Source organism: Shewanella septentrionalis, from assembly GCF_025370265.1.
GTDB classification, from domain to species: Bacteria; Pseudomonadota; Gammaproteobacteria; order Enterobacterales; family Shewanellaceae; genus Shewanella; species Shewanella hafniensis.
In genome coordinates this window covers 1-57,671 of sequence record NZ_JAMTCC010000005.1, presented here as the reverse complement: position 1 = coordinate 57,671, position 57,671 = coordinate 1, and the positions used below count along the sequence as shown (strand labels likewise).

The 57,671-nt window shown below is 46.5% G+C and carries 42 protein-coding genes and 1 other RNA gene (1 of these 43 running past the window's edge); 32 read left to right on the top strand and 11 right to left on the bottom strand.

What is annotated here, in order from left to right; genetic code table 11:
* The 3 genes from NE536_RS04005 to NE536_RS03995 form a co-directional block, all read left to right on the top strand.
* Nucleotides 1-859: the end of a putative bifunctional diguanylate cyclase/phosphodiesterase gene (locus NE536_RS04005; RefSeq protein ID WP_261271870.1), read on the top strand. The gene continues 1,880 nt to the left of window position 1, outside the view; only the last 859 of its 2,739 coding nucleotides appear in the window; the start codon falls outside the window, past its left edge; the stop codon is at nt 857-859.
* Nucleotides 860-1,011: 152 nt separating this feature from the next.
* The gene (locus NE536_RS04000) at nt 1,012-2,247 is read left to right on the top strand and encodes a DEAD/DEAH box helicase (protein ID WP_261271869.1); all 1,236 of its coding nucleotides are present in this window, start codon (nt 1,012-1,014) and stop codon (nt 2,245-2,247) included.
* 111 nt (nt 2,248-2,358) lie between these two features.
* Entirely contained in the window at nt 2,359-2,871 is a 513-nt protein-coding gene (locus tag NE536_RS03995) for a hypothetical protein (RefSeq protein ID WP_261271868.1), read from the top strand.
* A gap of 248 nt (nt 2,872-3,119) precedes the next feature.
* Here the strand turns inward: NE536_RS03995 and ssrA are convergent.
* Both ssrA and smpB read right to left on the bottom strand, forming a co-directional pair.
* Nucleotides 3,120-3,475: a transfer-messenger RNA gene (gene ssrA, locus NE536_RS03990) on the bottom strand.
* A gap of 71 nt (nt 3,476-3,546) precedes the next feature.
* Nucleotides 3,547-4,038, bottom strand: a complete 492-nt coding sequence (gene smpB / locus NE536_RS03985) for an SsrA-binding protein SmpB (protein WP_011790147.1) — start codon at nt 4,036-4,038, stop codon at nt 3,547-3,549.
* A gap of 278 nt (nt 4,039-4,316) precedes the next feature.
* On the opposite strand from smpB, the gene NE536_RS03980 reads away from it, so the two are divergent.
* Together NE536_RS03980 and NE536_RS03975 are read left to right on the top strand one after the other, a co-directional pair.
* Nucleotides 4,317-4,754 carry a type II toxin-antitoxin system RatA family toxin gene (locus tag NE536_RS03980; protein WP_028760728.1) on the top strand — a complete coding sequence of 146 codons (438 nt, stop codon included), beginning with the start codon at nt 4,317-4,319 and terminating at the stop codon, nt 4,752-4,754.
* The gene (locus NE536_RS03975; protein WP_106651167.1) at nt 4,744-5,076 is read left to right on the top strand and encodes an RnfH family protein; all 333 of its coding nucleotides are present in this window, start codon (nt 4,744-4,746) and stop codon (nt 5,074-5,076) included. The genes NE536_RS03980 and NE536_RS03975 overlap by 11 nt, the downstream gene beginning before the upstream one ends.
* Before the next feature lie 114 nt (nt 5,077-5,190).
* On the opposite strand, the gene NE536_RS03970 is transcribed toward NE536_RS03975, so the two are convergent.
* Entirely contained in the window at nt 5,191-5,682 is a 492-nt protein-coding gene (locus NE536_RS03970) for an outer membrane protein assembly factor BamE (protein WP_006080835.1), read from the bottom strand.
* 417 nt (nt 5,683-6,099) lie between these two features.
* On the opposite strand from NE536_RS03970, the gene NE536_RS03965 reads away from it, so the two are divergent.
* The 4 genes from NE536_RS03965 to NE536_RS03950 all read left to right on the top strand — a co-directional run bounded on the left by NE536_RS03965 (nt 6,100) and on the right by NE536_RS03950 (nt 11,070).
* Entirely contained in the window at nt 6,100-6,891 is a 792-nt protein-coding gene (locus NE536_RS03965; protein WP_261271867.1) for an SAM-dependent methyltransferase, read from the top strand.
* Between the two features lie 58 nt (nt 6,892-6,949).
* Complete coding sequence (locus NE536_RS03960; protein ID WP_063882706.1) at nt 6,950-7,165, top strand: hypothetical protein; 216 nt, start codon at nt 6,950-6,952, stop codon at nt 7,163-7,165.
* A 48-nt stretch (nt 7,166-7,213) separates the two neighbouring features.
* Nucleotides 7,214-8,959 (top strand): GGDEF domain-containing protein, encoded by a 1,746-nt coding sequence (locus NE536_RS03955; RefSeq protein ID WP_261271866.1) that lies wholly within the window; start codon nt 7,214-7,216, stop codon nt 8,957-8,959.
* Between the two features lie 341 nt (nt 8,960-9,300).
* Nucleotides 9,301-11,070, top strand: a complete 1,770-nt coding sequence (locus NE536_RS03950) for a monovalent cation:proton antiporter-2 (CPA2) family protein (protein WP_063882704.1) — start codon at nt 9,301-9,303, stop codon at nt 11,068-11,070.
* A gap of 91 nt (nt 11,071-11,161) precedes the next feature.
* Here the strand turns inward: NE536_RS03950 and NE536_RS03945 are convergent, their stop codons facing one another.
* Nucleotides 11,162-13,624 (bottom strand): TonB-dependent receptor, encoded by a 2,463-nt coding sequence (locus tag NE536_RS03945; RefSeq protein ID WP_261271865.1) that lies wholly within the window; start codon nt 13,622-13,624, stop codon nt 11,162-11,164.
* A gap of 859 nt (nt 13,625-14,483) precedes the next feature.
* Here NE536_RS03945 and aceB point away from each other — a divergent pair.
* A complete protein-coding gene (aceB, locus tag NE536_RS03940) occupies nt 14,484-16,133 on the top strand; it encodes a malate synthase A (protein WP_261271864.1) in 1,650 nt (549 codons plus the stop codon).
* 140 nt (nt 16,134-16,273) lie between these two features.
* Entirely contained in the window at nt 16,274-17,599 is a 1,326-nt protein-coding gene (aceA, locus tag NE536_RS03935; protein ID WP_012588215.1) for an isocitrate lyase, read from the top strand.
* Nucleotides 17,600-17,865: 266 nt separating this feature from the next.
* Here aceA and NE536_RS03930 read toward each other — a convergent pair whose 3' ends face one another.
* Nucleotides 17,866-18,069 (bottom strand): hypothetical protein, encoded by a 204-nt coding sequence (locus tag NE536_RS03930; protein WP_080514486.1) that lies wholly within the window; start codon nt 18,067-18,069, stop codon nt 17,866-17,868.
* 331 nt (nt 18,070-18,400) lie between these two features.
* Here NE536_RS03930 and NE536_RS03925 point away from each other — a divergent pair, with 331 nt between their 5' ends.
* On the top strand, nt 18,401-18,769 hold the full coding sequence (locus NE536_RS03925; RefSeq protein WP_006080843.1) for an acyl-CoA thioesterase: 369 nt from the start codon (nt 18,401-18,403) through the stop codon (nt 18,767-18,769).
* Between the two features lie 80 nt (nt 18,770-18,849).
* On the opposite strand, the gene NE536_RS03920 is transcribed toward NE536_RS03925, so the two are convergent.
* The 3 genes from NE536_RS03920 to yiaY all read right to left on the bottom strand — a co-directional run bounded on the left by NE536_RS03920 (nt 18,850) and on the right by yiaY (nt 21,720).
* Nucleotides 18,850-19,056: a hypothetical protein gene (locus NE536_RS03920; protein ID WP_006080844.1), complete on the bottom strand. Its 207-nt coding sequence runs from the start codon at nt 19,054-19,056 to the stop codon at nt 18,850-18,852.
* Between the two features lie 289 nt (nt 19,057-19,345).
* Entirely contained in the window at nt 19,346-19,711 is a 366-nt protein-coding gene (locus NE536_RS03915) for a hypothetical protein (protein WP_006080845.1), read from the bottom strand.
* Nucleotides 19,712-20,571: 860 nt separating this feature from the next.
* Nucleotides 20,572-21,720, bottom strand: a complete 1,149-nt coding sequence (gene yiaY / locus NE536_RS03910) for an L-threonine dehydrogenase (protein ID WP_063882698.1) — start codon at nt 21,718-21,720, stop codon at nt 20,572-20,574.
* A gap of 611 nt (nt 21,721-22,331) precedes the next feature.
* On the opposite strand from yiaY, the gene betI reads away from it, so the two are divergent.
* From betI to NE536_RS03880, 6 genes are all read left to right on the top strand, one after another.
* Nucleotides 22,332-22,937: a transcriptional regulator BetI gene (gene betI, locus NE536_RS03905; RefSeq protein ID WP_261271863.1), complete on the top strand. Its 606-nt coding sequence runs from the start codon at nt 22,332-22,334 to the stop codon at nt 22,935-22,937.
* Nucleotides 22,928-24,391 (top strand): betaine-aldehyde dehydrogenase, encoded by a 1,464-nt coding sequence (gene betB / locus NE536_RS03900; RefSeq protein ID WP_261271862.1) that lies wholly within the window; start codon nt 22,928-22,930, stop codon nt 24,389-24,391. The genes betI and betB overlap by 10 nt, the downstream gene beginning before the upstream one ends.
* 9 nt (nt 24,392-24,400) lie before the next feature.
* On the top strand, nt 24,401-26,086 hold the full coding sequence (gene betA, locus NE536_RS03895) for a choline dehydrogenase (RefSeq protein WP_261271861.1): 1,686 nt from the start codon (nt 24,401-24,403) through the stop codon (nt 26,084-26,086).
* Nucleotides 26,087-26,487: 401 nt separating this feature from the next.
* Nucleotides 26,488-27,705 carry a BCCT family transporter gene (locus NE536_RS03890; protein WP_261271860.1) on the top strand — a complete coding sequence of 406 codons (1,218 nt, stop codon included), beginning with the start codon at nt 26,488-26,490 and terminating at the stop codon, nt 27,703-27,705.
* Nucleotides 27,706-27,719: 14 nt separating this feature from the next.
* Complete coding sequence (locus NE536_RS03885; RefSeq protein WP_261271859.1) at nt 27,720-28,424, top strand: TorF family putative porin; 705 nt, start codon at nt 27,720-27,722, stop codon at nt 28,422-28,424.
* A gap of 91 nt (nt 28,425-28,515) precedes the next feature.
* Nucleotides 28,516-28,992 (top strand): MarR family winged helix-turn-helix transcriptional regulator, encoded by a 477-nt coding sequence (locus NE536_RS03880; protein ID WP_006080852.1) that lies wholly within the window; start codon nt 28,516-28,518, stop codon nt 28,990-28,992.
* A gap of 127 nt (nt 28,993-29,119) precedes the next feature.
* Here the strand turns inward: NE536_RS03880 and NE536_RS03875 are convergent, their stop codons facing one another.
* Nucleotides 29,120-29,749, bottom strand: a complete 630-nt coding sequence (locus tag NE536_RS03875) for a peptidylprolyl isomerase (RefSeq protein WP_259578140.1) — start codon at nt 29,747-29,749, stop codon at nt 29,120-29,122.
* Nucleotides 29,750-30,354: 605 nt separating this feature from the next.
* On the opposite strand from NE536_RS03875, the gene malQ reads away from it, so the two are divergent.
* The 9 genes from malQ to NE536_RS03830 all read left to right on the top strand — a co-directional run bounded on the left by malQ (nt 30,355) and on the right by NE536_RS03830 (nt 49,236).
* Entirely contained in the window at nt 30,355-32,781 is a 2,427-nt protein-coding gene (gene malQ, locus NE536_RS03870) for a 4-alpha-glucanotransferase (RefSeq protein WP_261271858.1), read from the top strand.
* 114 nt (nt 32,782-32,895) lie between these two features.
* Entirely contained in the window at nt 32,896-35,127 is a 2,232-nt protein-coding gene (gene glgB / locus NE536_RS03865; protein WP_261271857.1) for a 1,4-alpha-glucan branching protein GlgB, read from the top strand.
* Nucleotide 35,128: 1 nt separating this feature from the next.
* Complete coding sequence (glgX, locus tag NE536_RS03860) at nt 35,129-37,330, top strand: glycogen debranching protein GlgX (RefSeq protein WP_261271856.1); 2,202 nt, start codon at nt 35,129-35,131, stop codon at nt 37,328-37,330.
* An 11-nt stretch (nt 37,331-37,341) separates the two neighbouring features.
* On the top strand, nt 37,342-39,873 hold the full coding sequence (locus tag NE536_RS03855) for a glycogen/starch/alpha-glucan phosphorylase (protein WP_261271855.1): 2,532 nt from the start codon (nt 37,342-37,344) through the stop codon (nt 39,871-39,873).
* Nucleotides 39,874-40,065: 192 nt separating this feature from the next.
* Nucleotides 40,066-41,328 (top strand): glucose-1-phosphate adenylyltransferase, encoded by a 1,263-nt coding sequence (gene glgC / locus NE536_RS03850; RefSeq protein ID WP_261271854.1) that lies wholly within the window; start codon nt 40,066-40,068, stop codon nt 41,326-41,328.
* A gap of 205 nt (nt 41,329-41,533) precedes the next feature.
* Entirely contained in the window at nt 41,534-43,153 is a 1,620-nt protein-coding gene (locus NE536_RS03845) for a glycogen synthase (RefSeq protein ID WP_261271853.1), read from the top strand.
* A 130-nt stretch (nt 43,154-43,283) separates the two neighbouring features.
* Nucleotides 43,284-46,340 (top strand): EAL domain-containing protein, encoded by a 3,057-nt coding sequence (locus tag NE536_RS03840; RefSeq protein WP_261271852.1) that lies wholly within the window; start codon nt 43,284-43,286, stop codon nt 46,338-46,340.
* A gap of 129 nt (nt 46,341-46,469) precedes the next feature.
* Nucleotides 46,470-47,873: a DEAD/DEAH box helicase gene (locus tag NE536_RS03835; RefSeq protein ID WP_261271851.1), complete on the top strand. Its 1,404-nt coding sequence runs from the start codon at nt 46,470-46,472 to the stop codon at nt 47,871-47,873.
* Nucleotides 47,874-48,129: 256 nt separating this feature from the next.
* Nucleotides 48,130-49,236, top strand: a complete 1,107-nt coding sequence (locus NE536_RS03830) for a CobW family GTP-binding protein (protein WP_261271850.1) — start codon at nt 48,130-48,132, stop codon at nt 49,234-49,236.
* A 126-nt stretch (nt 49,237-49,362) separates the two neighbouring features.
* Here the strand turns inward: NE536_RS03830 and NE536_RS03825 are convergent, their stop codons facing one another.
* On the bottom strand, nt 49,363-50,124 hold the full coding sequence (locus NE536_RS03825; protein ID WP_261271849.1) for a substrate-binding periplasmic protein: 762 nt from the start codon (nt 50,122-50,124) through the stop codon (nt 49,363-49,365).
* A 390-nt stretch (nt 50,125-50,514) separates the two neighbouring features.
* Between NE536_RS03825 and NE536_RS03820 the strand changes: the two genes are divergently transcribed.
* On the top strand, nt 50,515-51,039 hold the full coding sequence (locus tag NE536_RS03820) for a DUF3087 domain-containing protein (protein ID WP_261271848.1): 525 nt from the start codon (nt 50,515-50,517) through the stop codon (nt 51,037-51,039).
* Between the two features lie 100 nt (nt 51,040-51,139).
* On the opposite strand, the gene NE536_RS03815 is transcribed toward NE536_RS03820, so the two are convergent.
* The gene (locus NE536_RS03815) at nt 51,140-52,681 is read right to left on the bottom strand and encodes an MFS transporter (protein ID WP_261271847.1); all 1,542 of its coding nucleotides are present in this window, start codon (nt 52,679-52,681) and stop codon (nt 51,140-51,142) included.
* A 400-nt stretch (nt 52,682-53,081) separates the two neighbouring features.
* On the opposite strand from NE536_RS03815, the gene NE536_RS03810 reads away from it, so the two are divergent.
* From NE536_RS03810 to NE536_RS03795, 4 genes are all read left to right on the top strand, one after another.
* Nucleotides 53,082-54,437 (top strand): MATE family efflux transporter, encoded by a 1,356-nt coding sequence (locus tag NE536_RS03810; RefSeq protein ID WP_261271846.1) that lies wholly within the window; start codon nt 53,082-53,084, stop codon nt 54,435-54,437.
* Between the two features lie 481 nt (nt 54,438-54,918).
* A complete protein-coding gene (bdpA, locus tag NE536_RS03805) occupies nt 54,919-56,430 on the top strand; it encodes a BAR domain-like protein A BdpA (RefSeq protein WP_006085141.1) in 1,512 nt (503 codons plus the stop codon).
* A 210-nt stretch (nt 56,431-56,640) separates the two neighbouring features.
* Nucleotides 56,641-57,006, top strand: a complete 366-nt coding sequence (locus NE536_RS03800; protein WP_006085142.1) for a glyoxalase superfamily protein — start codon at nt 56,641-56,643, stop codon at nt 57,004-57,006.
* An 87-nt stretch (nt 57,007-57,093) separates the two neighbouring features.
* Nucleotides 57,094-57,603, top strand: coding sequence for a hypothetical protein (locus tag NE536_RS03795; RefSeq protein ID WP_071939135.1), 510 nt, complete (start codon nt 57,094-57,096; stop codon nt 57,601-57,603).
* The last annotated feature ends 68 nt before the right edge of the window (nt 57,604-57,671 follow it).

Below are 57,671 nucleotides of genomic sequence, written 5' to 3'. Positions count from 1 at the left end.
TTTACTGCGTAACGCCGATGCGGCCATGTATCGCGCTAAAAATGATGGCCGCAATAATTATGCTTTTTATACTGAGTCCTTAACGCAACAGTCTTTTGAACATCTTAAGCTGCAAAGTGCCCTCTATGGCGCGATTGAGCAAAATGCCTTGTACTTGATGTACCAGCCAAAACTCGACTTAGTGTCTCGAAAAACCGTGGGATTTGAAGCGCTGCTGCGTTGGCACGATCCTCAACTGGGTTTGATTTCTCCCGCGGTATTTATACCCGTGGCAGAAAAAATTGGTCTTATCCATGAGATAGGTTTATGGGTGCTAGAAACCGCCTGTCGTCAGGGCATGCGTTGGCTTAGTGAAGGTAAACATTTTGGCCGCATTGCGGTGAACGTGGCCGGACAACAGTTACAGCGCAGCTCCTTTGTGGATGATGTAAAACGTGTCTTAGCTGAAACTGGCTTACCCGCCAAACACTTAGAGCTTGAAGTGACCGAAAGTGTGATGATGCAAAATCCCGATCTTGCTATCCGTGACTTAAAGTTACTTGGCGATCTGGGCATAGAATTATCGGTCGATGACTTTGGCACCGGTTATTCATCGCTGAATTATTTGAAAAAACTACCCATCCATAAGCTGAAGATTGATCAATCCTTCGTGCGGGATATTCCCTTCGACACTAACAATACCGCGATTGCTAAAGCTGTGATTGCGCTTGGACATGCGTTGAAGCTCGACATTATCGCCGAAGGAGTGGAAACCAAAGAACAAGCCGATTTTCTGCAACAAAATCAGTGCGATCAAGCCCAAGGTTATCTCTTTAGCCGTCCGCAACTACCAGAAGATCTCGACGCATTTCTATCGTGATGTTGGCGTATTGCGAGTCTGATTGTAAGTCTGACTCATACTGGGGTTGATTTAGTTTCGCCCGATAGAACCACAGGGCTAGCGCTATGGCGCTAGTCGCTTGGGTTTGTGTCTGCTAAAATTCTGGCCATTATTTTCAGTGGTTAACCGCAATGTCCTTTAGTGCCTTATCCTTAAACTCCACCTTAGTGAATACCTTAGCGAGTCTTGGCTATGAGTCGCCAACGCCCATCCAGCTAGAAGCGATCCCTGCCATCTTGACCAAACGGGATGTGATGGCTGGCGCCCAAACGGGTACAGGCAAAACCGCGGCGTTCGCCTTGCCCATCTTGCATCATTTGTTGGCTCTCAGCCCCGCGCAAGAGCTAACAGCGGCAAGACCCGTACGTGCATTAGTCTTAGTGCCGACACGTGAGCTGGCAGTGCAGGTACAGCAGAGTTTTGTTAAGTACGCTAAAGGGACAGATATCCGTGTTGGTATCGCCTACGGCGGCGTGAGTATCGATGCGCAGGTCGCTGTGTTTAATGCAGGGATTGATGTGTTAATTGCTACGCCGGGCCGTTTACTCGACCACCTCAGACAAGGCGCATTGAGTCTTAAGCAATTGAGCGTGCTTGTGTTTGATGAAGCCGACCGTATGCTCGACATGGGTTTTATGGATGAAATTCAAGCCGTGATCAAGCAAGTGCCGAGTGACAGACAAACGCTGTTATTTTCTGCCACCTTAGATGCCGCCATCTTCAGCTTAAGTAAAACCTTACTGCGCGATCCTAAGTTGATTGAAGTTGCCAAGCGCAACACGACCGCTGCCGAAATTGAGCAAGTGGTTTATGCCGTCGACGCAGACCGTAAAACCGAACTCGTCAGCCATCTGGTACGCAGTAAAAACTGGCATCAAGTGCTGATTTTTAGCCGCACTAAGCAAGGTGTCGATAAATTGGTTCAGCAACTCAATAAAGCCGATATTAGTACTCAGGCGTTTCACGGTGACTTATCCCAAGGTGCGCGCGAGAAAGTCTTGCAGGAATTTAAACAAGGCAAGATTCAAGTGCTAGTGGCCACGGATGTTGCTGCCCGAGGCCTAGATATCGTTGAGCTCAAGTATGTGATTAACTTTGAGCTGCCTTTTATCGCGCAGGATTATATTCATCGTATTGGCCGCACAGGCCGAGCGGGCAGTGCAGGGCTTGCCATCACCCTTTTTAGCCAAGAGGATGCTCTATTACTGGAAGAAGTCGAAGTCGTATTGGACAAGCGTTTACCGCAACAATGGTTACCCGGCTTTGAACCCGACTTTAATAAAATGGACACTGAACCAAGGCGTAACGGCAAAGCGGCCCAAAAACAACGTGCCAAAAAGCGCGCTCTGGGCGGTAAGAAGCGTTAATTTTTTATAGGAGTTTGTGTAGCGGTGTAAAGTTAATCATGTTTATCGTTTCACCGTCAGTTAGCGTTTTAGTATGATTCGGCCTTTTTGAATTGTTTTTTGGGGTGTTGTATGAAGCGATTGATGCTGTTTTTGGTTTTTATCTTGTCTATTCCTTCCGTGATCATCGCTGCATTTGTCTTTGAGGATATAGGAGGACATATTTTATTCTCTTGGTTCTCATTGACCCTTGGTCTCATCGGGATTGGTGGAATATTGAGATTTAGAGAGGATCAATTTTTAACATACGATATCGTTGAAGGAACTATTATTTCACTGGATGAAAATACCAGATACAGCCCAGAACATGAGCACTTCAGGTACCAACAAATTTTCATTAATCCGGTTGTAGAATATTTTTGGCAAGGAAAGCGTTATACAAGAGGAACTCTGATTAATTATGACGAACAAGCTTACACTCGGTTTGGACCTCAAATCGGTGACAAGATCAGTTTATGTGTTCCAATCAATTGCCCTGAAGAAGCGATTGAAAACAAATTCCTATCTAGATATATACATTTAATCATTGGTTTAATTTCTATTTCGATTTCAATCGCACTTGCTGTATTACTCTTCTCGTACTGATTTTTGCCGTTTTCATAGGTTTTAGTGATGGCGGAGCCAATCGTTAGCAGCAATGCGTATGTCTTAGATGGTCAAGTCCAAGCAGGTGATCTGAGTTATATATCTCATTCTCAAACTACCCAAGCTAGAAAATCTCAAACCATCCGAGCTAGCAAAGCTTAATTGTGGAAATAAAATCTCAAATTGCGTTCCATGAGCAGAGCAAACAAAAAGGGCTTAACCTTGCGGTTAAGCCCTTCTGGTAAAATTGGTGGAGGCGGCGGGACTTGAACCCGCGTCCAGAACACCTACATCCAAGGCACTACATGCTTAGTCTCTCTTTTAATTAACCCGAATAAACTCCGAAAGACAGGATTTCATCGGGCGAGTCCGGTACTATTTCGCGGTTCACCCCCGGACGGAGTTCCCTCGCTATCAAATGTAAGATGACCATCTGTATACACTGCCCATTTGAGAGACCTGTGTCAGATGGCTAGCTAGCCTAAGCTGCTAGAGCGTAGTTATCGTCGTTTGCAACTATAACTTTGCGGCTTTTTACGAGGCCAACCGCCCCTCGGCATGCTCCCAGGGTTTCGTGAATCCTGTCGAATCCAGAATCGCCCCCAAGAATTTGATTGTAACCCGTAGCATAATGATTACCTAGCATCATTTGCTTCAAGTTCAATCGTTTGTTCATTATCCGTGCGTTTTTTCTTTTTTCATCACACGGGCTTTTTCAACTTCCCATTCACGCGCTTTAGTATCTTCGCGCTTATCGTGATCTTTCTTACCTTTACCTAGGCCAATTTCCACTTTTACCCATGCACCTTTACGCCAGTACATTGAGATAGGAATGATAGAGTAGCCTTGGCGCTCGACTAAGCCAGCCAGTTTATCTAGCTCTTTACGGCTGAGTAGCAATTTTTTTAAGCGTAGTGGGTCGCAGACAACGTGTGTCGAGGCCGTATTCAAGGGAATAATGGTGCAGCCATGCATAAAGGCTTCGCCATTTTTCAGGAATACGTAACAGTCAGACAAGTTGACTTTACCCATACGGATAGATTTAACTTCCCATCCCATGAGGGATAGGCCAGCTTCCATTTTTTCTTCGAAACGGTATTCGAAGGTTGCGCGCTTATTACGTGCGATAGTCGCAGGCGCGGCTTTGCTTGATTTTTTCTTTACCATAGTGGCGCCATTATACGCACGGTTAATCAATTTGGTATTGATATAAGGTTTTATTTAGCTAATTTCAAGCCTCTATCGCGTTGTTGCTGTTTTTTTGAACGCGATTAGGCTGTTGAGTATCAACCTAAGTGCACAAGGGGTGCGTTTTTTACGTATCGTGATAAAATCCGTGCAAATTTTGATTGCTTGCCTAAGTTGTTCATCTTGCGTGCGTTCTTTTTGTGCGTACGAGTTTGTTTAGGTCGCTGTGAATACGTTAGTGAAGAGTGCTAAGTCCTATGCCGCAAATTTCTCGAAGTGTGTTAGTCCGTTTTAGTGCGATGCAAATGTATGACTTAGTGAATGATGTCGAGTCGTATAAAGAGTTTTTACCCGGTTGTGTGGGTGGCAAAGTCTTAGAGTTTGACGGCAAAACTATGCTGGCATCTGTGGATGTGAGTAAAGCGGGGATCCGTAAGACCTTTACGACTCGCAACCAAGTGGTTCCTGGTAAGAGTATTGATTTAACATTGGAAAATGGACCCTTTAAGCATTTATTGGGGCAGTGGCGTTTTACTGAGCTGACTGAAGAAGCTTGCAAGGTAGAATTCGAGCTGAGTTTTGAGTTTTCAAGCTCGTTAGCCGATATGGCCTTTGGTAAAGTGTTTAATGATCTTATGGTATCAATGGTGACGGCATTTACGAGTCGCGCTAAGGTAATTTACAGTGACAAATGAGACAGATAAGTTTGTAGTTGATGTGGTTTACGCCTTACCTACACAGCAAAAAGTGATTTCGGTGAATGTGAATCCTGGCACGTCAGCGATAGAGGTGGTGCGTTTAAGTAACATAGTGAGCTTTTTCCCTGAGATCGATTTAGAGACGGTTAAGCTCGGTGTGTTTAGTAATGTGGTCAAACATGACCAAGTGATTTTACCTGGCCAAAGGGTTGAGATTTATCGTCCTTTGATTGCTGATCCTAAGGATGTGCGTCGCCGCCGTGCGGATAAAGCTAAAGATGAAGGCCGAGCGAATAAAGTGACGGGTGGACGAGCTTAATACGATTGGTATTAAGACTGATATCAGTTTGCCATCATTGCTCAATAAAAAAGCGCCCTTAGGCGCTTTTTGTATTTCATTTGACTGAGAAGAACATAAGCAAAGTTTAGGATTTTACTTAATTGGTTTTTGAACCTGTGCTTCTGTTTGGTTTTCTTTTACTAAGGGCTTGGCATCGGGACGCTGTGCAGGAATTTGTGGCACTAGCTCAGTTTTATTCCCCGTAGGTAAACTACTTTGCTCAAGTGGCGTATCAAATTCTTTGCTTAGCTCATAATCGCCATTTACTGCGGTCAGTTTATCACCCGTAAAGTGCAAAATGAGCTCTTTATGCGTAATGCTGGCATCGCGTCCACTCTTGTAGTGATACACATAGTACCAAGTATCGTCGGCGAAACTATCGCGTAATACTGGACGGCCGAGAATGTATTCGGCTTGTTCTTTGGTCATGTCAATGCGCAACTTTTCAACTTGTTGCGGTTCCATGTAGTTACCCTGTGGAATGTCGGGCTTATAAATCAACCAATCGAACACACTACAAGCACTGAGCGAAACAGAGAGCGCCACAGCGCTCAGCAGGGTAAGACTTTGCTTTTTATTGATCATTGTATGCGCTACTTCTGAAAATCTGGCGGCCATAATACCCAAGCATTCCCCCTCATGACAAGGGCAATCGGGCTTTGCTGCCGTCATAGATCGAATTGTGTGACTTTTCGACCTGCGATGTTGGCTTTAGTTCTCAATCTTTAAGGATATTTATTACTGGAAGTCATGTGGCAACTGTGGAGGTGTTTTTAGCCTCTTAAGCGTGCTGACAGGATTGTATAAAAGGAAATGAGGGCCAGATTTTTTCTTTAAAGCCAAGCAATTAGTCAGTAAGTCGATAAACAGTTTGTGTGGCGATAAACATAGTAATCTTGCTTAAATCAGATTAAAGTTGCAGATATGTTTTTATTATGTTCTTTTGCTGTAGCTTTGGTTATGGGTTTGCAGTGTTTGAAATAAAATATTGGGATAGATGCTTTGGGTTCTTTAGTTTGCGTAGGCACGGGTTTACAGCTGGCCGGACAAATCAGTGTGATGAGTCGCAGTTATATTGAGCACGCCGATGTGGTGTTTTCACTCCTGCCCGATGGTTTTTCCCAGTGTTGGATCCAGAACATTAATCCCAATGTCATCAATTTACAGTCGTTTTATGCTCAAAATGGCGAAGTGAAAAATCGCCGAGAAACCTATGAACAAATGGTTAATGCTATATTGGAGGCTGTGAGGGCTGGCAAGAAAACCGTTTGTGCGCTTTATGGTCATCCAGGAATCTTTGCCTGTGTTTCCCATATGGCGATTACGCGGGCTAGGGCAGAAGGGTTTTCAGCGAAGATGGAGCCGGGGATTTCGGCCGAGGCGTGTTTATGGGCTGATCTGGGTATTGACCCCGGCAGCTCTGGGCATCAAAGCTTTGAAGCTAGCCAGTTTATGTTTTTTAATCATGTGCCCGATGCGACAACCCATTTATTGTTATGGCAAATTGCGATTGCTGGTGAACATACCTTAACTCAGTTCCATACTACGAGTGACAGGCTGCAGATTTTGGTTGAACAACTGCATCAATGGTATCCGCGAGATCATCAAGTGGTGATCTACGAAGCTGCTAATCTGCCAGTTCAAGCCCCTAGAATTGAGTATTTGCCATTGAGTAAGCTGCCTGAGGCAAACTTGTCTCCGATCAGTACTTTACTGATCCCGCCAGCAAAAAAACTCGAATACAACTATGCTATTTTAACTAAATTAGGCATTAGACCTGAAGACTTAGGTTAATTGCGAGTGCTGTACTTCTGAGCTGAGTTCGGGAGTCATTATTTAAATAAGGAAAAGTATGTCTGCATTATCGGATTTTTTTACTCAGTTGGGTCAAGATGCACAGCTGATGGAAGCGTATCAACAGGATCCTGAGGCCGTTATGCGTGCCCATGGGTTAACTGATGAAGAAATTGCAGCCGTCATGTCGGGAGACATGGAAAAACTGAAAAGCTTGAGTGGCGATGGTGATTATCAGTCCTACTTAGTTATTTCCCATGGTAACGGTGAGTAATTGAAACTCCTGCGCGCTTTTTTGTGGTTATGTTCGGGTATATTTTGTATGCCCTTAATGGCTGCAACTATCAATTTTGATGAGGCGTTAGCAGAGCTGGAGCAACTACAACATACCGATCTACCCAGTGCTATTACTAAGCTCCATGAACTTGAAGCTGATTTCGCGCATATGACGCGTTTTCAACAAGGGCGCTTATTAGTATTTAAAGGGACTTCATTTATTTATTCAGGTCAATATCAAGAAGCCCTAGATAATTTAATTCAATCCGAAAATTTAGTTCAAAATAGCGATTATTTATTTTCTGCCTATAGCTATGAGGCAACGGCGTACATCGCCCTTAGGAACTTTAAAGATGCTTTTGTTGTAATGAGCAAAAGCCTAGGGTTAATAGATCGAATTGATAATATAGATATCAAACGTGCTGCATATCTACGTTTAGCCAGTTTGTACTCTGCAATGGGCATAAAAGAAGAGGTGGGGACCTACGCGGCTAAGGCACTATCACTTGCTGCAGCTGATAATGTAAAAGATATTTGTACTGCAAAGTTGTATTTATCAGTTTATCAATTAGAGCTTGAAATATATGACAAGGCATTTGATGAATTCCAGAACACACACGATTTTTGTGAGTCGAATGGTTTTCCATTGATTTCGTTTATTGCATTGAAAGGAATGGGGGAGTCTAAGTTAAGGTTGCAAGAATACACCTCTGCAGTTGCTTTACTTTTGAAAGCGTTAAAGGGGTACGAGTCTTTTAACTTTCAATTAGAAATTAATAGTGTCCATTCTTTGTTAGCCGAAGCATATTTTTCACTGGAGCAATTTGCTAATGCGGTCGAGCATGCCAAGTTCGTTACGTCATTACCTAATGAACCTAGTTATACCGAGTTAAAGCATAATGTCTTTAAAGTGTTAGCTGGCTTAAATGCTGAGAATAAACAGTTTGAACAAGCCTATGAGTATTCGAAAAAAGAGCAGTATTACAATCAGCTGATGTTTGATGACGCGAAAATGAAAACGTTAGCGTATCAGGCCGCTAAATTTAATGCCGATGAACAGGCGCGTGAGATCAATCTACTCAATAAAGAGCGAGAGCTTTATATCGCTCAGCAAACGGTAAAAGAGCGCGAATACACCAATATGCTGATGTTTATTACTATTTTAGTGGGTGGACTGTTCTTTCTCGGGATTTTGTTAGCGGTAGGCCAGATGCAGAAGCGCAAGTTTATGCGTATGGCGAGAATGGATGCATTGACAGGTATTTTGAATCGCGGGGCAGGGCAAGAGTTAGGAGAAAACCTTTTTGTGCAAGCCACGGCCCGCGGTGGGGATTTCTGTGTCATTTTATTCGATTTAGATTTCTTTAAGCGCATTAACGATTCTTTTGGCCATGGTACTGGCGATTGGGCGCTTAAAAAGGTGGTTGATTCCCTTAAATCTCATATCCGAAATGGTGATGTTTTTGCTCGTATCGGCGGTGAGGAGTTTGCGCTTTTATTACCCTATGCCGATGAAGAGAAAGGTATGGAAGTGGCGGAGCAGTGCCGAGCCCGTATCGAGGCCATTGATACCCAACATTCAGGGCATAAGTTCGTCATTACGGCGAGTTTTGGCGTGAGTGGTTTAATGGCTGAAGATCTGAGTTTGGATCCTTTATTCCACCGAGCCGACATGGCGCTCTATGCCGCTAAGGCCAATGGTCGCAACACAGTAGTACGCTATTCTGACATATTAAAATGTGACAAGCAGGCAACAGATTTACGGCGTCATATCGCATCGCCCTCAGTGTAATGCAAGTCCTGTGAGCAATGTTGTCTTATCCAGAGTTGGCAAGCCTTTAGTGGTTTTATCCTTCCTTAGTTTATTGCTCGTTTTATATTTTGCAGCCACTCACTTACATGCAGCAACAGTCTAAGGTGTTTCTAAGTACCTAAGCTTCGTTTACTCAGCACTGTTGCTGCAGTTTACTTTCACAGTGCTTAAGTGATTTCACATCAAAAATTTCTCATTTTTAATGAATTGCCTTGACCTTGTTAATAAGTAAATGGGATATCATAGCTGTTAATTTGCCGAGCTGCGGCGAGGCAAATATATATGGAACACTGCGCATTCCTTTTTCCGTTGGAGCCTTCATGGAACAGTCGAGTTTACTCACGTCGGTGCTGCTATTTTTATTGGCGGCGGTTATTTTTGTTCCTTTAGGTAAACGTTTTGGCGCTGGCCCGATCCTTTCCTATCTAGCTGCTGGCATCATTTTAGGTCCTGGTGGCATGGCCTTAGTTTCTGATCCTGCTGCTGTGTTGCATTTTGCCGAGTTAGGTGTGGTGCTCATGTTGTTTGTGCTGGGTCTCGAATTGAATCCAAGTAAGTTATGGGAACTTCGCAGTGCTATCTTTGGTTTAGGTAGTGGCCAGCTGTTGTTGTCTTGGGCTGCGATTGGGGGCTTGGCTTGGGGCTTTGGCTTATCCATTGAGGCGGCGTTAGTGGTCGGCGCTGCGCTATCTTTATCATCGACGGCCTTTGCCGTGCAGTTAATGAGTGAGCATAGGTTGCTCACAACCCCACTTGGGCGTGATGCCTTTGGTGTTTTGTTAATGCAAGATCTTGCGGTTATCCCCATGTTGCTACTGACGGCATATTTGGCGCCTAATTCGGCGCAGATTGAGCATCATGCCGTGCCTTGGTATTGGACCTGTCTTGCCCTGATAGGGTTTGTGTTAGTGGGCAAATATTTACTGCCAAAACTCCTTAAGTTAGTCGCAAGTAGCGGGGTGCGTGAAGTGCTCACCGCCTTTGCGTTATTGTTGGTGATGGGCAGCGCCGAGTTAATGGAATGGCTTGGACTCTCTGCGGGTATGGGCGCATTTTTGGCGGGTATTATGCTCGCAAACTCAAGTTATCGACACCAACTTGAAACCGACATCGAACCTTTTAAAGGCTTATTGCTCGGGCTGTTTTTCATGGCGGTCGGTATGAGTATGGATTTGAAGTTATTACTATCAGATCCGTTACTTATCTTAGGTATTTTAATGGCGATTTTGCTGATTAAAACCTTTGTGCTGATGGTGCTGGGCCGCATTCGGCACCACAAATGGCGACCGAGTATTGCACTAGGGTTGATCCTTGCAGAAGGCGGTGAATTTGCCTTTGTGCTGTTATCTCAGGCACAGTTATCTGGCATTGTTGGCGATAAAATTGCGCAAGTCCTTGTGCTTGCTATTGGTTTGTCTATGGCGGTGACGCCGATATTGTTTACCCTGTTTCGAGCAACTAAAGCCAAAGTGGTGGATACTCGCTTGCCAGATACGATTAATGTCACCGAATCTGAAGTGGTGATTGCCGGTTTTGGCCGAGTAGGCCAGATAACCGGGCGTATTTTGGCCTCATCAGGTATCCCTTTTGTCGCCTTGGATAAGGATGCGAGTCATGTGGATGTGATTCGCAAATATGGCGGTGAGGTCTATTTTGGTGATGCCAGACGCTTAGACATGTTGATGTCGGCGGGGATCGCGCGCTCGCGTTTGTTATTGCTGGCTGTTGACAGTGTTGAGGATTCCATCGAAATCGCCCAGCAAGTGAAGACCCATTTTCCCCATATCCACATAGTTGCGCGGGCAAGGGATCGTAACCATGCTTATCGTTTGATGAGCCTTGGGGTGACAGATGTCTTTCGTGAGACCTTTGGCTCGGCGCTCTCGGCCAGTGAGAAGATCCTCCAAGGTTTAGGTCTATCTCAGGTACAAGCCAACGAGCGGGTAAAAATCTTTGCTGAGCATGATAAGAAACTGGTGATTGCGAGCGCAGCTCATCAAAATGATTTAGCGACGTTAATCAATCTATCGAATAAGGGTAAGGCAGAGTTGGAATCCCTTATGCGCGGCGATAGGGAGAATGTGAGCTAATGTTGTCACTTTGATTTGGATATAAAAAGAGAGCATAAATGCTCTCTTTTTATTGGTTTAAAACATCAAATTTAACGCTGATGTTTAGGTGTTAAAAGCTATAGCTGTATTGCAGTTTGACGTTGCGTTCTTCACCCGGCATACCGCCTAAGAACATAGCTTTACTGTAATAGTCTTTATTGAGCAGATTATTGATATTAAGCTGGATTTTCCAAGAATCAGTACTGTAACTCACCGCCGAGTCGACAACGGTATAGCTAGGCACATAACCGTCTGGAATACCAAATGAGCTAGAGTGTGTACTACGATCATCGACAAATTTAGCACCAAGGCTTAATTCGATTGGGCTTGATAAGCTAAACCAATCGGCGCCATAGGTCACCCAAGCACTGGCAGTGACATAAGGTACGCCTTTTTGTCGGCTATTGTAGGTTAAAGTATTTGGATTTTGTTTATCCCTTGCATCTTGGTACATGCCGTTGAGGTTAACGCGCCATTGATCATTAAGATGGGCATTGAGATCGAGTTCAACTCCCTGAGTATCTTCGCTACCATCATAAAAATACACGGGTACTTCTGGTCCTGATACGCCTACTTTATATTCTTCATTCGTATAAGGCACATTGGTTCGTGAGCTTTTAAAGAGCACCAATGATGCGAGCATTTGATCATCAAAGGCTTTAAAGCGCATACCCAGATCATTGCTTACCGATTCTGAATCTTCACGGTCAGTATTTTTGCCGGTCACAGAGCCTAATATACTGTAAGCCGTGCGCCCCTTTGAGTGGTTCACAAAGAAAGATAAATCGTCCGTTGGCATATAAGTTAAACCTAGATTATAGGTGATGCCGTTATCCGTAGTGTCCTCTTCCTGCGTCGCAGCAGCTTGACTTGCACTATAGCGTTCATCGACACCTAAGTGTTCATAACTTTGTTTTATCTCGTTAAAGGCAACGCCTACACGTGTGGTGAAGCCATGTCCTAAATATCCCACGTGTTGTACACCTAAACCCCAAGCGCTGACTTTTTTGTCATAGTTCGCTGTCTTGAGTGGGTCATAGTCCTCAAACTTGCCTGTACCCCAGTTAGGATTACGGATGTCGTAAATATAAGGCAGGGAGCCTTGATAAGTAATTTCACCTTTCTTGTTTTTAAAGATTTGATCGGCATCGTAGATAGAATATTGCTGGAAGCGAATATTACGGTCTTCATAGTTGGCATTGACCAATAATTCATTGTCTATGTTACCAATTTGGAAGTCATAACGTAGATCGGCAAAGTACTGCCACGAAGTCTCGTCGGCATCGACTTTACGGTATTCCTGACGTCTTGCAGCAAAAGGATAAAGTACGCCATTTTCAACTAAAGGCGATCTAGGCTCTTCGTTAATCACCTCGGTAAGAACGTTTTTAACCTTGATGTTACGCTTCCAATAGACGTAGTTATAGGCGCCAGTTTGGCGGGCGAAACCTGACGTGTAGTCGCGATACTGCAATTGTTGATTGAGGAACAAATTGTCGCTGAAATAGATATTATGGGTCAGTTTAAATCTTAACTCTTCACCCTCATTGTCCTTCGCCATGGGTGAAATCAAGCCTGCATCACCAAACGAATAGGGGGTTAAGCCGTCAGCGCCCGACAACGAGGCCGCTAACTGCTGACGCTGTGCATCGGTGAGTTGTAGACCATTACCATTGGGATCATTGACCAGATCTTGCCACGTAACCTCGCCCGCGCCCTTGCCGCCGACAGATTCTGCATTGTAAATCCGAATCGGGTGACCAATTGAATCAACGGCAATAGCATCTTTGATGTAAGCGCCTGAAAGCATTACATCTTGGCTATCACTTAATACCCATTTTAAGGCGCCATAGATTTCGTCTCTGTCTGTACCGATATCGCGATACCCATCACTGCGGCCAGATTTAGCCACTAAACGGTAGGCGACATCATCACTCAGGCCGCCCGTGCTATCCAGAGCAAGGGAGTAGGTGTCCCATTGGCCCATTTCGGCGCTGAACTTATGCTTTGACTCAAACTGCGGTTTCTTTTCAATCAGATTGATCACGCCGCCAGCACTTCCCATGCCATAGAGTCCAGTCGCTGGGCCTTTTAATACTTCAACGGATTCAACGTTGGTTAAAGAGCGCGTAGGGTTGAAGGTATTTCCTAGGCCTGCACCGCCATACATACCGTCATAGGTGTAATTTGCGCCTAAACCACGGATGACTATGTTGTCACCAATGCCATAGTTATTTCCCGCTTGAGTTACGCCACTGATGTTACGGATCAAGTCCTGCAGATTATCTGTACCTTGGGTTTCGATCAGCTCTTGGTCAACAATCACTACAGCTGCTGGGGTTTCCATAAGAGACATGTCGGATTTAGTCGCCAGCCCTGAATTCTTCACTACTGAGTTCTGTCTGCCATAAACCGTGATGCGCTCAACGTTGGCTTCAGCATTTGCTGATATCGAGTTGGCTTCGGCGTGTGCGGTTTGTGATAAAACAGAAAGGCAGGCGAGTGCAGTTAGCGACAAACGAAATGGTTTCATTAATGGTTCCCCCAAATAAATAGGTCGCGAATAGTAATGATTTGCATTTAAGTTGGCAACAAATGTTTCAGCATTTATTGTCGAAATGTGCAGTGCTGCCAATAAATGCTGCACAAAGCATCTTTTTGAGCAAACCAGTAATGGGTTCTAGCAAGAGAGAAACGTCATAAAAGGGCTGTTTTACGCTCCATCCCGTTGTAATTTCAAATTTGTTTCATTTTTTTTATAAAAAAGTGATTTATTTTTTGAGTTAACCATTACATCCCACCTTGTTGATCGGGAAACGCAACCTAGTGCTTAGCGGGTATAACACTTAGTCATTATTGCGTTTACGTAAGCGTCAATATAAAACGGTCGTTTAAATTATTGGTGATGGTCGTAGTCATTATCATCATGATTTATATGGATTTAGCTTGCTTCCCTCTAGGTTAGTTCAAAACATCGAGTATTTTCTACTTAGGTCTAATAGGATAAAAATACTGTATTTATAAGTTTACATTTAGTTATTTAATTACGTAAATAATTACGTTGCATGTTGGTTGGTAAAGTTGTCTGACAAATTACATTCAACTTGGATTGCTAAATGTGATCCAAATATTTAATCCTTTTTTAATTAAGTGTTTAGATTTGATTTTTGTGCTTGGTCAGACCAATTTTAGTATGGGTTTTACTAAGGCTAATGCTCGTTTTTGTCAATCTTAGACTGTTGCAAATACAAACGTTTGTCGGTAAGTTTTAGTTCGAAACAAACATTTGATGGTTTTTTGGTGAGTTTATAAGCCGTAGTGATTGGGGATGCTACTGCTATATATGTCAGCGTTAAGCCTGTGATAGTGGAGCCTCTTGGGAGGGCATCAAGATGACGGAACACACTTTGAGTGAACAGCAATTGAATTCGACACTGGGTAAAGCTACAGCAAACGCCACGCTTAATATTGTGGGTCGTGACATTCCAGGCAAAGAAGTCATCTTTACCGAAGGGGCTGTCGCCTTGCTCGAATCCCTTTGTCGTGAGTTTGCCGACGAAGTACCTGCCTTACTCGCTAAACGTAAAGATAAACAAGCACGTATCGATAAAGGAACATTACCTGACTTTCTGCCTGAAACCCGCGCTATCCGTGATGGTGCATGGCAAATTCGCGGTATTCCCGATGACTTGCTTGACCGCCGCGTAGAAATCACAGGTCCCGTTGAACGTAAGATGGTGATTAACGCGCTCAACGCCAATGCCAAAGTGTTTATGGCCGACTTTGAAGATTCTTTAGCACCAAGCTGGGAAAAAGTCGTCGAAGGTCAAATCAACCTACGCGATGCCGTGCGTGGTGATATTGAGTACACAGCGCCGGACACGGGTAAGCACTATAAATTAGGGCCAAATCCTGCAGTGCTTATTTGCCGCGTTCGTGGTCTGCACCTTAAAGAAAAACACGTGCAGTTTAATGGCAAAGCGATTCCTGGCTCACTGTTTGATTTCGCACTGTATTTCTACCACAACTATCGCCAACTTTTGGCCAAGGGCAGTGGTCCATACTTTTATATCCCTAAGTTAGAAAGTCATATTGAAGCGCGCTGGTGGGCAAAAGTATTTGCTTTTGTTGAGGAAAGGTTTTGTCTGCAAGCGGGCACGATTAAATGTACTTGCTTGATTGAGACTTTGCCTGCCGTGTTCGAAATGGACGAAATTCTCTATGAACTACGTTCCAATATCGTCGCACTGAACTGTGGTCGCTGGGATTACATCTTCAGCTATATCAAAACATTAAAGCGTCATAGCGACCGAGTCTTACCGGATCGCCAAGCCGTCACTATGGATACGCCTTTCTTAAGCGCTTATTCAAGACTCTTGATTAAGACCTGCCACAAACGCGGTGCGTTAGCGATGGGCGGCATGGCGGCCTTTATTCCAGCCAAAGATCCGGTTCAGAACGAAGCCGTATTGCAGCGAGTTCGTCGAGATAAAGAACTGGAGGCGCGTAACGGCCATGATGGCACTTGGGTGGCACACCCTGGTCTTGCCGATACCGCTATGGGTATTTTCAACGAATACATAGGCCAAGATCACTGTAATCAATTACATATCACCCGTGATGTAGACGCGCCAATCCTGGCTAGCGAACTGCTTAAAACCTGCGATGGTGAGCGCACCGAACAAGGAATGCGTCTGAACATTCGTATCGCACTGCAGTATTTAGAGGCTTGGATCAGCGGCAACGGTTGCGTACCTATTTACGGCTTAATGGAAGATGCAGCTACGGCTGAGATTTCTAGAGCCTCAATTTGGCAATGGATCCAACACGGTAAGTCGCTGTCAAACGGCAAACTCGTGACCAAGCAACTCTTTAAAGACATGTTGGTTGAAGAGCTGTCGAACGTGAAAAAAGAAGTGGGTAGCGACAGATTCACCCATGGCAAATTCACCCAAGCGGCGGTATTGCTCGAAGACATTACCACCTCCGACGAGCTGGTCGATTTCTTAACCTTACCCGGTTACGAAATGCTGACAGCCTAGGATGAACCCATTTGCTTGAACCGTTTTATATCAATCAGATTTAGCTGTGGCGGGGCTACCGCCAACCAAACAATTTAGCAGAGTGAAACTGGGGGGCAGTTTCATGATAGCTACAACATCAAAGAGAAAGGAGCGACACTATGACTAAGGCAACGACTCAGACTTCACGTCAAGAGCAGATTGATGCAATCAAGAGAGATTGGGCAGAAAACCCACGTTGGAAAAACGTGCGTCGTCCTTACACCGCGGAAGAAGTGGTTGCACTTCGCGGTTCAATCGTGCCTGAGAATACTATCGCTAAGCGTGGTGCGGCTAAGTTATGGGAACTGGTTAACGGCGGCGCTAAAAAAGGCTATGTGAATTCGCTCGGTGCGTTAACGGGCGGTCAAGCGGTACAACAGGCGAAAGCGGGTATCGAAGCGATTTACCTTTCTGGTTGGCAAGTGGCTGCCGATGCTAACTTAGCCGGCACTATGTACCCAGATCAATCTTTATACCCAGCGAACTCAGTGCCAGCTGTGGTATCCCGTATCAATAACTCTTTCCGTCGTGCTGACCAAATTCAGTGGGGCAATGGCGTTAATCCAGAAGATGAAAAATTTGTTGATTACTTCCTGCCAATCATTGCTGACGCAGAAGCGGGTTTTGGCGGCGTATTAAATGCCTTCGAACTGATGAAGTCGATGATCGACGCGGGCGCTGCCGGTGTTCACTTTGAAGATCAGTTAGCTTCAGTGAAGAAATGTGGTCACATGGGCGGCAAAGTATTAGTGCCAACCCAAGAAGCGGTACAAAAGCTGGTTGCTGCACGTTTAGCGGCGGACGTGAGCGGTGTCGATACACTGGTTATCGCCCGTACCGATGCTAACGCGGCCGATTTGTTAACTTCAGATTGCGACCCATACGACCGTGATTTCGTGACTGGCGAGCGCACCAATGAAGGTTTTTACCGTGTTAAAGCGGGTCTTGACCAAGCGATTTCTCGCGGTCTAGCTTACGCACCGTATGCGGATTTGATTTGGTGTGAAACCGCTAAACCGGATCTTGAAGAAGCGCGGATTTTTGCTGAAGCGATTCATGCTCAATACCCAGATCAACTGCTTGCTTATAACTGTTCGCCTTCATTCAACTGGAAGAAAAATCTGGACGACGCCACTATCGCGCGCTTCCAACAAGCCTTGTCAGACATGGGCTACAAGTACCAGTTCATCACGTTAGCCGGCATTCATAACATGTGGTACAACATGTTCGACCTCGCTTACGACTATGCGCGTGGCGAAGGTATGAAGCATTATGTTGAAAAAGTTCAAGAAGTTGAGTTTGCTGCAGCGAAGAAAGGTTACACCTTCGTCGCGCATCAACAGGAGGTGGGCACTGGTTATTTCGACCAAGTGACTACGGTTATTCAAGGTGGCCATTCATCAGTGACCGCACTGACAGGTTCTACCGAAGAAGAGCAGTTTTAAGCAGTAAGCAGCGCTTAGGATGATCCATTGTGATTGTGGATCACTCCTCAGCACGCCTTACGTTGATGTATCTGGTGAGGCGTGGTTAAAAACTCGAAATAGAGGGCAAGGGCGGACTGTGATGAGTTACCGAGCTTGCAGCTTAAATATCGAGTCGAGTATGAAAGAGTGTTACCCGTAAGCCTGTGTTTAGCTGCTCTGCAGCTGTTATCCCCGTGCAGTTCGCCTACATGTGCTGTGCGGGTTTTTAAGTCAAATTTTGTGACTTAACTTCCTACCCAGTAAGTTTTTGCTTGCCTTAGCTTGGCGACTCTATGAGTCGCTATTTTTTTGCTTATTGGTTCACTATTGCGCTGATTAATACCAATCGTATTAAATATCTGTTCATTCAGCGGGAGTTCAACGCGCTTTAGACAAGGCGAAGGCTTGAAGGCATAGTGGTGCTCTGTCGAGAGCCTTGAACGCAGTATAAAGCGCGTTGAAACCCGCCCTTCGGGAGCCTCACAGGCATCCCACTCCCGTGTTGCATTGACTTAAAAGGGAATAACCATTTCTGCGTCAATGCGCCTTGGATTGAGATGCTTGTGAGGCTCTGAACTGATTAGATATTTAATGTGATTGGTATCATATGGTGCAACTCTGATACGACTTGGTGCAATAATCGGATTATTTTACAGCATCTTATTGCTATCTCATTGTTATTTAATAGCTATCAAATGTGGCCTGAAAAATGCTCTGAATACAGTGGGAAGTTATAGCGCATTAAAGCTGATTGCTGGCATTCACATTGAGGTTACCGCCATGAAATATTACAGTCGCCGTTTAGTTAAACCTGAACATTTAAATCCAGCAAATACCCTGTTTGGCGGTCAGTTGCTCAGTTGGATAGATGAGGAGGCCGCTATTTTTGCTGCCTGCCAGATGAAGAGCACTAGCCATGTGACTAAGCTGATTTCTGAAATCAACTTTATGACGCCAGCGCATCAAGGGGATGTGATTGAGTTTGGTCTGGAGCTGGTGAGTCTCGGCCACAGTTCTATTACTGTCAGCTGCCAAGTACGTAATAAGATGACGCAGGCGCCAGTGGTGAGTATAGATAAGATGGTGTTTGTGCATGTGAATGCCCAAGGATTGCCTGTGCCCCATGGTATTCGGGCGAATGCGGCTTAGCGGGCGCGGAGCTTGAAATGCGTGACGTTTGAATAGATAAGATACTTAAAAATGACAGTGACGCCTAGGCGTCACTGTCATTAGTCTTTGGTTAAATCTTCTTTTACCGACTTGACGGCATCTCGCGAGGCATGACCTATGGCTTTGGTGGTGTCTCGAGTCGCGTGGCCTATCTCAGTGGTGACATCTTTAGTGGTTGTGCCGATAGCACGGCCTGCGTCCTTTAAATCCGCACAGGCGGATGTAGCGAGTAATAAAGGAATAATAATGAGCGTCGCTTTATTCATTGTGATGCTAATCCTCAATTTAAGTTCGTAACTCAATTTACTGAGCCCTGCCATTTTTACAGTGCCAAATAACATTCGGGACAATATAACAGATCTTGAGCTGAATCACGCTATGGCACCATTATCTGCCGAGTTGTTGTCGTAATGTCTTTAGGCAAGTTTGAGCAAGAGGTGTGAAACGGATAGTGCGAAATGACGTCGGAGTTTAAATTTTATTAATTCAGCAAATAAAAACGCCAGTGGCGTTTTGCGCACTGGCGTCTAAGGTCGCTAAATAATACTGCAAAGATTATTCGAGTTTGGCTAAGCGTTGTTGATAGTCTTCAATCAGGTGCTGCATGATTTCTTCCGGTGCAGCATCGTCACAGCAATCATCTAAAAAGATTTTAAAGGTGACTAGGGCATGGCCGTCATTTTTGAGTCTGTCACTCTGCATCGAGAAGTAAGCATCTTCATTTTCGGCTTTACGAACCACGAACTTATTTGTTTCGAAGGACTTATCCCCAGAAAGCTCGTGCCACTTAGTGATGCGATTTAACGCGATTTCACAGGACTGGTTCATTTCAATATGATTTAACCAAGTAACGGGATGTTCAGGATCTTTGTAATGTGGACATCTAACTGTGTAGTTATATACATGGGTGATTGCAGTCATAGCGTACCTACCTGTTCGAGGATATTGTTGCCATCATAGGCATCGTTTTTGAATTCGGTCAATCATTAATTAAGTCTATTTAGCCTTGATGTTTTTTGACGGAGAAGGATAGTTACTGCATGAAAATTAACCATTTACTTAATCTGTCATGTCTCTATTTAGCATGAGTTTTATGCCAATAACTTTGTGCTAGATCTCAGTTTTGGGTGAAGTTTCGCTTTTGCTGAATTACTGATTAATAAAGCAACAACTTGGCCGTCAGTAAGTCTTATTGAGTGTAAGTGATAAAAAGAGTGAACCGCGGAGTAAGTAGGTTAATTAAGCTTTAGTGGGTGTAATACGATTAAGTACCAGCTTAAGTTGTCGCAGAGGAAACGCAGAAGGCAGAATGGACAGAGGCCCATTCGTTAGAACGGGCCTCTCAGCTGGCTTCATCTTTTGCAGGGAAAAAGCGAACTGGGGCCATCTTATCGGATCTGTAACAGTCTGTAACCCACAGAGATCACGTTTTTTATATCATTTTGCTATGAATATTTGAGGTTCAGATCCTTTCTTCTTGAATATGCAGATTTGTGAGTGTTTTGTCAGTGCAAAGGTGCATAGACACTGAGTTTTATGTTGGTTTTTGTTGCTCAATTTTTAAGATAGTAACTTACCTCACCATCTTGTCGATACCGGTATAAAAAAGGCCCCAATAGTGCAGCGATAATCTGCGCACTATTGGAGCCCAAAACGCATTCATTGGAGGATGAAGTCGTGTTTACGCACTAGCAGGACAATCAGTCGTTATCCAGCAAGTTAGCGCACGATTGCTGTGCGATAACTTGCGATTGATAAAGTATGGCGATTACAGCGCGCAACTACAGCGCATTAGTGAAGATCTGACAGATCTCCGCATGGGTCGCTTGTTTTGGATTGGTGAATCCACAGGCATCTTTTAACGCGTTATCCGCAAGTGTTGGAATATCTTCCGCTTTCACGCCTAACAAGGTCAGGTTTTCTGGGATCTTAACCGCAACAGACAGCTTTTTGATTGCCGCTATCGCCGCACTGGCACCTTGCTCATCGGTCATGTTGGACACATCCACACCCATAGCCTTAGCAATGTCTTTTAAGCGAGCAGGGACGACCTGGGCATTGTATTCCTGTACATGGGGCAGCAGCAGGGCGTTACACACACCGTGGGGCAGATCGTAGAAACCGCCTAATTGGTGCGCCATCGCATGCACATAACCTAAGCTGGCATTGTTAAACGCCATACCCGCTAAGAACTGAGCGTAGGCCATTTGTTCACGGGCGTTGATATCTTGACCATTTTCCACCGCGTTGACTAAGTTAGCCTGAATCAATTCTATGGCCTTGATCGCACAGGCGTCGGTGATCGGATTGGCTGCAATAGACACATAGGCTTCAACCGCGTGAGTGAGTGCATCCATACCGGTTGCGGCCGTGAGGCTCGCAGGCTTTTTCAACATGAGCTCAGGGTCATTGACCGACAGCAAAGGCGTAGTGTGCTTATCGACAATCGCCATTTTAATGTGGCGGGCTTCGTCGGTAATGATACAGAAGCGCGTCATTTCACTGGCAGTACCTGCCGTCGTATTAATAGCCACTAACGGCAATTGTGGTTTTGCGGATTGATCTAACCCTTCGTAATCCTTAATGCTGCCGCCATTGGTGGCAACAAGGGCGATACCTTTGGCGCAATCATGGGGTGAGCCGCCACCGAGTGAAATCACAAAGTCACACTTGTTGGCTTTTAACAGGGCTAAACCGGCTTCGACGTTCGTCACGGTTGGGTTAGGTTGTACGCCATCATAGATGGTGGAGGTAATGCCATTTTGACCAAGTTTTTCGGCCACTTCACCGACTAAGCCAATTTTGACTAAGGGTTTGTCTGTCACTATGAGTGCGTGTTTAAAGCCTAAGGTTTTGATGTCACCGATAGCGTCATCCACGGCGCCTTGGCCTAATACGTTGACAGAAGGAATAAAAAATTTAGCAGCCATAAAATCCACCTATTTGCTTGTAAAGATTAAGTTGTGTTCTTTTCTGGTGATCAAGCTACCAATTTGGAGGTAGTGAAAGTGTGAGCTCGATCGAGTTCGGCGCTTATCTGGGGCCAATTTCCCACTAAAGTTGGAACTCGGTAACTAAACTTCGGACTTTTATGACGGGTATTAGTGTTGGCGTACGATATGGTTTTTCTGGGGGGGGAGCGCCCGTGGCGAGGCATCATTTCTGTGTGTTTTTTACTGGTCTTTTTATCTCACTTTTCATCCCACTTTTTAGCCAACATTTGACGGCTCAATTGTTAAATCTAACAGAGGTTAAACCTCATTAATACTCTCATTCGTAGCATTAACTTCAGTTTATTAGTTTGATATCTAATATTAATCATGCGTGCTGCTGTGGTTGTGGTAGGGCCGCAAGTCAAAGTAATCTATACATTTATCTTGTTTTTACACATTAATTCTTTTTTGTATAACTAACTTGTGAGCTTTGTCACTGTGCTATTTTAGGTTGATAGTTACATCACTAATCATTATCATGATTGTTAATTGAACGTTCAATTAACGTCGTTCAAAGTATTGAGAGAGTGGTTATTCCTTGAGTATTTATGCCTAAAGCCGCAATGAAATGGATACGCAGACAGCAGCTTATCGATGCGACATTAGCATCGGTTGCCTTGCATGGATTGCAGCACACGACCATCAACAGCATTAGTCAGTTGGCGGGGATGTCGTCGGGGATCATCAGTCATTATTTCAGTGGTAAGCAGGGCTTGATCCAAGCGACGCTGCGCCACTTGCTCGAGCAGTTAAAGCAAGCGTTGCTCAATCGAATCCAAGGACAAGTGTTGGCGCCAACAGAGCGCTTAATGATGATAGTTGAAGCGAATTTTACCGAGTTACAACGCTCGCGAAATGTCACTCACACTTGGCTGAGTTTTTGGGCACAGGCCGTCCACGATCCCCAGTTAGCCCGTTTGCAGAATATTAATAGTCGCCGCTTATACAGCAACTTACATTTTTCCTTTCGGCACGTGTTGCCCAAAGAGTTTGCCCTGATGGCTGCTGAGCAAACGGCGGCGATGATCGATGGATTCTGGTTACGCAGCGCCTTAAGTGAAACCCCTGAGCAGGATTTTGTTCAGGCCGAAAAATTATGCAAAATCTTTATCCACAATGTGATAAAGCAGCATGGAGTCAAAACATGTCAGTAGAAGTACAGTACAACTTTATTGCGGGTCAGTTGCTCGCAAACGATAGCGGCGAAACCTTCGACGTCGTCAATCCTGTCACTGGGCAATTGGCGTATCGAGTGCAAGTGGCCGATGAAAAAATTCAGCAAGCGGCCATCGAGAGCGCCAAAAAAGGCTTTGCTATTTGGTCTGCCATGAGTGCCACTGAACGCAGCCGAATTCTGTTAAAGGCGGTCGCATTATTGCGCGCCCGTAATGATGAACTCGCGGCAATCGAAGTGCGCGACACAGGTAAACCTTGGCAAGAAGCCTCAGTGGTTGATGTGGTCACAGGCGCAGATGCTATCGAATTTTTCGCCCATATTGCCCCTGGGCTTGAAGGCGCTCAGCAGCAAGTCGGTGGGGATTTTTATTACACCCGCCGTGAGCCTTTAGGCATTTGTGCTGGCATTGGCGCGTGGAATTACCCATTACAAATCGCCTGTTGGAAGGCCGCACCTGCCTTAGCTAGCGGCAATGTGATGATTTTTAAACCTTCGGAAGAAACGCCGCTTGGCGCACTGAAATTAGCGCAACTCTTAAGTGAGGCGGGTTTACCTGATGGCGTATTTAATGTCGTAATGGGCGATGGCAAGGTTGGCGCTTGGTTAACGGGGCATCCGGATATTGCCAAAGTGTCCTTCACGGGCGAAGTCGGTACTGGCAAGAAAGTCATGGCCGCGGCGGCAAGTTCATTAAAAGACGTCACTATGGAACTCGGCGGTAAATCACCGCTTATCGTATTTGACGATGCCGATATCGACAATGCGGTTTCAGGTGCCATGCTCGGTAACTTCTATACCCAAGGTGAAGTCTGTACCAATGGGACGCGGGTGTTTGTCCATGAGTCAGTTTATCCACGCTTTATCGAAAAACTGCTTATGCGTACTCAAACTAATATTGTGGTGGGCGATCCTATGGCGCCAGAGACTAACTTTGGCGCCTTGATCTCCAAAGACCACCAGCAAAAAGTACTCGATTATATTCAGCAAGGTATCGATGACGGCGCAACTCTGCTCACCGGTGGCACAGCACTAACGCCGGAAAATGCTCCCAATGGTTACTTTGTTGCCCCGACGATTTTCACCCATTGCACCGACGAGATGCGTATCTGCCAAGAGGAAATCTTTGGCCCTGTGATGTCGGTACTCACCTTTAAAGATGAAGCCGAAGTGATTGCTCGGGCAAACAATACCGGCATGGGCTTAGCCGCTGGGGTGTTCACCCAAGATATCAGCCGTGCACATCGGGTTATTCATCAGTTACAAGCGGGTATTTGTTGGATCAATGCCTATGGTGCATCGCCAGCCGAAATGCCGGTAGGTGGGTATAAGTTGTCGGGTATTGGCCGTGAAAACGGTAGCGAGACACTCAAGCATTACACCCAAGTTAAAGCCGTTTACGTGGGTCTACAGCCCTTAGAAAGCCCATTTTAAGGAGGCATTTTGACTCATTCACTCCAGCAAAAATATTATAACTACATCATAGTTGGCGCCGGTTCTGCAGGGTGTGTGCTTGCCAATCGCTTGTCTAAGGATCCTAAAAACGAAGTACTGTTATTAGAAACCGGTGGCAGCGATAAGAGCATCTTTATTCAGATGCCGACGGCGTTATCGATTCCGATGAACAGCCCTAAATATGCTTGGCAGTTTGAGACGCAGCCTGAGCCACATTTAGATAATCGCAAGATGCATTGTCCTCGGGGCAAAGTGCTTGGCGGTTCATCGTCGATCAACGGCATGGTGTATGTTCGTGGTCATGCCAGGGACTTTGATGAGTGGCAGGCGCAAGGGGCGACCAACTGGGATTATAGCCATTGCTTGCCGTACTTTAAAAAGGCAGAAACCTGGGCCTTTGGTGGCGATGAGTATCGCGGCGAGTCTGGACCGTTAGGCGTTAATAACGGTAACCAGATGCAAAATCCCTTATACCAAGCCTTTGTGGATGCGGGCATTGCGGCGGGGTATTTATCGACCGCCGATTATAATGCGGCGCAGCAAGAAGGCTTTGGCCCTATGCACATGACGGTCAAAAAAGGCGTGCGTTGGTCTACCGCTAACGCTTATTTACGCCCGGCGATGGCCAGACGTAACCTTACTGTGTTGACCCACACTTTAGTGCATAAAGTGTTACTGGAAGGGCAAGCTGCCGTTGGCGTTCGCATTGAGCACAAAGGCAAAGTTGAAGATATTCGTTGTAATAAAGAAGTGATTTTAGCTGCTGGCTCAATAGGTTCGCCGCATTTGTTGCAATTATCAGGCATTGGCGATCCCCAAGTATTGGCCGATGCAGGGGTCGAGTTACAACATGAGTTGCCCGGTGTCGGTCAGAATTTACAGGATCATTTAGAGTTTTATTTCCAATTCAAATGCCTTAAACCGATTTCACTCAATGGTAAGTTAGATCCTTTCAGCAAGTTCTTAATCGGTGCCCGTTGGATTTTAGATAAATCTGGCCTAGGGGCCACGAATCACTTTGAATCCTGTGGTTTTATTCGCTCAAAAGCGGGCCTCGAGTGGCCAGATTTACAGTACCACTTTTTACCTGCGGCTATGCGCTACGATGGTAAAGAAGCCTTTGCGGGACATGGTTTTCAGGTGCATGTAGGCCATAACAAGCCTAAAAGCCGTGGTGCCGTGACCTTAGTGTCGGCAGATCCTAAAGCGCCGCCTAAGATCCAGTTCAATTATTTACAACATCCTGATGATATTGAAGGCTTTAGAGCCTGCGTGCGTTTAACCCGTGAGATCATCAATCAAGCGCCATTTGATGAGTATCGCGGTGAAGAAATTCAACCCGGCACACAAGTGCAAACCGATGCGCAAATCGATGCCTTTGTGCGTCAATCGGTTGAGAGTGCTTATCATCCTTCTTGTTCATGCAAGATGGGCACAGATGCGATGGCGGTGGTGGATCCTGAAACCCGCGTGCACGGCTTGCAGAATTTACGGGTGGTGGATTCTTCTATTTTCCCGACTATCCCGAACGGCAATTTGAATGCGCCGACCATAATGTTGGCTGAGCGCGCTGCGGATATGATTTTAGAGGCTGAGATGTTAGCGCCAGCAGATTGCGCCGTTGTGGTTGCCGACGCTTGGCAAACCACACAAAGAAGCACAGCTACAAGTTAACGGCACAAGTTAACGGCACAAGTTAACGCCATAAGTGCACAACATGCCTGCTCGGTCCGTCTTATCGATGGACTGGCGGCTTCAATGTTAAGTGACGCATTAATTGATGACTCAAAACTCATTAATTGATTACTGAAAATAAGGGTCATGATTCATTTTATCTAAAGGGTCGGTCAGCCCGCAGTGAGTGTGCAAATGACCGCTTTCACGACTGAACATCTATCAGGGTTTAACTATCGCAGAGCGCTTTTTAAGTAGCGATATTTAAGGCTTGAGGGCAGAGTGCTGCCTTTAAAAATGATTCAGTTTTTATTATTAAATAAAAACATGGAGTTACATTTTATGGATTCATATCCTCATGCTTATTTATATCCAGTATCGACTGGGACGGAGTGCATCCTATGACCTGGTTATTATCCGCAGGGATACTGTTCACTTTTGCCGCGATTGCGTTTGTGATTTATCGCTGGGGTAACATTCGCTGTATCGGTGTGACGCCTGTGCGTACGTTTACCTTTATCGCGATTCTGTTCACTTCTGGGCTTGATGTCGGCTTGATCATGTTTCCGCTGACCGAGTTTGCCGGCTATGCCAATGTGGCGGCGAGTCCTGAATACGGCTTTACCAATCCGCTGGCGATTGAGTTTGGCTTTTGGGCCTTCTTGATTTGGGGTTTCTACTTTTTAACCTGTTTCTATTTTTGTGTGATTGAACCTAGGGTGAAGTTCTTCGACATTCCTTTGGTCAAGTTCATCAATAATATCGTGATTATTGGTACCTGTGCCTTTACCGCCTATTTGTTATTAAGCAATTTGCCCTGGTACTTACCCGAATTAGGTGATGGCGAAACCATAGTCGGTAGCTTTTATCTAATCGTATTTATGGTGATTGCCGCGGCGGTATATTCCAGTACTAGCATACGTTATGTGCGTATTTTGAGCTTAGCCAGCACTTGGTTATTTTTAGGCTTGATTGCCATGATGTGGGCCAATGCATTTTTATCGGCTGACTCGAGTGTGGGTGAGTTCTTTACGACCTTTGCCATGTTGGGCGACTACTTCGGCAATATTCAACATTTTGTGTTACCCATCAACGACTACCATGAGTTTTATCTGTTCTGGTGGTTTGCGTGGAGCATTATGATTGGTCAATTTACCTCGCGCTTTGTCGGCGGGATGAAAACCTACCAAGTGTTGCTGGCCATGATGGTGTTTCCGTCTATCCCTATCGCTATCTGGTTCACCGTGCTTTATTACTACAGCGCCAATGGGTTAGATACCTCGGGCTTCTATAATCTGGCGATGGTGATTGTAGGGGTGACCTTTGTGATTAACTCACTCGACTCACTGGTACGCCTGTATACCGACAATCTTAATCTGACGATTGAGCGTTTAGGCAAGCTTAAATATGTCAGCTTTAACTTAGTCTTGCTCTGCAGTCTGACATTACTCTTTCAATTAGACTTTCTTCAAATTCAATGGGTTGGTGCAATCGCACTGGGCCTGATCTTTAGCTGTTTTGGTTACATCATGATGACGCAATTGCAAACTGTTCGTGCCATTGAGCGCTCGCCAAAAGAGAACAAAATCGACTTTACTAAAATTGAGCTAGCTAACTAATGGAAAAATTAATAATGAAATCAAAATGTTTTTATCTTGTCGCCGGCGGATTGTTATTGATGTCGACTGCGGCGAATGCCGGATTATCGGCCACTGTGACGGCGACGTCGGATTACACTTTTAACGGTGTCAGCCAAACGGACAACGGCCCAGCACTGCAAGGCAGTCTGGATTACGGGTTTGATTCGGGCTGGTACGTGGGCGGCTTTACCTCGAACGTCGACTTTGGTGGTAGCGATGATACTTGGTTAGAGCTCGATACCTATGCGGGTAAATACTATCAGTTGAATAAACAATTGAGTCTCGATGTCGGACTGGCCTATTACACCTACCACGGGGACTCTTTCTCAGATGAATACAACTATCCTGAGCTGTATAGCAAGCTAGGTTACGACACTTCCCTTGGCCACTCTGAAGCTAAGTTAACCTACACATGGGACTACTTTGGTTTGGGCGGCGGACATTACACTATGTTGCTCGGCCATACGATTAGCGTTGCCGAAGGCCATGATATTCGCTTCAGTGTTGACCGCTCGACGTCACTCGATGAAGACAAATGGTCATGGGATGACGGCAAATCCTTTAATCACTATCGCGTTGCCTATATGACCAGCTGGAGCGGCTTTGATTTCAGCCTTGCCGCTGAAGACACCAGCATGAACTTAGATACCAGTGACGAGCGTCTAGTGTTGTCGGTATCGCGTCAATTCATGTTGTAATCTAAGGGACTTTTACCATAAAAGTGCCTCCTCTTGGTGAGTTCAGTCGCGCTTTCTGGTAAGGTGCACTGGACAACTGGGACGGGACATTATGGAAAAGTACGAACAACTGCTCATTTCGCTGCGTCGAGTAATACGCGCTATCGACATTCATTCTCGCCAGCTAAACAAACACTCAGGTTTAACTGGGCCGCAATTGATGGTGATGCAAAAAATCGCCCAATTGGATGCGCCATTGGCGAAAACTGTGGCGGAAGAAATTACGCTGAGCCCTGCGACAGTGACGACTATTATCGATCGTCTCGAGGGCCGTGGTTTAGTGATCCGTCTGCGCAGTGAGACTGATAAACGTAAGGTGCATTTATACCTTAGCGATGCGGGCCGAGCACTGTTACAGGACTCACCTAAACCGCTACAGGATCATTTTATTAAGCGTTATCAGAATCTTGAAGAATGGGAACAGAGTCAATTGCTCTCTGCGGTTGAGCGTATCGCGACTATGATGGACGCCGATAAAATTGATGCGGCGCCTATGCTCTTGGTCGGGAAGATCCAAGGCGACGAGTAATCGTTTAGCACATGTTTTAAATGATTAGACGTTAAAATCGATTCGTTTTTTAAATGAAAAAGCACTGAATCTTCAGTGCTTTTTTGCTTTTAACTCGATGTAGTTTAGCTGTGCATCTTTTACATACTTAAGCAGCAGGGCAGCTTGTTGTAGCCACAGAGTTAATCAGAATTTCTTGTACTGGCGTGTTGGCAAAACCACCGCTGTTTTTTGTCGGTACTATGCTGATCTGATCCGCCACATCCATGCCGTCAACCACTTTGCCAAACACGGCATAACCATAATTGCTCGCAGACGCATCCAAATGTGGATTATCTAACACATTGATAAAGAACTGTGATGTTGCAGAATTAGGGTCATCTGTGCGAGCCATGGAGATAGTGCCACGTTTGTTGCTAATACCGACTGCGGCTTCATTCTTGATGGGGGCATCGCCTGGTTTGCTTTTGAGTCCAGTGGTAAAACCGCCGCCTTGGATCATAAAGTTATTAACGGTTCTATGGAATAAGGTGCCGTTATAGAAAGACTTATCAACATACTGCTTAAAGTTTTTACCTGTGATGGGCATGTTCGTTAAGTCAATGGCGAGTGTGATATCGCCTTTTGTGGTTTTCATTAAATAACATACATCCGCAGATAAGGCTGGCGGAGTGGGATCGGGCGTCGGTGGCGTCGGCGTTAGATCACCATCTGTACTTCCTTCACAACCGGTTAAGGCTATGCAGCCGACAAACAGTAATCCTGATAACTTCTTCATTTCATATCCTTATTCTCAATCATCATTGGGGAGTTTCTGCTTTAGCGTTCCATCGAGCGAGCCTCTGGCGGATAAGCGAGGGCATAGCAGGCTCCATGAATGTAATGTTGTTATTATGTTTCTACGCTGTAGCGAGATGAGATGTTGACAGAGGAGAGATAGGCTGTTCAAGTTATAAAGTGCAATTGATACAAAGTGTTGCACCGAACTCCCTAGTCGATATGTTTTGGGTCTTATTCATTGGGTTTTAGTTCGAATGCTATGACATATAAATGTCTTACGCCTGTCATGTTATTTCTATGCCTTAGTTCCCTGCTTAGTGCTTGTCTTTTGTAACTGTCTCTCGCGACTGCTTTTCGTTAAGGCCTTGAGAAGCATGCTTGCCCTCTTGCTGAACGCATGCCCCAAGTTGGTGCGTTCCATGTTTATTATTTCGATTGTCACTGCGCGCGAACTTAACTGAGTGCTTCTAGTAAGTTACTGATTTTTTGAAAAAGTTTTTTGTTATTTCCCTGAAATATTTATGTCATCTTCTTGTTACTTTTGGTTGGCATGGTTACTGTATATCTAAAGCCATGGATGAGCGGTCGCGGGGGCGACAAAATATGGGGCTGGAAAAGTTGCTGTATTTGCGGGGGGTTGGAGCAGAATTTACTGATTGTTTTGGCCAAGAGATCCATATTTCCGAGGTAGACAGGCAAGGTATCTTGACCTGTATGTTACAGGAAAAAAACACTGTGGCAGGGACTGCCATTGATGCTTCTGCTACAGAGGCGTTATCGAGTGATGCTGGGCTGACTAATGTCGATGCGGTATTGACTGAAGCGCTGATCGCCTCACAAATTGACTTGCTGGATGCCCGTCCTTGGACTCAGGTTTTACCCGAATTCCATTGGTGTTTTGTGGATGAACCTTGGATAAGCCTTTGTTTACCTGAAAGCTATACTTCAGATCTGAGTGTGGCGATTGAATGCGAACAGGGTGAGTCTATCGTATTTGATGTGCCGTTCTCGGCGCTTAAGTCGATTGGCGATTACCGCATTGAACAAACGCTTTATCTCCACTATCGCCTTGATCTTACGCAACTGGGATTAGCACGCCTCGATTTAGCTGAGGCCAAGACCCAAGCTTCCCCTGAACACTCAATGACCGCCGAGACTGAGGCGGTGAATTTAGCGTCTTATTTCCTGAGCAGCCAAGAGTTCACTAACAACCCAGCTTTAATCAAAAACCAAGACTCATTTGCGCATGCAGCTGACAAAAATGCGAGTGATTTCTCTGTGTTAGGTTTGGGCTTTCATCGCATAGCTTTAAGCTTAAAACATGCCCTAGAGACAAGTGCACAAGCGCCAAGCTCGGCGCTAGTGAGCAGTGTGACGGCTGAGGCTGATACCAGCACTTTGTTTTCTGGCACCTTAATGGTGGCACCGCGGGCCGCTTATCAAGGCGTACTGACTGCTGTCGCCCAAGGTAAGCGCCATAAACCTTGGGGGATCAGCGTTCAACTCTATAGTTTACGCAGCGAGAGCCAATGGGGCATAGGTGACTTTGGCGATTTAGAACAACTGATCGCGCTGGTGGCGGCGCAGGGCGCGGATTTCATTCAACTCAATCCCTTGCATGCCCTCGACATTGCGGCGCCAGAGCATCCGAGTCCCTATAGTCCGTGCGATCGCCGCAGACTCAATCCTCTTTATATTCAATTACAAAGCGTTCCTGAATACCAAGCACTTACCACTGAATTTTCAAGCGCTACTTGGCTAGAGGCCATCGCCTTACTGAATCGTGACAATTGGCTCGATTATCCTAAGGTGAGTGAGCTCAAATACCGTGCCTTTGAGCAGTTATATCGCGTTTTTTGTGAAACCCATTTAGCAAACGACACGCCCAGAGCGCAAAGATTCCATGAGTTTGTGCGTGAGCAGGGCACTGCGCTGCAAGAGTTTGCTCAAGCGGAATACTTACGTAGCCCAAAAGCGTTTGTACAAGAGGAAGGTTTCTATCTTTACCTGCAATTTGTGGCCGAAAACCAGTTACACCTTTGCCAGTTAAAAGCGAAAGAAGTGGGCATGGGGTTGGGATTAATCCGTGATTTGGCCGTTGGCGCAGCGCTGCAGGGCAGTGAAGTACAGGCCAATGCCGAGCAGTTTTGTTTGCATGCCAGTATCGGCGCACCGCCCGATCCCTTTGCGCCCCAAGGGCAAAATTGGGGCTTAACGCCCCTCGATCCGGTGAAGTTAAAACAACATAATTTCAGTCATTTTATCTCCTTGATCCGCGCCAATATGGAAAGCTGTGGCGCCTTGCGTATCGATCACGTGATGGGCTTACTGCGCCTCTGGTGGTGGCCACTGGATAAACAACTTGGCCACGGTGCCTATGTGTATTATCCCGTTGAAACCATGCTCGCTATCGTTTGCCTTGAGAGTCAACGTGCCCGCTGTGTGGTGATTGGTGAAGACTTAGGGCTAGTGCCACCGGACATTATTCATCGTCTCTACACCTCTGGTATTTATTCCAACGAATTGTTCTATTTCTGCAAAGACCATCAAGGCTTTAAATCACCGGATCAATACAAGTCCCAGAGCCTGATGATGCTGGCGAACCACGATGTGCCGACTTTAGTCGCTTGGTGGTGTGGCAGCGATTTACACCTGCGTCGACAGTTATCCCTGTTTGATTCTGACGAACAATTGGGCGAGGCACTGGCTGGGCGTGAACATGAAAAGCAGCAGCTTATTTCACTGTTAGTCGCTCAAGGTCTGTTAGCCGAGGTGACGATAGCCGAACTCGATATTCAAACCTTGCTCACGGCTTGGATGACCCTAGGGGCTCGCGGCAATAGTGCGCTGTACAGCGTGCAACTGTGTGATTTATTAGCCGATCGCCATGCGGTGAACATTCCCGGCACTTGGCTCGAATATCCTAACTGGCAGCGGCGCTTACCTTTGAGTTTAACGCAAGTGTCGGCTTCGCCGGAGATACTGCAGCGATTACAAAATATCGCTGCGGCGAGACAGCTGCCAAGCTAATGCTGCTGATCCAGTGCCACATTATGCCATCCCTAAAGGTTCGATAATTAGGGGGGGTTATGCGGATAAAGAGTGCCAATTTGCAAGTTTAATTGACTGATAAACGGAAGAAAAATGATGACTCAAGCCAATGCCTATTTCTACGATGGCACCGACGTCGCCCTACTTAATGGTCAATACACTGATGTTTTTTCGCTCTTGGGTATGCACAGTGCCAACGAGGGTAAGGCATTAATTGTTCGTTGTTTTTTACGTAATGCAATCAGTGTGGATGTGATCAGCATTAAAGATGGCCGCAAAGTAGCGAGTCTGGACAAAGTTAACGAGCAGGGATTGTTCGCCGGTACGCTGGGGCGACGCGTCAAACCGTTTCTCTATTTGCTGCGGGTAGAATACCCCCTGTGTCAGCTAGATATAGTCGACCCTTATCAGTTTGATTCACTGCTCAATAGTGACGATATTTACCTGTTTGGTGAAGGCAGCGCCGAGCGCGCCTATGAGTTTTTAGGCGCCAACTGGCGTCAGACCCAAGGCGTTGAAGGTGTGCATTTTTGTGTGTGGGCACCCAATGCCAAACGGGTTTCTGTGGTGGGGGATTTCAACCATTGGGACGATACTCGCCATGTAATGCGCCAACATCTTGCCAATGGTTTGTGGGAGCTATTTCTGCCCAATGTGGTTGAAGGCGCCCACTATAAGTTTGATTTGGTTTATCAAAATGGTGAGCGTCATACCAAGTCTGACCCCATGGCGACTCAAATGGAATGCGCGCCCCATAATGCTTCTATCGTGCCCCCAAAAGCCCATCACAGTTGGAATGATACTGCTTGGATGAGTAAGCGCGCGGCGACTGCTTGGCATAAAGCGCCCATGTCGGCCTACGAAGTGCACTTAGGTTCGTGGCGTCGTAAGGGAGAGCAAGGCGAGCAATATCTTGATTATAACGACTTGATTGAACAGCTGATTCCCTATGTGAAGGAGCAAGGTTTTACCCACATTGAACTGATGCCGATCAGCGAGTTTCCCTTCGATGGTTCGTGGGGATATCAGCCTGTGGGTCTCTATGCACCGACCCACAGATTTGGCGATGCCAATGGGTTAAAAGCCTTTGTGGATGCCTGCCATCAGGCGGGAATTGGTATCATCCTCGATTGGGTGTCGGCGCATTTTCCTAAGGATCCCCACGGCTTAGTGCGTTTCGATGGCACTTGTTTGTATGAGCACGAAGATCCTCGCAAGGGCACACATCCCGATTGGGATACCTTGATTTATAACTATGATCGCGGTGAAGTGCGCAGCTTTTTATTGAGTAATGCCTGTTATTGGCTGCGGGAGTTTCATTTCGATGGCCTGCGTCTCGATGCCGTGTCTTCTATGTTGTACCTCGATTATAGCCGCGAGCCGGGCCAATGGCTGCCCAATGCCTATGGTGGACGGGAGAATCTTGAGGCCATTAGTTTCTTACAAATTTTGAATCAACGCCTGTACCAAGCTTTCCCCGGCATTTGCATGATCGCCGAAGAGTCCACCGCTTTTGCGGGGGTGACTAAGCCGACGGATCAGCAAGGTCTCGGCTTTGGCTTTAAATGGAATATGGGCTGGATGAACGACAGCTTAAGCTACTTAGGCCGAGATCCGCTTTACCGCCAATTCCACCATCATCAATTGACCTTCAGTTTGATGTACGCCTATACCGAGCAATTTATGTTGTCCGTGAGTCATGATGAAGTGGTTCATGGCAAGGGCTCGTTGCTGCATAAAATTCCCGGTGATGATTGGCAGAAATTTGCGACCCTGCGTGCTTATTACGGTTTTATGTGGGGGCATCCAGGTAAGAAATTACTCTTTATGGGCTGCGAGTTTGGTCAGCGAAATGAGTGGAACCATAACCAGAGTTTAGATTGGCACTTATTGGCCTATGAACCGCACCAAGGTGTGCAACGTTGGCTTAAAGATCTCAATCACTTATATCAAGCCATGCCTGCTTTATCAGTTCAGGATTACGAGGGGGCAGGATTTAGTTGGCTAGATTGTGAAAATAGCCGCGACAGCATCTTTACCTTTGTGCGTTACGGCTTAGCGGGTGATGCGCCGTTAGTGTTTGTCATCAACATGACGCCCCAATTGCACACTGGGTTCCGTATTGGTTTGCCTTTGGCGGGGGATTACCGCGAATACCTGAATAGCGATAGCCAGATTTATGGTGGCAGTAACCAAGGTAATGCGGGCACTGTCGTTGCTGAGTCGCTGCCGTGGCAGGGCATGGCGCAGAGCGCGCTGATCACTGTGCCGCCCTTGGGTTGCCTAGTGATAGGGCCTGCAACTGGATTGGCTGAGGCGAACTAGTATGCAAAAGCCCACAGCTGATGATATCAAGCTCAACCCTGACGCTAAACATAACCCCTCTCAAAATGAGAAATGGGCCTTGGGGGCAGGTGAGCCTTTTCCGCTCGGTGCGAGTGTTGAGGGCGATGGCGTCAACTTTGCGTTATTTTCAGCTAACGCGACAGCGGTCGAGTTATGCCTATTTGATGACAATGGCGAGCAAGAAATCGCGCGGATTGCGTTAACTGAACAAACCCAGCAAATCTGGCATGTGTTTGTGCAGGGGCTCAAGGCGGGGCAACTCTACGGCTATCGCGTTTATGGCTCCTATGAGCCTCAGCTTGGCCACAGATTTAACCCCAATAAGTTATTGCTCGACCCTTATGCGCGCCAGCTGGTCGGTGAATATAGCGACCATGAGTCTAACTATGCTTACGAGCTGGATCACAAGGATGAAGACTTATCTTTCAGTAAGTTAGATAACGCTGCCCATGTGCCAAAATGTAAGGTCGTGGACATTCGTCCATTAATCGACATCGCCGCTAAGCAGTCGATTCAGCCCGTAGCGACGAGGTTTCAGCCCAAACCCCTAGAGCGCAGCATCATTTATGAGATGCACGTTAAAGGCTTTACGGCGGCGCATCCTGAGATTGAACCTAATAAACGCGCCACCTTTGCGGGCTTAGCGACTCAGCCTGCTATCGATTATTTGGCCGAACTTGGGGTGACGTGCGTCGAATTACTTCCAGTACAGGCCTTTTTTACTGAACCATTTTTGCTAGAGAAAAAGCTTACTAATTATTGGGGTTACAACAGTATTGGCTTTTTTGCCCCCGAGCCGAGTTATCTGTCATCCGACGATATTGGTGAGTTTCGCGCTATGGTTGATGCACTCCACGGTGCGGGTATCGAAGTGATCCTCGATGTGGTCTATAACCACAGCGCCGAGGGCAGTCGACTTGGGCCAACCTTTAGTTTTCGTGGCATAGATAATCTCAGTTATTACCGCCTACATCCGAATGATAAGCGTTTTTACATTAACGATACGGGTTGCGGAAACACCTTAAATATCAACCATCCACGCATGTTGCAACTCGTGCTGGATTCGCTGCGTTACTGGGTGGAAATCATGGGTGTCGATGGATTTCGCTTCGACTTGGCGGCCTGCCTAGGTCGCGAGGCCTATGGTTTTGATCCCGGCTCAGGTTTCTTCGATGCCTTGTTGCAAGACCCTGTGTTGTGCCGAGTGAAATTGATTGCTGAGCCTTGGGATATCGGCCCTGGCGGTTATCAATTAGGTAATTTTCCCGTGGCCTTTAGTGAATGGAACGACAGATACAGGGACACTATGCGCCGCTTCTGGCGCGGCGATCACAGCATGTTGCCCGAATTTGCCAGACGGTTTCACGGCTCGGGGGATTTCTTCGAGCATGGCGGCCGTCCACCCGCGACCAGTCTTAATTTTCTAACCAGTCACGACGGTTTTACCCTCAAAGATTTAGTGAGTTATACCCAGCGCCACAACTTGGCGAATGGGGAAGATAATCGCGACGGTCATCAAGAAAACTTCAGTCATCATTATGGGGTTGAAGGGGAAACCGAAGATAGCGCAATTCTGGCACTTCGTGGTCGTCAACAGCGTAACTTATTGACGACACTATTTTTATCCCAAGGTGTGCCTATGTTGTTGAGCGGCGATGAAACGGGCCGCACCCAGCAAGGTAACAATAATGCCTATTGCCAAGACAATGAACTGAACTGGTTTGATTGGTCGGCAAAGGGCATGGACACTAAGCTGTTAGCCTTTACTCAGCAGCTTATCGCCCTGCGCAAACGTTTCCCGTTGTTATGCGCTAAACGCTTCATTCATGAACAGTTATTGGCCGAATCTTTAGCCGATACTGGTGCTCGCTTAGATTGGTTTAGTCGTCAAGGTGAGCAAATGACCAAGAGCCTGTGGACTGAGTCTATGTGCCGCAGTTTATCTGTGGTGCTTTCGGGTGACTTAGAAGGCCAAGGTAAGCAGCAAGCTCTGCTATTGATGGTCAATGCCGACGACAATCCTTTGGCATTTACGCCGCCGACCTTTGAACACTTGAGTCCGTGGCAATGCCTGATCCATACCCAAACTGAGCCGCTGTATGCTCAGATCTCTACGACGCGATACTTGCTGCAAGATCGCAGTCTCATGCTTTTTCATGCTGATTTGATTTTCAAGAAATGAAGGAATTAACTATGACTGACGAAAGCGAACTGAGTCCAAATACCAGCGAAAAAACCGTATCATCCGCGCCAAAAACGGCGAGTAAGAAGGCGCCAACTAAGCGTCAGGCCAAACCTAAAGCCGTTGAACCCTGTGAGCCCTGCGATGCTTTGCCCGCTTCTTTTGAGCGCCATTTACGTTATGGACTCAGCCGTGGCGAAGGTGTGAGCTGCGAATTATTTCAAGCGTTGGCCTATAGCGTCAAAGAGCAGATGCTAGACAATTGGCGTCAGACCCGTGTGGATGACAGCCATTTTCAGCGCAAGCAAGTGGCGTATTTATCCCTTGAGTTTTTGATGGGCAGGGCGCTGGGCAATGCACTGCTGAGTCTAGATTTACAGCAAGATAGCCGTGATGCCTTGAGCAACTATGCAGTATCGCTGGAAGAGTTAGAAGAAGCCGAACATGATGCCGGTTTAGGTAACGGCGGTTTAGGTCGATTGGCGGCGTGTTTCCTCGATAGTTGCGCCAGTATGGACTTATCCGTGACGGGTTATGGCATACGTTACGAATATGGCATGTTCGCCCAGAAGATAGTTGATGGTTATCAGGTTGAGCGTCCCGACCGTTGGCTGCGCGAAGGCAATCCGTGGGAAGTGCGCGTGCCGACCCACAACGTGACAGTGCCATTTTTTGGTCACACTGAATCCTATGTCGATAAACAGGGTCGTAGGCACATTATTTGGGTTGAAACCCAAGATGTGCTCGCCGTTGCCTATGACATGCCAGTTCCCGGTTATCGCAATGGTCGGGTGAATACCCTGAGATTGTGGAAGGCCGAAGCGACCGATGACTTTGATTTAGCTGAGTTTAACCAAGGCGACTATACAGAAGCCGTGGCCCGTAAAAACTTGGCCGAGCAGATCACTATGGTGCTCTATCCCAATGATGCGAGCGAGAACGGCAAAGAGCTGCGATTACGTCAGCAATACTTTTTATCCTCCGCCAGTTTGCAAGATTTGCTCAAACGTTGGGTGAGTCGTCATGGTCATGATTTCACCCAGTTTGCCGCTAAAAATGTGATGCAGCTGAACGACACTCACCCCAGCATTGCCGTACCTGAGTTGATGCGGTTATTGATCGACGAATACGGTTTGGAATGGGACAGTGCGTGGGCGATTACCAGCCAGACCATGGCGTACACTAACCATACCCTATTGCCAGAAGCACTAGAGCGTTGGCCCGTGCGCATGATGGCGCAGATGCTGCCGCGTATTTTAGAAATCATTTATGAAATCAACGCCCGCTACTTAGATTTAGTCGCCCACCACTGGCCGGGGGACGCTAGCAAACTGGCGAGTATGTCGATTATTCAAGATGGTCCTCATCCCCATGTGCGCATGGCATATCTGGCGATTGTGGCGAGTTTTTCGGTCAACGGCGTCGCGGGTTTACACACGCAACTGCTTAAATCTGGGTTGTTTAAGGATTTCTATGAGTTGTGGCCGCATAAGTTTAATAACCGCACCAATGGCGTGACGCCAAGGCGTTGGCTTGCCCATTGTAACCCTGCTTTAGCTAAGTTATTGACGGCCCATTTAGGTAAAGAATGGGTGACAGATTTGAGTCAGTTAACGGCGCTCAATGCTCTCACGCAGGACACGGCGTTTATCCAAAAATGGCGTGATGTGAAGCAAGCCAACAAGGCTTTGCTGGCGAAGATGATTGCTAAGGAATGTGGCGTCGAGTTCGATCCATCTATGCTGTTTGATGTGCAAGTGAAGCGTATTCACGAATATAAACGTCAACTGCTCAATATCTTACATGTGGTTCATCTCTATCATCAGATCCAACAAGGCCACACCGAAAACATGGTGCCACGTTGCGTGTTGATCGGCGGTAAAGCGGCGCCCGGTTACTTTATGGCTAAGTTGATCATCAAGCTCGCCAGCAATGTCGCCCACATGGTCAATTCCGATCCTTTAGTCACGCCTTACCTACGTTTTGCTTTCTTACCCAATTACAACGTCAGCGCCATGGAAAAAATCTGTCCGGGAACGGACTTATCCGAGCAAATTTCGACCGCGGGTAAAGAAGCATCGGGCACGGGCAATATGAAGTTCATGATGAACGGCGCACTGACGATTGGCACTATGGATGGCGCCAATATCGAGATGCTAGAGGAAGTAGGCTCAGAGAACTTCTTCCTGTTCGGACTCAATGCAGAGCAGGTCTCTGAGGTACGTAACCACTATCATCCACGCAGCATTATTGACGATTCACCGGCGTTATCTGAGGTGATGAAGTTACTCAAGAGTGGTCATTTCAATCTGCTGGAGCCGGGGATCTTCGATCCTATTATTGCCGCCATTGAAAGTAGCGACGATCAATGGATGACGGCCGCCGACTTTGACAGTTATCGAGTCGTGCAAGAAGCCGTGGCACGGGCCTATAAAGATCCGCAGGTTTGGACGCAAATGAGTATTCGCAATACCGCCGCCAGTGGACGTTTTTCGAGTGATGTGACGATCGCGGGTTATCGCGATGAAATTTGGAAACTGTAAGGGCTGGGCTCTGGGTTATAAGTCCTCTTGTTATAGCGGACGAGTATAAGGTTAAGTGTTTGAAAGGAATGCAGCAATCAATGGAAGGAATGGGGAATGCAAGTGAGAAATACTCAGGGGAATACGGCAGTTTCTGCCGTATCGAGAAGCCATTTATGGGCAATCAGTTTGCCGATTTCGGAGTAAGAGCCTATGTCTAATGTTCGTTATATCAGTAATTTAACTCGTGAAACCTATGCGTTGATTTTAGCTGGTGGGCGCGGGTCTCGCTTGCATGAACTCACGGATTGGCGTGCTAAACCGGCGCTGTATTTCGGTGGTAAGTTTCGTATTATCGATTTTCCGCTGTCTAACTGCATCAACTCAGGTATTCGCCGCGTGGGTGTGGTCACTCAGTACAAGTCGCATTCCTTGATCCGCCATGTAATGCGCGGTTGGGGCCATTTTAAGAAAGAGTTAGGCGAGTCGGTGGAGATTTTACCCGCCTCACAACGCTATTCGGAAAACTGGTATCAAGGCACTGCCGATGCGGTATTCCAAAACATCGACATCATTCGCCATGAGTTGCCTAAGTATGTGATGGTGCTGTCGGGCGATCACGTGTATCGCATGGATTATGCGGGGTTATTAGCCGCCCATGCCGAGTCGGGCGCAGATATGACAGTCTCATGCCTTGAAGTGCCGATTGCCGAAGCGGCGGGTTCGTTTGGGGTGATGGAAGTCGACGAAGAGATGCGCATTTTAGGCTTTGAAGAAAAGCCACTGCAACCTAAACATTCTCCGGGCAATTCAGAAATGTGTTTAGCATCTATGGGCAACTATGTGTTTAACACTGAGTTTTTGTTTGACCAGCTCAAGAAAGATGCCCTAAACGAAAGCTCAGATCGCGATTTTGGTAAGGATATTATTCCTGCGATCATCGAAAAACATAATGTGTTCGCCTATCCCTTTAAGAGCGCTTTCCCGAACGAGCAAGCCTATTGGCGCGATGTGGGGACGCTAGACTCTTTCTGGCAAGCGAATATGGAGCTGTTATCGCCCACGCCAGCACTGAATTTGTACGATGCCAAATGGCCAATTTGGACTTTCCAAGAACAATTGCCACCGGCTAAATTTGTGTTTGATGACGATGATAGACGCGGTATGGCGCTGGACTCGATTGTCTCGGGCGGTTGTATTATTTCGGGTGCGACAGTGCGCCGTAGCGTATTGTTTAACGAAGTACGTGTCTGTTCTTATTCGTTGGTTGAAGATTCAGTCGTGCTGCCCGATGTGGTCGTGCTGCGCCATTGCAAAATCAAGAATGCCATACTCGACCGTGGCTGCATTATTCCCGAAGGCATGGTGATAGGTTATAACCACGATCACGACCGAGCCAAAGGCTTTAGAGTGTCGGAAAAAGGCGTCACCTTAGTGACCCGTGACATGCTAGGTTTACCAGTGGGTTATGAATAACATTGCAATTCATCCTTTGAGTCGCCATGCATAATGAGCGCAAATGGCTTAGAAACGGGCTTAAGTTCGAGCTTTAAGTACACAGCTAAGTGCTTAGATTAAGTACTTAGATTAAGCTCTCAGATTAAGCCCTTAGATTTAGCGCTTAGGTACAGTCAGCTTATTAATAAGCCGCTGAAATGAAGTAGCGGGAGTATCCAATTAATTGAAACAACGCATTTTAATGGTCGCGGCTGAAAACGGTGCCCTTGCGGGCGCCAAGGTTGGCGGTATGGCGGATGTGATCCGTGACTTACCCGACGCTTTGGCGGGTGTGGATTTGTGCGCCGATGTGATTATGCCAAGCTATGGCTTTTTGACTGCGGTCGCGAATCAACCCCAAGATTTGGGTGAGTTAACCGTGGCCTTTGGCGGCCGATTGGAGCGGGTGCACGTGTTTGCCATGCCCCATCCTCAAGTGCCAGAGGCGATGATTTATCTGCTCGAACATGCATTATGGCAATCCGTTCCTGGGCAAATTTATAGCCAAGGCAGCGCCGAGCGTCCTTTTGCCGACGATGCAGCTAAGTTTGCTTTCCTCTGCGCGAGTGTCGCCACGGCATTAGCAACGGGCCGAGTGCCAATGCCAGCTGTGCTGCATTTACATGATTGGCATGCGGGCTGCTTAGCCATGCTTAGGGCGTTTGTGCCTGAGTTCAGTGCTCTCAAAGAAATTGAGTGTGTGTTCTCCATCCACAATTTGGCGCTGCAAGGGATACGTCCCCTAAGCCAAGACTCGTCCTCGTTTGCGGCTTGGTTTCCCGAGCTATTTGCGTCTTTAACACTGGGGCAAAAACAGCTGATCACCGATCCCCGTTATCCCCACTGCGTTAACCCAATGCGCATGGGGATAGTGCTGAGCGATAAAGTGCATTTAGTCTCACCCAGTTACGCCAAAGAAGTGTTGCAGCCGTCCAAACCAGAGGCGGGATTCTTTGGGGGCGAAGGGTTAGAACATGACTTACAGGTCAAGGCTAATGACGGCAAAGTGGTGGGGATTTTAAATGGCTGTGTATATTCGTCAGTATCGGATTTACCCGCTAAGCCACCTGCGCGTATTCAAGTACCCGAGTTCAAGCAATTGCTCAGTGCGATTGAGACTGCGTTAGTGCAATGGCAGGGACGTCAAACCCAAGTGAGCGGCGTAGATATGATTGCCTTTGCGCGCACACAAGCCCATTGGCGTCAAGCGATGGCGGAGCAAGTACCGAGTCTGTTACTCACTTCTGTGGGCCGTTTGACCGATCAAAAAGTATTGCTGCTGCGCCATCAATTGCCCTCGGGCTTATCTGTGCTTGAGACCTTACTTAACGCGTTGAAGCTAACAAAACCGACGGCGCTACTGATTTTACTCGGCAGCGGCGATGTATCGATTGCTAAGTCCTTCCAAGCGTTAGGAGCTAAATACGATAACCTATTATTTTTGCAGGGATATAACGAGGCGTTATCCGAGGCGCTGTATCAGCATGGCGATCTCTTCTTGATGCCAAGCTCCTTTGAGCCCTGTGGCATCAGCCAAATGCTCGCGATGCGCGCCGGACAGCCTTGCTTAGTGCATGGTGTGGGCGGATTGAAGGATACCGTTGAGGATGGCGTGACTGGTTTTGCTTTTAACGGCAATAGCTTAGACGAGCAAGCCGAAGCGTTTTTGCAAAGGTTGATGCAAGCCATTGCTTGTTTCGAGGGGAAAACATGGCCAAAGGTGCGTGCAGCAGCCATGGCACAGCGTTTTGACTGGCATTCCATTGCTGAACAATATCGTCAACAACTCTATTGCAAAGTGTGATGCAGCATATACAAAGTGTGATGTGGTAAAAGGAATTAGCGCATGATTTCTAAGTGATTCTGCTACACTAGTGAGGGGAATGTTAAAATTGTATCAAGCCCCCTCATTTATTGGAGTCGCTCCCTGAGTCATGGATAAAGGTATTCTCTTTCCGTTAGTGCAAAATGCGGCTTTGCTGCTGGCGTTGGTCTTTTTGTACGACGTGATCCCTAAAAAGCATCAGCGGCAGTATTTCTTGCTGTGGCGTATCATTATTGGGATGCTCATCGGTGGTATTGGTATCACCATCATGAGCACGCCTTGGATATATCAACCGGGCGTTTTTTTCGATACTCGCTCGGTTATCCTCTGTATTTCAGGCCTCTTTTTCGGTGGTTTGCCGACCTTTATTGCTGTGGTGATGACGGCGCTATATCGCATCAGTATTGGTGGCGCGGGGATGTGGATTGGCGTCGGCGTGATAGTGTCATCCGGGTTAATTGGGGTGATCTGGCGTCAATATCGTAAGTCTCTGTTAGCCAATATTTCAGGTGGAGAAATTTTTCTCTTTGCCTATACCGTTCATATCGTGATGTTGTTGTGGTTCGTATTTTTACCCAATGGCATCGGAATGCCCTTACTAGAACAAGTCACCCTACCTGTGCTCACCATTTTCCCCATTGCGACTTGGCTATTGAGCCGCTTGTTATCGCGACGTTTTGAATTAGAGCGTGATGAACAAATTCGTCTGCAGGACGATTTCCTGTTTCGCAGTCAATTTAACGCGGGCAATATTGGTATTGCAATAACGGGAATAGATAAAAAGTGGATAAAGGTGAATCCACGTTTATGTCAAATGCTCAAATATTCAGAAGCTGAATTGCTACGGATGACGTGGACGCAAATTACCCATCCCGATGATTTAGAAGCGGATGCGTCGAAATTTGAGCTTATGCTGCGGGGGGATATCGATAATTACGAGATGGATAAACGTTTTATCGTTAAAGACGGTAGCGTGGTTTACACCCATATGACAGTCGCCTGTAAGCGCGGTGGTAATCATGCCGTGCAGTTGGTGATTGCCGGATTTATTGATATCACCTCACAGGCCAGAGCTGATCAAGAGGTGCTCGCTAGCCGTGAACAACTCGAACTGGTGTTAAGCAGTAGCGATCTTGGGGTGTGGGATTGGGATATTCGTCATGATCGTATCGAACGTAACGCTCGCAGCGCCGATATTCTCGGCTGCGATGTGGATATGCTCAATGCCAACAGTCGCCAATGGATGGACGCAATTGTCGCCGAAGATAGGCCTAAAGTGCTGCATTCGATTGAGGCCCATATTCGCGGCGAAACGGCGCAGCATAAGATGGAATATCGTCTAAATACACTCAATCGCAAAGTGCGCTGGATTTTAGACACGGGCAAAGTGGTGAGCCGTGACGCCCATGATAATGCCCTGCGGATGTGCGGAACCTATACCGATATTACCGACGCAAAGCTTATCGAAGAATCGTTAAAATTGTCGGCGCTGGTATACGACAACAGCTCAGAAGCCATGAGTGTGCTCGATGAAAAGGGCGTGATCATTACCGTCAACGCCGCCTTTAGCGTGATGACCGGCTATCGTGAATTTGAAGTGCGGGATCAACATATTCGGTTGCTTTATTGTGACCTCAATGGTCGCGATTTTTACACTCAAATGAACAATGAGATCCGTGAAAAGGGCCAATGGCAAGGGGAAATGTGGCAGCGGCGCAAGAACGGCGAGGAATATGTCATCTGGTTAACCATCAATACCATCAATACCATCAATGACAAAGAAGGCCATCCCTATCGGCGGGTGGCGCTGTTTTCTGACATTACCGACAAGAAGCAAAATGAGCATCTTATCTGGAAGCAAGCCAACTACGATACGCTGACGGGCTTGCCCAATCGGCGCATGTTATTGGAGTATTTAAGCAGCGAAGTGAAAAACGCTGACCGCAATCGCAACCACTTTGCCTTATTGTTCTTGGACTTAGATTTCTTTAAAGAAGTGAATGACACCTTAGGCCATGCCATGGGCGATTTACTGCTGATAGAAACCGCGAGCCGCTTAAAATCCTGCGTGCGTGATGCCGACGTCGTAGCGCGCCTTGGCGGTGATGAATTTACTGTAGTGTTAAGTTCGATGGACGATCATAAGGGCATTGAGCGCGTTGCCGAGAATATTCTGCGGCGAATTGCCGAGCCCTATGTGTTAGGGGAAGAAACCGCTTACATCAGCGCCAGTATTGGGATCACTTTGTATCCCGATGATTCGACTAGTATTGAAGGACTGCTTAAGCATGCGGATCAGGCGATGTATGCGGCGAAAGATCAAGGGCGCAATCGTTTCAACTATTTCACCCCGTCGATGCAGGAATACGCCAAATACCGCATGCGCTTGATCCAAGATTTACGTCAAGCGGTCGCCAATAAAGAATTTGAACTGCATTATCAGCCAATTGTTGCCTTAGCGACGGGGGAAGTGACTAAGGCGGAGGCCTTGATCCGCTGGCACCATGCCGAGCGTGGCGCTGTGTCACCTGCCGAGTTTATTCCGGTGGCGGAAGACACTGGGCTGATTGTTGAAATTGGTAATTGGGTGTTTGAGCAAGCCGCGCGTCAAAGTGCGGCGTGGCGCCACGAGTTAGGGGTTGAAATCCAAATCAGCGTCAACAAATCCCCAATCCAATTTCGCGATGAAGGCACGCTGCTCAATGATTGGCTGAAGTTATTGCAAGATCTCAATATTACGGGCGCGGGCGTGTGCGTTGAAATTACCGAAGGCTTGTTATTGGACGCCAGTATGGGCGTGACCGAAAAACTACTGGCCTACCGAGATGCGGGCGTGCAAGTGTCGCTGGACGATTTTGGTACTGGCTACTCGTCACTCGCCTATCTGAAAAAGTTTGATATCGATTATCTTAAAATTGATCAATCTTTTACCCGCCATATTGATACCGATTCAAACGATCAAATTCTCTGTGAGGCGATTATCGTGATGGCCCACAAGCTGGGGATGAAGGTGATTGCCGAAGGTGTCGAAACCGAGGCGCAGCGCCAAGTGTTGTTGGCGGCAGGTTGTGACTATGGCCAAGGTTACTTGTTCTCAAGACCTGTGCCTGCGGGGGAATTTACCCAAAAATACCTGCAGGATCCGCCGTTAGTCTCCCGTGTCTGAGGGGATATTCACTGAGACATGATAATTGCCTATAAAAACGCCGCGGATTTTGCTAGACTCCGCGGCCCCGCGTTGGGGCATTGAGTATCACCTCGCATCAAAGTTTTACTACTTAGCTAAAGAGTCCCTATGAAATTTGAAACACTCGGTTTATCTTCTCCTATTTTGAATGCGATAACTGAGTGTGGCTATCAGCAACTCACTCAAGTGCAAGAGAAAGTGATCCCGCTTGCCTTTGAAGGCAAAGACATTATGGCCTGCGCCCAAACGGGTACAGGTAAGACGGCTTCCTTTGCTCTGCCTGTACTTGAAAAGCTGGCGGCTGAGTCTTTAACAAGCGACAGCAATGATAAACCGATTTTACGTGCGTTGGTGATGACTCCCACCCGTGAACTCGCGATTCAAGTCTGCGAAAATATCCAGAAATACAGCCAGTTCCTGCCACTGAAAACCTTAGCGGTTTACGGCGGCGCCAACATGAATCCCCAGCGTAAAGGGGTAGAGCAGGGCGTTGATATTTTGGTGGCAACCCCAGGTCGTCTATTCGATATTATCGGCCAATTCCAGTTAGATCTGTCGAGCGTCACGACCTTAGTGATCGACGAAGCCGACCGCATGTTAGACATGGGCTTTGTGCGCGACATTGAAAAAGTGAAACGCTTAATTGCGCCGCAGCATCAAACCATGTTGTTCTCTGCCACGTATAGCGATGCGGTGAAACAACTTGCCGAGAAAATGCTGAATGAACCTCAGTGGGTGAATGTTGCCGATACGACAACGGCTTCCACAGTAGTGCAGGAAGTGTATCGCGTTGATAAACGTCGTAAAGCCGAGCTGTTGTCAGAACTCGTTGGCCGCAACAATTGGCGCCAAGTACTGGTTTTTGCCAGCACGAAAGAAAGCGCAGAGCATTTATTGCAAGAATTAAAGCTTGATGGCATAGCCGCAGGCGTGTTCCATGGCGATAAAACTCAAGGCGCCCGTAATCGGGTGTTAGAAGAGTTTAAAGCCAGTAAATTACGTGTGCTGGTGGCAACCGATGTGGCTGCACGTGGGTTAGACATTCATGCCTTGCCTATGGTGATCAACCTTGAATTACCTTTCCTTGCCGAAGACTATATCCATCGTATTGGTCGTACAGGCCGAGCTGGATTAACCGGTCGCGCGATTTCGTTCGTGTCACCTTCTGACGATGAAATGCTCGCTGAAATTGAAGCCTTGATTGAGCAGAAACTGCCCGTGTCGGTACAACCGGGTTATGAAGAAGGCACGCCTTTGCCTGCCCGTTACCGTGATGCGCCCGCGGCACCGATTAAGCCGATTGGAAAGTGGAGCCATAAGGCGCCGCAGGATCGTACTATTGGTCAGTCTCGTCAGGGTAAGTACGCCAAAGGCAAAGCAGGTGGCGATAAATCATCTAGCCGTGCTAAGCCTGCGTCAGGCTCAGGTAAGCCGTTTAATGCGACTAAACCTAAGTCGAATTTGGTGAGCAATAAGTCAGGTTTTGGCTCTCGCACCAATAAGTCAAAATAAGTAAAATAAGCTAAGTAAAAATAAGCCAAGTCAAAATAAGTTAAGTCAAAATAATTTAAACCAGAATAAGCTAAGCCCAACAATCAAGGCTAATAAGCGCCAAGAGCCTGTCAGCCTTGCTGTTTAACGTTTGCTTAGTTGGTTAAATAGCCCCACCATTCTAAAAGCGCATCCTCACCGATGCGCTTTTTGTTGAGCTTCAAAGCCAATACTTCTACACTCGAGCGCCAAGCTTTCTATTCGAGCGAGTTTCCTTATGATTATCAAAGCGATTCCCACCAATATCATCACAGGTTTTTTAGGCGTAGGTAAAACCTCTCTGATTAAACAATTGCTGGCGACTAAACCCGCGGATGAGACTTGGGCTGTGCTGGTCAATGAGTTTGGTGAGGTTGGCATTGATGCGGGGTTACTGAACTCATCCGATAACGGCATACAAATTCGTGAGGTGGCGGGGGGCTGTATGTGCTGCGCAGCGGGCGTGCCGACGCAAGTGGCGATCAATCAGTTGATTGCGAAAGCAAAACCTGATCGCTTATTGATAGAACCTACTGGGCTTGGGCATCCTAATGAAATCATTAAAGTATTGAGTGCACCCCATTATCAGAATGTGATTTCACTGCGCAGTACTTTATGTTTGGTGGACGCGCGTAAAATCCACGATCCTCGCTATCGCGAACATGCAAACTTCATCCAACAGCTGCAAGTGGCCGATGTGATTATCGCGACTAAGTCGGATTTATATGACGCTGAAAATACTAAGTTACTCTATGAGTTACAGACCTATTTAAGTCATATCGAGCGCACTGATATTCCTGTTGTGAGCCACACTAACCAGCAACCTTTACCTAGCGCGCTGCTGGATTATTTAAACCAACCAAGGCGCGTGTCACTCAATATAAATGGGCATGCTAGCGTGGGCTTAAAGCTGGGCAGCCTACCGACGACAGCGCCAAGCCTGTTCCGCACGGGTGGTTCGCGTTTGAGTGAGCTAAGCCTTTTTGCCGAAGGCGCAATCGAAGTCGCTCTCGAATTCGATGCACGTGGCATAGTACGCAAGCAGAATCAAGGCGAAGGCTGTTTTAGCTGCGGCTGGGTGTTTGAACCAAGACAAGAGTTTGATTTCGATAAATTAATGGCGTTAATTCAGCGTTACACTCAGTCATCAGACGTCGGGCAAGTCTTGCTGAGGTTAAAGGCTGTAATGATCACCTCTGAGGGGATCGCTGGATTTAACTGGATTGATCATGAGTTTACTGTGGTTGAACTCGATGACACCTTAGATTCCAGACTTGAGATGATTACAGTGAATGACGTCGATTGGGACGAGATTGAGCTGCAGTTGCTCGCCTGTCTTTGTTAACGATTAACTGCTCACTGACTTTCCCATCGCCCTTTATTACACATGTGAGCATAGGTTAGGCGGGTGCTAATAAAGTTGCAGCGGTCGTACATGAAGGAACAGTCGTGCATGATCAGTCGCGCCGGCTCAGTAAGGCAAGGTTACGCGATATTTTTGGCCGAGTGTCGTAAAGGTGCCATTTTGGATCATCTCATCGAAAAAGCTGTCAAACCTATGTCTTAAGGGATCAAATTTCGCCTGTTTAGGAAATGCCATAAAACCATCTTGGACATCGATTATCGGCGTGATTGGGGTAATTGCCTTAGGGATTTTGATTTGGGCGAGCACAGCATCGGTATTACGGCTGTTTGTGGCGAGTAAATCTAAATCACCCCGAGAGAGGCGTTCTATCCCGCTTTTAATATCGACAAATTCATTGATGTTCAATGACTTAGTTTGTTCATTAAACGTCGGGCCATAACTCCAACCCTGCATCTTACCAATCCGTTGACCTTTAATGCTGGCATAGTCGCCATTCCAGATTATTTCATGGCCTACACGGGCATAGAACACCATGTTATCGCGGTAAAACGCTTTCGTCGCAAAAGCCAAGTTTGCTTCACGCTCTGGGGTATCGTAGGGACCAATAAGAATATCCGCTTGGCCACGTTCGACCATAGAAATGGCGCGGCGCCAAGGGGTAATTTGATAGTGAATGTTCACACTTTGCTGCTGGGCGAAGCGATTTAAAATATCGACACCTAAGCCGGTATATTCGCCATTAGGCTGTAGTTCGAAAATTTGGCTGAAGCTTGTACCCACGGCCAGCAGGTCTTTGGCCTGCGCAGTCAAGCAAAGGCTGCTGAGCGCCAAAAGGATGACTTGTGCAAAGGCTTTGCTGGGTATCATGGCATTCCTTGTGTGGTATGAATGCGGGAGCTTAAGGCTAGGTATCTCGCAAAGGTGGCGATACCATGATGAAATTCACTGAGATTAAGGTTAGCAAATTTTACCTTGATTGGGGCGCACGTTAACATTTTTATGTTTTGAGATAAACGTGAGATTAGTGAGAATCGTAAGGGTATTAAGCCGTTGATCTTCAATTGATACATCACCCTATCCCTCAGACCGTTTAATGATACCTAAAGGTGTCAATTTGTATCGCTTGCGGGTGAGGATGAAAAATGTATTTTAGCTATGCGTTTAAATCAGTTAAGGCCGAATAAATGGGATTGCGGTATGCTCTGCCACTAATTGATTGATTCGCCAACGCTAGGCGGCCTATTTGAGCGGGATGTTATGAAGCTGCAGGAAATAGATAAAACCTTGTACCGTAAAAACATGAATTTATTCATCGTAATTTTAGTTGTTAGCTTAGTCGTGCTGTCACTGATTTTTGGAGCTGGGTTGATTGCGCTGTTTGGTGCGACGCCTGTGCCGGGTGAGCCAACAGGTAATTTCCATTTGAATCTCTTAGGGGTGATTTTCAGTCTGGGTCTGTGTAGCGCAGTGATTTATAACTTGAAGGACAAACCCATCTTCAGCGAAATTTATTATGTGTGGCAATTAAAGCAGCTCCATAATCGTATCTATCGCAAGTTGATAAAGATTAAAGCCGCTGCGGCGCAAAATGATGTGAATGCTTTGATTATACTGCTGTTTTATTACACGAGTTTAAGGCAAGTGTATGAGCTCGATGACAATACCCTGACCTTGCCTGCGCTGACTCAAGATCTCAATCGTTTGAATGCACAAATCGAGAGCTTAGGTTTATTGCTATCGCCTGAACAATTTACGCCTGAGCTGCTGACGCGTCCTTTTTGATACTGATAAGGCAAGATGAAGATCGATCCTCACCTTGCCCTTATCTAGCCCTTATCTTGTCTTTATCGCCCTTACCCCGAATGAGGTTAGCGAGTCCCGCTTAGGCGGCTTGCTGGGCTCTTTGCAGTGTGAGTAACCACTTACCATAGATAAAAATCCCCACTGCTGAGATAGTCCCTATGGCGGCGATGATGTACCACGCCATGCCAATGTTATGGCTGTGGTACAGCAGTTGGGTAAGATCCTGGGCGCTTTCACCTGTGTAGCTCACCAAGGTAGTAAAGGCTTCACCTTGGGGAATGGCGCTAACCTCAGTGCTGTTCATGCCGCGCTCTAACAATAAATCCCTCGAAAACAATTCTTTCGATGCATAAATCTCATAGAGTTTAGGGCCAAAGTAGCCTTCTAATCCCCAGCCGATCCCTTGGGGTAACATCACAAAGCCCAAGTACATGGCTTTTTTACCTTCGGGCGCTATGTTGCCCATAAACTCATTTTTCTTCGGGCTAATCATCATTTCGCCAATGGAGAACATAGCAATTGCGAGCACGATAAACCAAGCCGCATGGAAGGCGCCGATAAACACAAAGGCCAAAATACTCAGCAAACAACCAACAAACATAGCAGTAGTGATGCGGTATTTAGCCGTCAGTGCGGCGACGATAAAACAGCTGGTCATGATCATGCCGGCATTAAGGTTGAGCATGCCTTCTGGCATCACCTTAGTGCCTTTGTTATTGAGGCCAAGCCAAAATTGCAGAATGCCGTTACTGGTGCCTTCGCTGCCAAAAAGGGATGTGACGATTACGCTGGTATCGACCCATTCGGAAATATGGATAGGCAACACATCGAATATGGCATTGTACAAGAACCAAAAGCCTGCAAATACCAACATGTAGTAGATCACAATCGGCTTTTTCAGCTCACGCCAAGCATCACGCCACAGGGCTTCTTGTTTGACTTCACCCGACTTGATTTGTTTATTACGCTCTAGTCGCTCGGCTTTGCCTGGTTCTGTATAGGTCAGTAAAAATAAGAAGTTGAGTGAGATAATCGCGGCGCAGGCGAAAAACACATTGTCCCACGACAATTGGCGCATATGTACGGCCACTAACGGCCCGAGGAAACCGCCAATGTTGACGACTTGGTAAAAAATGCCCCAAGCCATAGAGGTATTATTGCGATTAGTGGACAGCACTAAGGTGCCTTGAATGCCCGGTTTAAATATCCCAGTACCGATGGCGAGGAGTAATGCGCCAGCAAGAAAGCCCCAAAAACTGGGGAAGAATGCCATCACCAGATAGCCAAAGATTTTAATGATGGTGGAGCCAAAGATGGTTTCTTTGTAGCCGACGCGGTCAGACATGCCACCGGTGAACACTGGGACAAAGGTTTGCATGATCGCCCAGAGGGAAATAATAATGCCGTAGTCGCTTAGGCTGATCCCAAGGCCGCACGCAGACTCAGGCGCTTTAGCGTACAGTCCCGCACTGGCTTTGACGCCGTAGTAAGCGATACGCTCGACTAACTCCATCCCGCCGACCAGCCAAAACACATAACCTAAGCTAGTAATGGAGGCCCACATACCGAGCTGTTTGACTTCCCGCAGATCGTTGCCTGCATTTGGACTATTCTGACTCATGTCCTTCCCTTATTATTTTTATTGAATTTATTATCAATTAAACCATTAATTATCAATATCTTAAATTTTTATAGTTAATCATTTCATCTTGCTAAAATACGCGAATAGGCTTGCTTGAGCTGATACTTTACCTAATTCGGCCTTAAACACCAAAAAAGTAGCAAAAAATGATGAGTTAGCCTACATCTGTTATTGGACTGTGCTCGGTTTGTCATTTGACTGAAATTGGACTGTGTACACTTAAGTCATTGTGATGATTAATCTTTGTGGTTACATCTTCATACTTAACTTGCTTTGAGTTACGGCTGATTTTAGGTACAATCCATTGTCGCATTTTTGTTCACCCGATCATTTTTCTAAATAGATACGACTCTTGCCCCCTTTTTTGTGAGAAACGCTAATGACAGCAATAACATCTAATCATGCTCCTGCGGATATGAGCCTGCTCGAGGAGCCGATTGCGAAGCTTTTTTGGCGCTATACCATACCCACCATCGCCTCTATGTTGGTGACGGGCGTCTATGTGACGATTGATGGCATCTTCGTTGGCCACTATTTGGGTGAAACTGGGCTGGCGGGGATGATGTTAGCCTATCCAGTCGGCGCTATTTTGTATGCGATTGGCGCCATGATCGGCATGGGCAGCGCGGCATTAGTGTCGATCAATCTTGGTCAAGGCAATGTAGCTAAGGCCCGTAAATTGCTCGGTAATGCCTTTAGTTTGTGTTTATTGGCGGGAGCCATTTTTGCCCTCATTGGTGGGATATTCTCGCGGGATATTTTGATCGCCCTCGGGGCGCAGGGGGACATTCTCGAAAACGCCAACGAATATCTGTTCTGGTATTTTGCCCTGTGTCATTTCCCCATTATTTCAATGACCTTCACCACATTGCTGCGTAATGATGGTCGGCCATCCATGGTAACTTGGGTGCTGATCTTGGGCGGTGTATTAAATACTTTCTTAGATTGGCTGTTTATTGTGGTCTTCCCCTTTGGTTTAGCGGGCGCTGCGATTGCGACTATGATGTCGCAGGCGGTGACTGGGCTTTTGTGTTTGCAGCACTTTTTCAGTCCTCGCACTCAGCTGAAGATCAACCTTGAGCAGATGAAGCTCAAGCTCGACAATTGCTTGAACATAGCCCGTGTGGGTTTACCCAGCTTTTTGATGAACCTTTATTTGTCGATAGTGTTAACCCTGCACAACACAGCTTTTTTGTGGGTGGGCGGCCCCTTACATGTGGCAGCCTATGGCGTGGTGAGTTACACAGAAGCATTCTTCTATCTGATTTTTGAAGGTATTGCCCTCGGCACGCAGCCAATTTATAGCTTTAATGCGGGCGCTGGGCGTTTCGATCGAGTTAAGCAAGCACGTAATATCGCCTTTGGCATGACGCTGCTCACCGCAGCCTTGGGCTTAGCGCTGATTTATTCTCGCCCTGAATGGCTAGTGTATTTGTTTGCTGGCGATAATCAGAACCTAACGCCCGTGGCGATTGAAGGTATGCGCTGGTATTTCTGGGGCTTACCGATGGAAGGCTTAATCTTAGTCGGTGCGAGTTTCTTCCAAGCGATTAATTGCTCGAAACAAGCCTCTATGCTGACCGGCGCTAAACTTATCCTGATCGCGGCGATTATCTACTGCTTCGCTTGGATGTTCGGTGTGATTGGTGTGTGGGTATCGCTCGCAACCTGTAGCACTATTCTGACGATATGGATGTTCTACGCCATGAAGCGAGTCGAGGCTCGGCTGCAATAACTCTGTTTTGTTCCAGTCTTGTCTGTGCCTGCTTTTTGCGTGCGCTGATGATGAGGGAAGAGGGCAAAAGAAGGCAAAATAAGCGGCCAGACAAGCTGGAAGAACAGAACCAGAATAGCGGACATAAGTAGTTAGTTTTCCCTGAGTTTCATAATCGATTTTACAATTGATTTCACCATTAATTTCACGATTGTTTTCAGTATCGGGGCGATTCATGGCCCCGATTGCCATTCAACTGCTATCTTTCTGCGCCAAACATGACTTAGGGCTAGCGTGGGATGATGGCCTCTGATACATTTCGCTGGTTTAATCTGCTATCAAAAATGACGCCTTCAAGCGGGCGGTTTTTTCGAGGTCATAACCCTCAGAAAACCAGCTAGATTCGCTTTGACATTTGGGTCAGTTGATCGTCGATATAACTGGGTATTGAGCCGAATGACTCGCTCGTTGATTTTAGTAATTTATGTTTTATGAGGCCCTTATGCGCACCACTGCAGTCATTTCTATGCTGTTGCTTGGCGTGTTAACCACAGTTAATGCCAGTGCCAAAGAGAATGAGTTAGTGTTTGCCAGCGACTTTGAAGGCAATCGTTTATCTCAACCTTGGTCGTGGATCATGGGTTGTCAATTTGAAGGCGCTGAACCCCACAGTGGTGAAAGTGCGTTGTTATGTGCCGAAGGCAATAGCAGCATAGTCAGCAAGTATCCCATTTCTGAAGCGGGTCTATTGGAGTTTTGGGTTAAAACTCAAAATACTCAAACCCAGTATCGGATCAATGTATTAACCTCACCAGTATTAAAACTCGATGCCCAGTGGCAGCATGTTGCCTTAATCGATATCACTCCGGGTGCGAACGAATATTTAGCGCACAGAGTCTCTATCGACGATCCGAGCCGCCAGTATATTCGCCTCGACATTGAGTCCATTAATGGTCCCATCAGTCTTGATGATTTGAGCTTAGATAAAATTCGCCTCGATATGGCCCTGCAAAAAAATGAGCAGAAAATTATCGGCGGGATTTTAGATAAGCTTAAAGCTGACAAGAACTACGAAGTGCAGTCTGAGTCATTCCGCACCTTAGGCAAAAACTACGCCGCCCAGCTTGAGAGCCAAAGACAATACCTCGAATACTCGAATGCCATCTATTCCAGTATCACCTTTGTGTTGGCAACCTCTGAGCGCAACAAGATGTCTAACCCTATGGGATATAACACCTTTAGGTCGGTGCTATCCGACACTAAACGTGTGGCATCACCTATCCAGCAGGCACGCTTGGGTTCTATGGTGAAACCCTTTGGCGACTTAGCCACCGCGACCTTAAATGTGGTCAGTGCCGGTGCTTATTCCGCCTTTGCCGAACCCTTTAAATCATTCTTGGCCGCGACCTTCGATCGCTCCAACTATGACAACAGCGACTTGAGCCGTAGCGATAAAAAGTTTGCTGAAGAAAATGGCCTGAAAATTTATCAGCAGGCCGAACGCTTTATGTCTGAAATCGAAAAAGAGCTGCAACAAGTCACGGCACTAGACAATGATTTAGTCAGCATGCAGAAGAACTTAGATACGTTTCGTAAGGATCTCGATAAGCATCTACGCGGCTATTTGCAGCATGCCGGCATTGCCCGCACGCCTGAAAACTACAGCCGAGTGATGAGTAAAGACGAGCAAACCCGAGCACTTGTGATAACTGAGGCCAGTGCCAATATCAGCGCCAAAGCCGAAGCTTTATTGGCTTCGAATAGCAATGCTGAACTGGTGCAGTACATGATTAAAACCACTGAAAAAATTGATGAATTTCAAGAATTCAAGGAGCGTTTTAACCAGATCACTTCGGCCATGCTAACCTTCTACGACAAATTTGAGCGCTCAATTGCCACTGAGCAAAACCCCTTCACCGACCCAAGCGATCGTGCCGTATGGGAGCAACACGCCCAAAGCGCCCGTAATTACATTCGCCAGTCGAAGGAAGCGTTCACTAAAGCCTTTATGTAAAGGATTGTTGTAACAACATCGACTGAGCTTTTTTCACCGAAATGGCAGCGCAAATCTTTTTCGCTGCCATTTTTTATATCCTCATTTTGCCAAAGCGCTCGTTTAATAAGCCATTTTAATCTGAGCGTGTTGTGGGTAATCCTAAAGTGCATTATGTTGTCGATCTAGAATAGTTAGTTGTTTGGTTTTATCAGTGATGGAGTTGTTGACATGGAGTTTCAGGCTATCCCAATTATGCGGATTTTTGATGAAGATAAAGCCAAAGAGTTTTATCTTGGTTTTCTTGGCATGGAGTTAGATTGGGAACATCGTTTTGAAGAGGGTTACCCTATTTATATGCAAGTGTCGCTTGGCGATTTTGTTCTACACCTAAGTGAACATTCCGGTGACTGCACGCCTGGCAGTAAGGTTTTCGTTAATGTCAGCAACCTAGATAAACTTTTTACACAAATTACTGCAATGCCATACAAATATAATAAGCCAAGCATTGAAGAGGCAACTTGGGGGGCGAGGTGTTTCACTGTGACAGATCCATTTTCAAATAAGATATTGTTTAATGAATCATCGGATACATAACAAACAAATGTTGTCGCCAGCAAAAAGTGCCGGCTGCAACGTCAACCCGCCGCGCAGCTTTTCGTGCTAAATCTGGGCGTTAAATGTATGCATATCGAACGCACATTTTTCTATTACGAAAGAAGCCGTAAACAACAAGCCAAAGTGCTCGTTTTCAATATGCTATTTTTGCCGCTTATCCTTTGGCTTATTTGGATGTTGATTTCAAAAAATGAGCCTTTTTATGACGAATTCTTGTTTTATATAAAATATATTGTTGTTGGGTCAGAGCTTGTACTATTGTTGCTAGCAGCATGGTTACTTACTCATCCGGCAAAATTTTATATCAAGCTTACAAATTCTGAGTTGAGCTCATTTCATCCTACTTTTAAAGAATGGACGTTCAGCGTCAATCCGCAAGACATTATTGAAATTGAACACAGTACAGATATAGGCGCAAACGCTAGCCTCATTTCAGTGAAAATGAATAATGGTTCATCAGTTTTATTGAGTCCCAACTATCCATATAAGCGAAGCGAACTATACGATGCATTACGATTGGTTAATCCAAATATAAAAACGCCCAAGAACACTTGGTCGTTCCCTTATAAAAAGTAAATAATCAATTATTGACTGACCTGGCTTAAAAATGGGATCTCATGTCCTGCAACTCACTGTACCTTGCT

Coding starts and splice junctions, on each gene's coding strand:
- NE536_RS03825 (WP_261271849.1), bottom strand. CDS start 50,124: ATGATACCCAGCAAAGCCTTTGCACAAGTCATCCTTTTGGCGCTCAGC.
- NE536_RS03995 (WP_261271868.1), top strand. CDS start 2,359: ATGAAGCGATTGATGCTGTTTTTGGTTTTTATCTTGTCTATTCCTTCC.
- NE536_RS03820 (WP_261271848.1), top strand. CDS start 50,515: ATGAAGCTGCAGGAAATAGATAAAACCTTGTACCGTAAAAACATGAAT.
- NE536_RS03915 (WP_006080845.1), bottom strand. CDS start 19,711: ATGACTGCAATCACCCATGTATATAACTACACAGTTAGATGTCCACAT.
- NE536_RS03815 (WP_261271847.1), bottom strand. CDS start 52,681: ATGAGTCAGAATAGTCCAAATGCAGGCAACGATCTGCGGGAAGTCAAA.
- NE536_RS03970 (WP_006080835.1), bottom strand. CDS start 5,682: ATGATCAATAAAAAGCAAAGTCTTACCCTGCTGAGCGCTGTGGCGCTC.
- aceA (WP_012588215.1), top strand. CDS start 16,274: ATGACTAAGGCAACGACTCAGACTTCACGTCAAGAGCAGATTGATGCA.
- NE536_RS03800 (WP_006085142.1), top strand. CDS start 56,641: ATGGAGTTTCAGGCTATCCCAATTATGCGGATTTTTGATGAAGATAAA.
- yiaY (WP_063882698.1), bottom strand. CDS start 21,720: ATGGCTGCTAAATTTTTTATTCCTTCTGTCAACGTATTAGGCCAAGGC.
- NE536_RS03945 (WP_261271865.1), bottom strand. CDS start 13,624: ATGAAACCATTTCGTTTGTCGCTAACTGCACTCGCCTGCCTTTCTGTT.
- aceB (WP_261271864.1), top strand. CDS start 14,484: ATGACGGAACACACTTTGAGTGAACAGCAATTGAATTCGACACTGGGT.
- bdpA (WP_006085141.1), top strand. CDS start 54,919: ATGCGCACCACTGCAGTCATTTCTATGCTGTTGCTTGGCGTGTTAACC.
- NE536_RS03960 (WP_063882706.1), top strand. CDS start 6,950: ATGTCTGCATTATCGGATTTTTTTACTCAGTTGGGTCAAGATGCACAG.
- NE536_RS03810 (WP_261271846.1), top strand. CDS start 53,082: ATGACAGCAATAACATCTAATCATGCTCCTGCGGATATGAGCCTGCTC.
- NE536_RS03835 (WP_261271851.1), top strand. CDS start 46,470: ATGAAATTTGAAACACTCGGTTTATCTTCTCCTATTTTGAATGCGATA.
- NE536_RS03855 (WP_261271855.1), top strand. CDS start 37,342: ATGACTGACGAAAGCGAACTGAGTCCAAATACCAGCGAAAAAACCGTA.
- glgX (WP_261271856.1), top strand. CDS start 35,129: ATGCAAAAGCCCACAGCTGATGATATCAAGCTCAACCCTGACGCTAAA.
- NE536_RS03880 (WP_006080852.1), top strand. CDS start 28,516: ATGGAAAAGTACGAACAACTGCTCATTTCGCTGCGTCGAGTAATACGC.
- NE536_RS03875 (WP_259578140.1), bottom strand. CDS start 29,749: ATGAAGAAGTTATCAGGATTACTGTTTGTCGGCTGCATAGCCTTAACC.
- NE536_RS03955 (WP_261271866.1), top strand. CDS start 7,214: ATGCCCTTAATGGCTGCAACTATCAATTTTGATGAGGCGTTAGCAGAG.
- malQ (WP_261271858.1), top strand. CDS start 30,355: ATGGGGCTGGAAAAGTTGCTGTATTTGCGGGGGGTTGGAGCAGAATTT.
- NE536_RS03890 (WP_261271860.1), top strand. CDS start 26,488: ATGACCTGGTTATTATCCGCAGGGATACTGTTCACTTTTGCCGCGATT.
- NE536_RS04000 (WP_261271869.1), top strand. CDS start 1,012: ATGTCCTTTAGTGCCTTATCCTTAAACTCCACCTTAGTGAATACCTTA.
- NE536_RS03795 (WP_071939135.1), top strand. CDS start 57,094: ATGCATATCGAACGCACATTTTTCTATTACGAAAGAAGCCGTAAACAA.
- NE536_RS03840 (WP_261271852.1), top strand. CDS start 43,284: ATGGATAAAGGTATTCTCTTTCCGTTAGTGCAAAATGCGGCTTTGCTG.
- NE536_RS03830 (WP_261271850.1), top strand. CDS start 48,130: ATGATTATCAAAGCGATTCCCACCAATATCATCACAGGTTTTTTAGGC.
- glgC (WP_261271854.1), top strand. CDS start 40,066: ATGTCTAATGTTCGTTATATCAGTAATTTAACTCGTGAAACCTATGCG.
- NE536_RS03980 (WP_028760728.1), top strand. CDS start 4,317: ATGCCGCAAATTTCTCGAAGTGTGTTAGTCCGTTTTAGTGCGATGCAA.
- NE536_RS03925 (WP_006080843.1), top strand. CDS start 18,401: ATGAAATATTACAGTCGCCGTTTAGTTAAACCTGAACATTTAAATCCA.
- betB (WP_261271862.1), top strand. CDS start 22,928: ATGTCAGTAGAAGTACAGTACAACTTTATTGCGGGTCAGTTGCTCGCA.
- smpB (WP_011790147.1), bottom strand. CDS start 4,038: ATGGTAAAGAAAAAATCAAGCAAAGCCGCGCCTGCGACTATCGCACGT.
- NE536_RS03950 (WP_063882704.1), top strand. CDS start 9,301: ATGGAACAGTCGAGTTTACTCACGTCGGTGCTGCTATTTTTATTGGCG.
- NE536_RS03885 (WP_261271859.1), top strand. CDS start 27,720: ATGAAATCAAAATGTTTTTATCTTGTCGCCGGCGGATTGTTATTGATG.
- NE536_RS03920 (WP_006080844.1), bottom strand. CDS start 19,056: ATGAATAAAGCGACGCTCATTATTATTCCTTTATTACTCGCTACATCC.
- betI (WP_261271863.1), top strand. CDS start 22,332: ATGCCTAAAGCCGCAATGAAATGGATACGCAGACAGCAGCTTATCGAT.
- glgB (WP_261271857.1), top strand. CDS start 32,896: ATGATGACTCAAGCCAATGCCTATTTCTACGATGGCACCGACGTCGCC.